53 protein-coding genes and 1 pseudogene (2 of these 54 running past the window's edge) are annotated in these 57,015 nt (G+C 72.0%); 17 read left to right on the top strand and 37 right to left on the bottom strand.

Annotation, left to right across the window (positions count from 1 at the left end):
* The 7 genes from pcrA to IGS67_RS05150 form a co-directional block, all read right to left on the bottom strand.
* Positions 1–556: the beginning of a DNA helicase PcrA gene (pcrA, locus tag IGS67_RS05180; RefSeq protein WP_192278512.1), read on the bottom strand. Its footprint begins 1,964 nt before the window's first position; only the first 556 of its 2,520 coding nucleotides appear in the window; its start codon is at positions 554–556; its stop codon lies off the left edge, out of view.
* Positions 557–694: 138 nt separating this feature from the next.
* Positions 695–1,177 (bottom strand): DUF456 domain-containing protein, encoded by a 483-nt coding sequence (locus IGS67_RS05175; protein WP_192278510.1) that lies wholly within the window; start codon positions 1,175–1,177, stop codon positions 695–697.
* A gap of 81 nt (positions 1,178–1,258) precedes the next feature.
* Positions 1,259–1,801, bottom strand: a complete 543-nt coding sequence (locus tag IGS67_RS05170; RefSeq protein ID WP_192278508.1) for a hypothetical protein — start codon at positions 1,799–1,801, stop codon at positions 1,259–1,261.
* Positions 1,802–1,908: 107 nt separating this feature from the next.
* The gene (locus tag IGS67_RS05165; protein WP_192278506.1) at positions 1,909–2,973 is read right to left on the bottom strand and encodes an OmpA family protein; all 1,065 of its coding nucleotides are present in this window, start codon (positions 2,971–2,973) and stop codon (positions 1,909–1,911) included.
* A gap of 158 nt (positions 2,974–3,131) precedes the next feature.
* Entirely contained in the window at positions 3,132–3,488 is a 357-nt protein-coding gene (locus tag IGS67_RS05160) for a hypothetical protein (RefSeq protein ID WP_192278504.1), read from the bottom strand.
* Between the two features lie 78 nt (positions 3,489–3,566).
* Positions 3,567–4,238, bottom strand: coding sequence for a LuxR C-terminal-related transcriptional regulator (locus tag IGS67_RS05155; protein WP_192278502.1), 672 nt, complete (start codon positions 4,236–4,238; stop codon positions 3,567–3,569).
* Positions 4,239–4,344: 106 nt separating this feature from the next.
* Positions 4,345–5,697: an ATP-binding protein gene (locus IGS67_RS05150; protein WP_328741590.1), complete on the bottom strand. Its 1,353-nt coding sequence runs from the start codon at positions 5,695–5,697 to the stop codon at positions 4,345–4,347.
* 135 nt (positions 5,698–5,832) lie between these two features.
* Between IGS67_RS05150 and IGS67_RS05145 the strand changes: the two genes are divergently transcribed.
* Positions 5,833–7,224: a PspC domain-containing protein gene (locus IGS67_RS05145; protein WP_192278500.1), complete on the top strand. Its 1,392-nt coding sequence runs from the start codon at positions 5,833–5,835 to the stop codon at positions 7,222–7,224.
* Positions 7,221–7,646, top strand: a complete 426-nt coding sequence (locus IGS67_RS05140) for a hypothetical protein (protein ID WP_192278498.1) — start codon at positions 7,221–7,223, stop codon at positions 7,644–7,646. Before IGS67_RS05145 ends, IGS67_RS05140 begins: the two co-directional genes overlap by 4 nt.
* Before the next feature lie 77 nt (positions 7,647–7,723).
* Here IGS67_RS05140 and IGS67_RS05135 read toward each other — a convergent pair whose 3' ends face one another.
* The 3 genes from IGS67_RS05135 to IGS67_RS05125 form a co-directional block, all read right to left on the bottom strand.
* Entirely contained in the window at positions 7,724–8,323 is a 600-nt protein-coding gene (locus IGS67_RS05135) for a hypothetical protein (RefSeq protein WP_192278496.1), read from the bottom strand.
* 318 nt (positions 8,324–8,641) lie between these two features.
* Entirely contained in the window at positions 8,642–10,219 is a 1,578-nt protein-coding gene (gene guaA / locus IGS67_RS05130; RefSeq protein WP_192278494.1) for a glutamine-hydrolyzing GMP synthase, read from the bottom strand.
* Positions 10,220–10,268: 49 nt separating this feature from the next.
* Positions 10,269–10,691, bottom strand: a complete 423-nt coding sequence (locus tag IGS67_RS05125) for a DUF3817 domain-containing protein (RefSeq protein ID WP_328741585.1) — start codon at positions 10,689–10,691, stop codon at positions 10,269–10,271.
* A 58-nt stretch (positions 10,692–10,749) separates the two neighbouring features.
* Here IGS67_RS05125 and IGS67_RS05120 point away from each other — a divergent pair, with 58 nt between their 5' ends.
* Positions 10,750–12,516 carry an ABC transporter ATP-binding protein gene (locus IGS67_RS05120; protein WP_328741583.1) on the top strand — a complete coding sequence of 589 codons (1,767 nt, stop codon included), beginning with the start codon at positions 10,750–10,752 and terminating at the stop codon, positions 12,514–12,516.
* Complete coding sequence (locus IGS67_RS05115; protein WP_192278487.1) at positions 12,513–14,255, top strand: ABC transporter ATP-binding protein; 1,743 nt, start codon at positions 12,513–12,515, stop codon at positions 14,253–14,255. The genes IGS67_RS05120 and IGS67_RS05115 overlap by 4 nt, the downstream gene beginning before the upstream one ends.
* Before the next feature lie 95 nt (positions 14,256–14,350).
* On the opposite strand, the gene IGS67_RS05110 is transcribed toward IGS67_RS05115, so the two are convergent.
* Positions 14,351–15,283, bottom strand: coding sequence for an SURF1 family protein (locus IGS67_RS05110; protein ID WP_235977740.1), 933 nt, complete (start codon positions 15,281–15,283; stop codon positions 14,351–14,353).
* A 226-nt stretch (positions 15,284–15,509) separates the two neighbouring features.
* On the opposite strand from IGS67_RS05110, the gene IGS67_RS05105 reads away from it, so the two are divergent.
* The 3 genes from IGS67_RS05105 (at position 15,510) to IGS67_RS05095 (ending at position 21,714) form a co-directional block, all read left to right on the top strand.
* Positions 15,510–17,987 carry a phosphoketolase family protein gene (locus tag IGS67_RS05105; RefSeq protein WP_192278896.1) on the top strand — a complete coding sequence of 826 codons (2,478 nt, stop codon included), beginning with the start codon at positions 15,510–15,512 and terminating at the stop codon, positions 17,985–17,987.
* 380 nt (positions 17,988–18,367) lie between these two features.
* Complete coding sequence (gene pta, locus IGS67_RS05100; protein ID WP_328741580.1) at positions 18,368–20,449, top strand: phosphate acetyltransferase; 2,082 nt, start codon at positions 18,368–18,370, stop codon at positions 20,447–20,449.
* 38 nt (positions 20,450–20,487) lie between these two features.
* Complete coding sequence (locus tag IGS67_RS05095) at positions 20,488–21,714, top strand: acetate kinase (RefSeq protein ID WP_192278483.1); 1,227 nt, start codon at positions 20,488–20,490, stop codon at positions 21,712–21,714.
* A 105-nt stretch (positions 21,715–21,819) separates the two neighbouring features.
* Here IGS67_RS05095 and IGS67_RS05090 read toward each other — a convergent pair whose 3' ends face one another.
* Both IGS67_RS05090 and IGS67_RS05085 read right to left on the bottom strand, forming a co-directional pair.
* Positions 21,820–23,514, bottom strand: coding sequence for a succinic semialdehyde dehydrogenase (locus IGS67_RS05090; RefSeq protein WP_192278481.1), 1,695 nt, complete (start codon positions 23,512–23,514; stop codon positions 21,820–21,822).
* 133 nt (positions 23,515–23,647) lie between these two features.
* Positions 23,648–24,772 (bottom strand): GuaB3 family IMP dehydrogenase-related protein, encoded by a 1,125-nt coding sequence (locus tag IGS67_RS05085; RefSeq protein WP_192278479.1) that lies wholly within the window; start codon positions 24,770–24,772, stop codon positions 23,648–23,650.
* Between the two features lie 75 nt (positions 24,773–24,847).
* Between IGS67_RS05085 and IGS67_RS05080 the strand changes: the two genes are divergently transcribed.
* On the top strand, positions 24,848–25,327 hold the full coding sequence (locus IGS67_RS05080) for a nucleoside deaminase (protein WP_192278477.1): 480 nt from the start codon (positions 24,848–24,850) through the stop codon (positions 25,325–25,327).
* 340 nt (positions 25,328–25,667) lie between these two features.
* On the opposite strand, the gene IGS67_RS13630 is transcribed toward IGS67_RS05080, so the two are convergent.
* From IGS67_RS13630 to aceA, 4 genes and pseudogenes are all read right to left on the bottom strand, one after another.
* A complete protein-coding gene (locus IGS67_RS13630) occupies positions 25,668–26,459 on the bottom strand; it encodes a DUF4190 domain-containing protein (RefSeq protein ID WP_328741576.1) in 792 nt (263 codons plus the stop codon).
* A gap of 3 nt (positions 26,460–26,462) precedes the next feature.
* A pseudogene (locus IGS67_RS14485) lies at positions 26,463–26,546 on the bottom strand (DUF2510 domain-containing protein); the annotation flags it as partial.
* A gap of 128 nt (positions 26,547–26,674) precedes the next feature.
* Positions 26,675–28,321: a malate synthase A gene (aceB, locus tag IGS67_RS05065; protein WP_192278476.1), complete on the bottom strand. Its 1,647-nt coding sequence runs from the start codon at positions 28,319–28,321 to the stop codon at positions 26,675–26,677.
* 66 nt (positions 28,322–28,387) lie between these two features.
* On the bottom strand, positions 28,388–29,689 hold the full coding sequence (gene aceA, locus IGS67_RS05060) for an isocitrate lyase (RefSeq protein WP_192278894.1): 1,302 nt from the start codon (positions 29,687–29,689) through the stop codon (positions 28,388–28,390).
* 304 nt (positions 29,690–29,993) lie between these two features.
* Between aceA and IGS67_RS05055 the strand changes: the two genes are divergently transcribed.
* Positions 29,994–30,743, top strand: coding sequence for an exonuclease domain-containing protein (locus tag IGS67_RS05055; protein WP_192278893.1), 750 nt, complete (start codon positions 29,994–29,996; stop codon positions 30,741–30,743).
* Entirely contained in the window at positions 30,740–31,894 is a 1,155-nt protein-coding gene (locus tag IGS67_RS05050) for an SGNH/GDSL hydrolase family protein (RefSeq protein WP_192278474.1), read from the top strand. Before IGS67_RS05055 ends, IGS67_RS05050 begins: the two co-directional genes overlap by 4 nt.
* A 71-nt stretch (positions 31,895–31,965) precedes the next feature.
* On the opposite strand, the gene IGS67_RS05045 is transcribed toward IGS67_RS05050, so the two are convergent.
* Both IGS67_RS05045 and IGS67_RS05040 read right to left on the bottom strand, forming a co-directional pair.
* The gene (locus tag IGS67_RS05045; RefSeq protein WP_192278472.1) at positions 31,966–32,616 is read right to left on the bottom strand and encodes an SAM-dependent methyltransferase; all 651 of its coding nucleotides are present in this window, start codon (positions 32,614–32,616) and stop codon (positions 31,966–31,968) included.
* Positions 32,617–32,662: 46 nt separating this feature from the next.
* On the bottom strand, positions 32,663–33,490 hold the full coding sequence (locus tag IGS67_RS05040) for a GPP34 family phosphoprotein (protein WP_192278470.1): 828 nt from the start codon (positions 33,488–33,490) through the stop codon (positions 32,663–32,665).
* A gap of 131 nt (positions 33,491–33,621) precedes the next feature.
* Between IGS67_RS05040 and IGS67_RS05035 the strand changes: the two genes are divergently transcribed.
* The gene (locus IGS67_RS05035; RefSeq protein WP_192278468.1) at positions 33,622–34,374 is read left to right on the top strand and encodes a hypothetical protein; all 753 of its coding nucleotides are present in this window, start codon (positions 33,622–33,624) and stop codon (positions 34,372–34,374) included.
* 6 nt (positions 34,375–34,380) lie between these two features.
* Here the strand turns inward: IGS67_RS05035 and IGS67_RS05030 are convergent, their stop codons facing one another.
* From IGS67_RS05030 to IGS67_RS05020, 3 genes are all read right to left on the bottom strand, one after another.
* Entirely contained in the window at positions 34,381–35,253 is an 873-nt protein-coding gene (locus IGS67_RS05030; protein ID WP_235977739.1) for a pseudouridine synthase, read from the bottom strand.
* Between the two features lie 73 nt (positions 35,254–35,326).
* Positions 35,327–36,853: an IMP dehydrogenase gene (gene guaB, locus IGS67_RS05025; protein ID WP_102509302.1), complete on the bottom strand. Its 1,527-nt coding sequence runs from the start codon at positions 36,851–36,853 to the stop codon at positions 35,327–35,329.
* A gap of 72 nt (positions 36,854–36,925) precedes the next feature.
* Positions 36,926–38,008, bottom strand: coding sequence for a MerR family transcriptional regulator (locus IGS67_RS05020; RefSeq protein ID WP_192278464.1), 1,083 nt, complete (start codon positions 38,006–38,008; stop codon positions 36,926–36,928).
* 275 nt (positions 38,009–38,283) lie between these two features.
* Here IGS67_RS05020 and IGS67_RS05015 point away from each other — a divergent pair, with 275 nt between their 5' ends.
* The gene (locus IGS67_RS05015; protein WP_102509304.1) at positions 38,284–38,577 is read left to right on the top strand and encodes a WhiB family transcriptional regulator; all 294 of its coding nucleotides are present in this window, start codon (positions 38,284–38,286) and stop codon (positions 38,575–38,577) included.
* Between the two features lie 102 nt (positions 38,578–38,679).
* Here IGS67_RS05015 and IGS67_RS05010 read toward each other — a convergent pair whose 3' ends face one another.
* The 4 genes from IGS67_RS05010 to IGS67_RS13620 form a co-directional block, all read right to left on the bottom strand.
* A complete protein-coding gene (locus IGS67_RS05010) occupies positions 38,680–39,342 on the bottom strand; it encodes a GNAT family N-acetyltransferase (protein WP_192278462.1) in 663 nt (220 codons plus the stop codon).
* 112 nt (positions 39,343–39,454) lie between these two features.
* A complete protein-coding gene (groES, locus tag IGS67_RS05005) occupies positions 39,455–39,751 on the bottom strand; it encodes a co-chaperone GroES (protein WP_102509306.1) in 297 nt (98 codons plus the stop codon).
* A 228-nt stretch (positions 39,752–39,979) separates the two neighbouring features.
* Complete coding sequence (locus IGS67_RS13625; RefSeq protein ID WP_210767061.1) at positions 39,980–40,438, bottom strand: magnesium transporter; 459 nt, start codon at positions 40,436–40,438, stop codon at positions 39,980–39,982.
* 9 nt (positions 40,439–40,447) lie between these two features.
* A complete protein-coding gene (locus tag IGS67_RS13620) occupies positions 40,448–40,750 on the bottom strand; it encodes a hypothetical protein (RefSeq protein ID WP_210767060.1) in 303 nt (100 codons plus the stop codon).
* Between the two features lie 348 nt (positions 40,751–41,098).
* Between IGS67_RS13620 and IGS67_RS04995 the strand changes: the two genes are divergently transcribed.
* A complete protein-coding gene (locus tag IGS67_RS04995; protein ID WP_192278460.1) occupies positions 41,099–42,355 on the top strand; it encodes a class I SAM-dependent methyltransferase in 1,257 nt (418 codons plus the stop codon).
* A gap of 1 nt (position 42,356) precedes the next feature.
* On the top strand, positions 42,357–43,493 hold the full coding sequence (locus IGS67_RS04990; protein WP_192278458.1) for a glutamate--cysteine ligase: 1,137 nt from the start codon (positions 42,357–42,359) through the stop codon (positions 43,491–43,493).
* Between the two features lie 458 nt (positions 43,494–43,951).
* On the opposite strand, the gene tsaD is transcribed toward IGS67_RS04990, so the two are convergent.
* Positions 43,952–44,995 (bottom strand): tRNA (adenosine(37)-N6)-threonylcarbamoyltransferase complex transferase subunit TsaD, encoded by a 1,044-nt coding sequence (gene tsaD, locus IGS67_RS04985; RefSeq protein ID WP_102509310.1) that lies wholly within the window; start codon positions 44,993–44,995, stop codon positions 43,952–43,954.
* A 92-nt stretch (positions 44,996–45,087) separates the two neighbouring features.
* On the opposite strand from tsaD, the gene IGS67_RS04980 reads away from it, so the two are divergent.
* On the top strand, positions 45,088–45,717 hold the full coding sequence (locus IGS67_RS04980) for a malonic semialdehyde reductase (RefSeq protein ID WP_192278456.1): 630 nt from the start codon (positions 45,088–45,090) through the stop codon (positions 45,715–45,717).
* A gap of 61 nt (positions 45,718–45,778) precedes the next feature.
* Here IGS67_RS04980 and IGS67_RS04975 read toward each other — a convergent pair whose 3' ends face one another.
* The 6 genes from IGS67_RS04975 to IGS67_RS04950 are packed head-to-tail and all read right to left on the bottom strand — an operon-like array spanning position 45,779 to position 51,357.
* A complete protein-coding gene (locus IGS67_RS04975) occupies positions 45,779–46,660 on the bottom strand; it encodes a sulfurtransferase (RefSeq protein ID WP_192278454.1) in 882 nt (293 codons plus the stop codon).
* An 11-nt stretch (positions 46,661–46,671) separates the two neighbouring features.
* Positions 46,672–47,328 (bottom strand): ribosomal protein S18-alanine N-acetyltransferase, encoded by a 657-nt coding sequence (gene rimI / locus IGS67_RS04970; RefSeq protein ID WP_235977738.1) that lies wholly within the window; start codon positions 47,326–47,328, stop codon positions 46,672–46,674.
* On the bottom strand, positions 47,325–48,038 hold the full coding sequence (gene tsaB / locus IGS67_RS04965; protein ID WP_192278452.1) for a tRNA (adenosine(37)-N6)-threonylcarbamoyltransferase complex dimerization subunit type 1 TsaB: 714 nt from the start codon (positions 48,036–48,038) through the stop codon (positions 47,325–47,327). Before tsaB ends, rimI begins: the two co-directional genes overlap by 4 nt.
* A gap of 5 nt (positions 48,039–48,043) precedes the next feature.
* Positions 48,044–48,556, bottom strand: coding sequence for a tRNA (adenosine(37)-N6)-threonylcarbamoyltransferase complex ATPase subunit type 1 TsaE (gene tsaE, locus IGS67_RS04960; protein WP_192278450.1), 513 nt, complete (start codon positions 48,554–48,556; stop codon positions 48,044–48,046).
* Positions 48,553–49,734, bottom strand: coding sequence for an alanine racemase (gene alr, locus IGS67_RS04955; RefSeq protein WP_192278448.1), 1,182 nt, complete (start codon positions 49,732–49,734; stop codon positions 48,553–48,555). Before alr ends, tsaE begins: the two co-directional genes overlap by 4 nt.
* Positions 49,735–49,749: 15 nt before the next feature.
* Positions 49,750–51,357: an NAD(P)H-hydrate epimerase gene (locus IGS67_RS04950; RefSeq protein ID WP_192278446.1), complete on the bottom strand. Its 1,608-nt coding sequence runs from the start codon at positions 51,355–51,357 to the stop codon at positions 49,750–49,752.
* 73 nt (positions 51,358–51,430) lie between these two features.
* On the opposite strand from IGS67_RS04950, the gene IGS67_RS04945 reads away from it, so the two are divergent.
* Positions 51,431–52,417 carry an LLM class F420-dependent oxidoreductase gene (locus IGS67_RS04945; protein WP_192278444.1) on the top strand — a complete coding sequence of 329 codons (987 nt, stop codon included), beginning with the start codon at positions 51,431–51,433 and terminating at the stop codon, positions 52,415–52,417.
* Positions 52,418–52,481: 64 nt separating this feature from the next.
* Here the strand turns inward: IGS67_RS04945 and glmS are convergent, their stop codons facing one another.
* Positions 52,482–54,347, bottom strand: a complete 1,866-nt coding sequence (gene glmS, locus IGS67_RS04940; protein WP_192278442.1) for a glutamine--fructose-6-phosphate transaminase (isomerizing) — start codon at positions 54,345–54,347, stop codon at positions 52,482–52,484.
* A gap of 121 nt (positions 54,348–54,468) precedes the next feature.
* On the opposite strand from glmS, the gene coaA reads away from it, so the two are divergent.
* On the top strand, positions 54,469–55,380 hold the full coding sequence (gene coaA, locus IGS67_RS04935; RefSeq protein ID WP_235977737.1) for a type I pantothenate kinase: 912 nt from the start codon (positions 54,469–54,471) through the stop codon (positions 55,378–55,380).
* Here coaA and IGS67_RS04930 read toward each other — a convergent pair.
* The 3 genes from IGS67_RS04930 to glmM all read right to left on the bottom strand — a co-directional run.
* Positions 55,328–56,026, bottom strand: a complete 699-nt coding sequence (locus IGS67_RS04930; protein ID WP_192278438.1) for a DedA family protein — start codon at positions 56,024–56,026, stop codon at positions 55,328–55,330. The two genes, coaA and IGS67_RS04930, sit on opposite strands and share 53 nt — an antisense overlap.
* A gap of 125 nt (positions 56,027–56,151) precedes the next feature.
* Positions 56,152–56,856, bottom strand: a complete 705-nt coding sequence (locus tag IGS67_RS04925) for a peptide deformylase (protein ID WP_192278436.1) — start codon at positions 56,854–56,856, stop codon at positions 56,152–56,154.
* Positions 56,853–57,015, bottom strand: the 3' end of a protein-coding gene (gene glmM / locus IGS67_RS04920; protein WP_192278434.1) for a phosphoglucosamine mutase. The gene runs 1,202 nt beyond the window's last position; the window shows 163 of its 1,365 coding nt (coding positions 1,203–1,365); its start codon lies off the right edge, out of view — the gene reads right to left on this strand; its stop codon occupies positions 56,853–56,855. The genes IGS67_RS04925 and glmM overlap by 4 nt, the downstream gene beginning before the upstream one ends.

Raw genomic sequence — 57,015 nt, 5'->3', positions numbered from 1 at the left:
CCGAGACCCGGTTGAGGAGCTGGCGCGGCGGGAACTTCTTGGGGTCGAGGTCGAGCTCGCGGCAGACGAGCGTCATGAGCCTCTGGGAGTCGGCCGCGTCGTAGATCGAGAAGCTCGAGCGCAGCCCTGCATGCTCGTGCTCGCGGCGCAGGATGCGCACGCACGCGGAGTGGAACGTCGAGACCCACATGCGGCGTGCGTCCGGCCCGACGAGGGCCTCGACGCGCTCGCGCATCTCCGCAGCCGCCTTGTTGGTGAACGTGATCGCGAGGATCTGCGAGGGGTAGGCGCGGCCCGTCGCGAGCAGGTACGCGATGCGGTGCGTGAGGACGCGCGTCTTGCCCGAGCCTGCGCCCGCGACGATGAGCAGCGGAGACCCGCCGTGCTCGACGGCCGCGCGCTGCTCAGGGTTGAGCCCCACGAGGAGATCGGCCGGGTCGGGGCCCGCGAGCGCGTCGTCGTGCTCCGGCTCCGTCCACGTGCGCGGCGCGACGGACGGCAGGCGCGCGGAGTCGTCGAAACCGGGCAGGGCGAGGGAGTCGAAGAGTGAGCTCATAGCGGCACCAGCCTAAGCCGCACCACCGACATCGAGCTCCCCCCTGTCCACACCCCTCCCCCTCTCCCGACGGTTCGATGCGTTCCGCCCGTTCGAGGCTCGGAAGGCGTCAGCTCGCCGGGAGGAGAAGGGCCTCGCTCAGGTGAGGAAGAGGCCGACGATCCACGCGACGGTCGCGACAATCGCCCCCGCGAGCTCGACGAGGATCGACAGCCCCGTCGCCTTGAGGGCGACGAGCGTCGCCCGCCACGCCGCCCCCGTGTCCCAGTCGCGCTTCGTCGCCTCGGCGACGTAGACGCCCAGCGGAAACCCGACGAGCATGCCGACGACGGGGATGACGAAGAAACCGATGACGCCGCCGACGACGCCCCACCAGAGCGTCGAACTCCTCACGTCGTTGCGCAGCATGTACCGCCCGGCGACGAGGTACTTCCCGACGGCGGCGGCCACCGTCGCGAGCGCCGCGACCGCGAGCACCGCCCACGCGATCCCTCCGGTGAAGATCGCCCACACGAGGATCGCGCCGAGCACGACGAACCCCCCGGGCAGCACCTGCACGAGAACCCCGAACAGGCCCAGCACGATGACGAGGCCGACGAGCAGCTCACCCCAGAGTTCCATGGGACGAGGTTACGGCGTCGCTGCGGAAGTCAGCGGAGGTCACCGTCGCGGAGCGCGGAGCGCACCGGCCGGCGCCCGCGCTCAGCCACGGGTCACCGGGACGTCCGTGACGTCAGGGAACCCGGGCACGCGCACCGTCACCGTCGTCGTCGCGGCGTCGAGCGCCGGGACGAGCGCATACAGCGGGTGCCATGTCGCACCGATCGTCTTCGGGTAGTCCGAGCACGCGCAGAACGACTCCGTCTGTGCAGGCGACTCCGGACGACGTGAGGCGAACGGCTTGAGGATGGACTCCGACGTCGGGTCGATCAGCGAGACCTCTGCGATGTCCCACGTCTCGATGCTCAACGCCGGTGCGGAGACCGAGACCTCGTCGCCCGGCGTTCTCAGCCCGATGACGAGTCGCGTCGAGGTCGTGCCGGCCTCGACGCGGAAGACCCCGAGCTCGGCGGGCTCCTGTGTGAGCGACAGCGAGAGGATCGTGCCCTGGGCGGAGCTCGCAGGGTCGCCGAGCGCGGCCGCGGCCGCCACCGTCGCTGCGACCTGCGTCGGGTCGACGGCCCCGGGATCGCTCGTCGTCGGGCTCGTCGGCGCCTCACCCGTGCCGGTGGCCGTGGCGGTCACGGTGGGGGTCGGCGAGGGACCCGGGTCGCCCCCCGGGGTGCAGCCCGCGAGGACGACCAGGAGGACGGCCGGGACCAGGGCGGCGGCCTGTCGTCGTGCTGAGAACCTCACTTGCTCACCTCATAGGTCACCGTCACGCGACGGTTCTTCTTCTTGCCGGCGTCGGTGCTGTTGGGCGCGACGGGCTCTGCCTCACCGCGGCCCTCGACCTTGAGGTCGAGGCTCGGCGCGCGCTCGCGGAGCACGTCCGCGACCGTCCGCGCACGTCGCTGAGAAAGCTCGTCGTTGCCGATGCGCTTGTCGGGCACGGAGTCCGTGTGCCCGACAACCGTCGCATGCGTGACGTTCGCGGCGACGAGCTCGTCCGCCACCTCGAGGACACGCGCGCGACCCTTCCCGGAGAGGTCCCACGTGCCGGGCGAGAAGAAGAAGTCGGCCGAGAGGCTGACCGAGACTTCCTCGGGGGTCGTGTCGGTCTCGGTCGACTCCTCGAGATCCCCGACGCGCGACGTCAGCTCGAAGGTCGATGCCGCCGGGTCCGCTGCAGCGATGCGCTGCGCGTCCGGGAGTGCGGGCCACCCGTCGCTCACGGGGCCCCACGTCGTGGCGGACGCCGGCAGCAAAGGGCCGTCCTCGACGGGGAGGTCGGAGACGACGGCGCCCCACTCGAGGACGAGATCGACCGACGTGACGCCAGCAGGAAGCTCTGGGAGGACCGCGTACACGCCGACGAGGGTCCCGGCGGGGAACTCCTCCCCGGCGGGGGCGCTCACGAGGCCGCCCTCACCCTTGATGAAGAGCGGGCGGTACGCAGTGAGGCCGACGGCGTCGACGATCGTCATCTGCGAGGCGTCGAGCACCTTGAACGGGGACATGCTCGGCTGGAACGCGAAGCCCGACCTCAGCGCTTGCCCGGACCCGGGCTCGGTCGCGACCGAGTAGTACACCGCGGTGGCTCCCGGGATCCGCCGGACACCGTGGACAGCGCCCACGATCGTCTCACCGTCGAACTTGCCGAAGTGGGGGTACGTGAACGTCCCGCGCACGGGGATGTCCGTGACGGTCGCGGCCTCGGTCCCGACAGACGTCGCCGATGCGACCGGCAACGCCGTCAGCGCAAGCACACCGGCCGCGGCAAGTGCGTAGACAGCCGGCCATCGTCTCTTGAGCACCAGATCTCCTCTTTCGGGGAATGACGTCAGCCGCTAGGTTCTCCTGTCTTCCCGCGTGCCGCAAGCGCGCGGATCCGCTGGTCCGGGACGTCACACACGCCGACGGCCCCGGTCGCGCCGAGGGGCGCGGCCGGGGCCGTCGGGTGCTGCGTGGCAGGTCACGCGACGTGCGTGTCGCCCCAGCCGACCGCGAGCGACACGTTGACCACGACGAGCGCGAGGAGGCCGCCGAGGTAGCCCTTCGTCACGCGCTCGGGCTTCTTCTCGCCGAGGATCGTCATGACGACGACCGCGATCGTGACGAGCGTCTTGATGCCGATCTTCATGTGGTTGAGCGAGCCGTCGCCCATCTCCTTGACGCCGACGAGCAAAAGGCCCGTGACGAGCGCGGTGAGCGCGGCGTGCATCGTGCCCTTGGCGAGGCGCGGCTCCTTGAGCGTGACGATGACGCCGCCGAGGATCATGGCCCAGCTGAGGAGGTGGAGGATGAGGAGGATCTTGTAGACGAGGTCCATGCCGTCATCGTAGGGAAGGTGGCCGCGCGGGCGCGACCCTGAGGCGACGCACCGTCATGAAAGCGTCGGTGAGGTCGCTCACAGCAGGCGTCGGGCCGCCGCCCAGCGCGTGAGCTCGTGCCGTGACGAGAGCTGCAGCTTGCGGAGCACCGACGACACGTGGGTCTCGACGGTCTTCACTGAGATGAAGAGCTCGGAGGCGACCTCCTTGTACGCGTAGCCGCGTGCGATGAGCCGCATGACCTCCTGCTCGCGCGCCGAGAGCCGGTCGAGCTCGTCGTCGTGCACTGCCGTGTCCGCGGCAGCCGTGCCGAACGCGTCGAGCACGAACCCCGCGAGGCGCGGGGAGAAGACCGCGTCGCCCCCGGCGACGCTCACGACGGCGTCGCTGAGCGCGGGTCCCTCGATCGCCTTGGTGACGTAGCCGCGAGCGCCCGCCCGGATGACCTCGACGACGTCCGCAGCCGCGTCGGAGACGCTCAGCGCGAGGAAGCGCGTCGAGTCGCGCAGGTCCGCGCAGCGCCGCAGCACCTCGGCTCCTCCCCCGCCGGCCCCGCCGGGCAGGTGGACGTCGAGCAGGACGACCGCGGGGCGCAGGCGCGTGACGACGTCGACCGCCGCGTCGACGTCCGCCGCCTCGCCGACGACGTCGACGCGCGCGTCGAGGCTCGCCCGCACGCCAGCGCGGAACATGTTGTGGTCGTCGACGAGGACGACGCTCACGGGACCGTCGGGCTCGGGCACGTTCATCAGGGGCTGTCCTCCCGGCGTCCGCGCGGACGCCTCCGGGGACCATCGTGCCCTACCACCCTCGCTCGCGGGACAGAGCCCGGTCCCGGACCCGGGGGGGAGGCGCCTACGCCTCCGCGGTGCCCGGCGCGGCCGTGCCCGTGGCCGTCGAGCCCGAGGTCGCCGAGCCGGGCGTCGCGGCCGCGGCGTCAGGCTCCGCACGCGGCACCGAGAGCCGCACCTCGGTGCCCGCGCCCTCGCGCACGACGATCTCCGCCGTGCCGCCGCGCCGCCGCACGCGTCCGAGGATCGACTCGCGCACCCCGAACCTGTCCGTCGGCACGGCGTCGAGGTCGAAACCCTCGCCGCGGTCCCGCACGAACGCCTCGACCCGGTCGTCACGCACCTCGAGGAACAGCGAGACGGGCGGCGCACCGTGGGTCACCGCGTTGACGAGCGCCTCGCGCGTCGCCTGGAGCAGCGCCGTCGTCGCGGGCGACGGCACGCAGTCCCCGACGACCACCGTGTCGACCGTCCGCGCGGGCGCGTCCTCGCCACCTCGAAAGTGCCCGTCCTCGATCTGCCCGACGAGGCGCTTGAGCTCGGCTGCGACGCTCGTGCCCTCCTGCGGCCGATCGTCGTAGAGCCACTCCCGCAGCTCACGCTCCTGCGCACGCGCGAGGCGGGCGACCTTCTCCGGGTCGTCGGCGCCGCGCCGGATGAGTGCGAGGGTCTGGAGCACGGAGTCGTGGAGGTGCGCCGCGATGTCGGCGCGCTCCGCCTCGCGCGCCCGCGCCTCGCGCTCCGCGCCGAGCTGGCGCGTGAGCCGCAGCCACCACGGCGCCGCGACGAGCGCGAGCCCCGCAAGCATGACGAACGCCGCGACGAGCGACGTCCCGAGCTCCCCTGCGGAGAGCTCGGGGCCAAGCAGGAGGACGACGCCGACGATGACGAGCAACGCACCGCCCGCGATGCGCAGCAGCGCGCCGGGCGTCCGGCCGCCCGAGCGCGCGAGCAGCCGACCGCGGTCGACGTCGTCGAGCTGGCTCCACGCGAGCAGCGCCCCGACGACGATGACGAGGACGGGCAGCACCCCGTCGACACTGACGTGCCACCCCGTCCTCAGCCCGATGAGCAGCACTGCGCCGGCGACGAGCAGGACGCCGACGAGGATGTCACGGACCGGCAGCCGTCGCAGCGTCGCGGCGGGGCCGCGGCTCAGCCGCGCCCGCGATGCCGGGAGCGCGTCGCCCGCGGCACGCGCAGGGTCGCCCGCCGGCACGAGGAGCCAGCAGAACACGTAGATCGCGATGCCGATGCCGCCGACGAACGACAGCCCGATGAGCGCGAGACGCACGTGCCGGACCTCGAGCCCGAGGTGCGCGGCGAGACCGGCAGCGACGCCGCCGACGAGGCGCCCCGCGTCCGGGCGCAGCAGCGGCAGCCGCTCGGGCGGCGTCGCGGGCAGGAAGGGGAGCACACCCCCATCCTCGCCGACGCACACGACCCTGGGGAGGCCCCGCGACGAGGATCAGGGTCCTCCCGTGCAAGAACCAGGGTCCGCTCAGGGTGACACCCGATGGTCCCGGGCGTCCCGTCAGGCGAGGCTTGAGCCATGGACACGACACCGAACCCCCAGGGACCGGCCCCCACCCCGCCGCCCCAGCCCTCCGGGACCGACCGCTTCTTCGACTCGATCCGTGGCTGGGGAGTCTTCCGGGCGCAGGACCGGTGGATCGGCGGCGTCGCGCACGGCCTCGCCCGCCGCTGGGGGCTCGACCCCGTCGTCGTGCGGGCGCTCTTCGTCGCGTCGCTGCTCCTCGGCGGCATCGGACTCGTCGCGTACGCGCTCGGCTGGGCGTTCCTCCCCGAGGAGGCCGACGGTCGCATCCACGCGCAGCAGCTCGTGCGCGGTGACTTCGACGTCGCGATCGTCGGTGCGTTCCTCATGCTCGCGACCGGCTTCTCGTGGCTCGGGCCGTGGCGGCTCCTCGGCAGCTGGGGCGACGGCCTCACCGGTGCGTTCTGGGTGCTCGCGATCATCGGCGTCGTCGTGTGGATCGCGACGACGCGCCAGCAGCGCACGACGCCGCGTCCGCCTGCCTCGCCCGGCGCCGCTCCGGGGTCACCGACATGGACGGGTGCGTCCTCGTGGTCGGGGCCGACGCCGCCCGCGCCGGCTCCCGCGTCGACCGGCTGGTCGTCGACGAGCTCGGTGAGCGCTGCGGGGCCGGCGGCCCCCGCGGCCCAGGGCCCGGCCTGGTCGACGCCCCGGACGTCGACGGCTCCCCCGGCTCCGCCCCAGCCCGTCCCGGGGTGGAAGGCTCCGAGAGGGCCCGTCGTGCTCGGCGCAGGTGCCGTCTCGGTGAGCCTCGTCGTCGGACTCACGGCGCTCACTGTCGCAGGGCTCATGATCGCGCAGCGCTACTCCGCGTTCGACGGCCCGCTCCTGCTCTCGGCGCTCGCGGTCCTCGTCGTGCTCGCCGGTGTCGCGACGATCGTCGCGGGCATCCGTGGTCGCTCAGCCGGCTCGCTCGGCACGCTCGCGGTCCTCGCTCTCGTCGTCGGCGCCCCGGCCGCGCTGTGGAACGGAGCGGGGTCACCGCTCGACGTCCGCACCGCCGAGCGCCTCGTGCTCGGCGACCGGACGAGCGCGCCGAACGACCGTGTCGTCGCCGGCCACGGCTTCGTCTTCGGGGCCGGCAGCTGGGACATCGACCTCTCCGACGTACCGCTGAGCTCCGAGCAGCTCGTCGTCCCCGTGTCGTTCGGCATGGGCGACGCGACGATCACCCTGCCCGAGGGCGCCGCCTGGATCGCCGACGTCCGGCTCGGCGCAGGCGACATCGAGTCGCACCTCAGCGACGGCACGACGACGTCCGTCGACGGAGTCGGCATCCGCCGCACCGTCGAGTCCACCGCCGTCCGCGACGGCGCGACCCCCACCCTTCGTCTCGACCTCCGGGCGGGCCTCGGCTCCGTCTCGCTCACCGAGGAGTCAGCATGACCACCGATCCCACCCAGCCGCTGCCCGTGACGCCCGACGCCACCGTGACTCCTCAGGACACCGTGACGGCCGACGACACCATGGCGGACGACACGCCGCGCACCGTTCCTGGCGTCGAGCCGGACGCACCGTCCGCGGGGTACACCCCGTCGGCCGAGGCCGCGAGCGCCTACCCACCTCCCGCGTGGACCGCTCCGCCCGCCGACGCACCACGCGAGGTGTCGACGAGCGTGCGCACGGGAACGATCGTCTGGGGTGCGATCCTCGTCGTCGCGGGCGTCGTCCTCGCGGCGTCCGCTGCCGGGTTCACGCTCGACCTCGGGCTCGTCGCGATCGTCGCGCTCGCCGGAGCGGGCATCGCGCTCCTCGCCGGGGCGCTCACGACGTCCGTGCGGCGCAGCCGCCGGGAACGTGCACGCTGACACGACCCCGAGCACGACGAAGGGCCTCACCCACCGGGTGAGGCCCTTCGTCGTCGTGCGCTGCGCTCAGCGCGGCGTCACTCCTTGGTGACGGCGGCGGCCGGCGCGGGGACCGACGCGATGCGGTTGAACGCGAAACCGAAGGCCAGCATCATGACGCCGAGGCCGATGACGAGGGCGGAGACGCCGTACGCGATGACCGAGGAGAAGAGCGACGCGCGGAGGAACGAGCCGTTCATCACCGTGGTGCGCTGGCCCTGGGCCTTCGCGGCTGCCTCGGTGTTCGTGATGACCTCGGGGGCGGCGTTGAGCTGCGTGAGGGTCGCGATGTCCAGCTTGTCGACGGCGGCGGCGATGTCCTCGGACTTCGTCGTGTCAGCAGCCTTCGCGGCCGCCTTGAGCTCGCTGACCTTCGCACCGAGCTGGGCGTAGGTCTGCCCCTCGGAGCCGGCGAGCGCGTGCTTGTTGATGACCTCGGCCTGCGCGTAGGCGGTGAACGGGCCCCCGACCTTCTTGCCGGCAAGCATGTCTGCGTCGGCGGAGATCGTGATCTCCTCGGCCTTGAGCTGGCTCGTGATCATGCCCCAGACGACACCGCCCGCGACGATGAGCACGGCGCCCGCGACGAACGACAGGATCGCGACGATCGAGACGGACTTCTTGACGTTGGCGTTCATTGGTTTCTTTCCCCTCAGGTGCCGGCCCGGGGATCCGGTCCGGTCGGTGGTTCTTGCCTCGGCTCCCAAGTTACGGACTGCGGAAGCCGTGATCTTGGGACCTTCGGCCACCTTTTCACGGCGACTCCGGGTTCTTTCGTCAGAAACGCCGACTCCCATCGCCGCAGGTTGAGGCGGATGCAGCGGCACCCGTACCGCCGCTCCGTGGCCGAGTGTCAGGACGTCGGTGCCGAGCTTCGAGGCGTGCTCCCGCACGACGACGACGGCCCGCCACCTCCGCAGAGGTGACGGGCCGTCGTCATGCCGCAGGTCTGCGGCTCACTCCCACTCGATGGTGCCCGGCGGCTTGCTCGTGACGTCAAGGACGACACGGTTGACCTCGGGAACCTCGTTCGTGATGCGTGTGGAGATCTTCGCGAGGACCTCGTAGGGCACGCGCGACCAGTCCGCAGTCATCGCGTCCTCGGACGAGACGGGACGCAGGACGATCGGGTGGCCGTACGTGCGGCCGTCGCCCTGAACGCCGACGGAGCGGACGTCGGCGAGGAGGACGACAGGGCACTGCCAGATCTCACCGTCGAGGCCCGCGGCCGTGAGCTCGGCGCGCGCGATCGCGTCGGCGGCGCGCAGCAGGTCGAGCCGCTCGGCCGTGACCTCACCGACGATGCGGATGCCGAGGCCGGGGCCCGGGAAGGGCTGGCGCGCGACGATCTCCTCGGGAACGCCGAGCTCGCGGCCGACCGCGCGCACCTCGTCCTTGAAGAGGTCCCGCAGCGGCTCGACGAGCTCGAACTGGAGGTCCTCGGGCAGGCCGCCGACGTTGTGGTGGCTCTTGATGTTCGCCGCACCCTCGCCGCCGCCCGACTCGACGACGTCGGGGTAGAGAGTGCCCTGGACGAGGAACTTCACCTCGGTGCCAGACTCGCCGGCCTCCTCGACGACCTGGCGCGCGGCGTCCTCGAAGACCCGGATGAACTCGCGGCCGATGATCTTGCGCTTGGTCTCCGGGTCCGTCACGCCGGCGAGCGCGGTGAGGAACCGCTCCTTCTCGTCGCGGACGATGAGGCGCACGCCCGTCGAGTCGACGAAGTCGCGCTCGATCTGCTCGACCTCGCCGGCCCGCATGAGCCCGTGGTCGACGTGGACGCACGTGAGCTGGTCGCCGACGGCGCGCTGCACGAGCGCGGCCGCGACCGCGGAGTCGACGCCGCCCGAGAGCGCGCAGATCACGCGTGCGTCGCCCACCTGGGCGCGGATCGCGGCGACCTGGTCGGCGATGACGCTGCCCGGGGTCCAGTCGCCCGCGAGACCGACGCCCTCGTAGAGGAAGTTCTCGAGGGCCTTCTGGCCGAGCGGGGAGTGCTTGACCTCGGGGTGCCACTGCACGCCGAAGAGCGCGCGGTTGCGGTCCTCGAACGCCGCGACGGGCGAGCCGGGCGAGGTCGCGAGGACCTCGAAGCCCGCGGGCGCGGCATGAACGGCGTCACCGTGGCTCATCCAGGTCGTCTGCGTGGGCGGCGAGCCAGCGAGCAGCGTGCCCGTCCGGTCGATCGCGACATCGGTGCCGCCGTACTCGCGCGTGCCCGTCCGTGCGACGGTGCCGCCGAGGGCCTGCGCCATGGCCTGGAAGCCGTAGCAGATGCCGAGCACGGGGATGCCGGCGTCAAAAATCGCCGGGTCGACGGACGGCGCACCCTCCTCGTAGACGGACGAGGGCCCTCCGGAGAGGATGATCGCCGCGGGCTTCTTCTCGAGCATGCGCTCGACCGACCACGTGTGCGGGACGACCTCAGAGAACACCCGGGCCTCACGCACGCGGCGCGCGATGAGCTGGGCGTACTGAGCTCCGAGGTCGACGACGAGAACGGGTCCGTCGGGGTTCGGGGTGTTGGTCACCGCACAAGGATAGACGCCTGCGCGGCCGGGCCGCGGCGGTGCCCGCGGCTCAGGACGCCGTGCTGCCCACCGCTCCCGTGCTGCCCGGCGTCTGCGACGTCCCCGCCGCCACGGCGCGCTCCGCGCCGTCGAGCAGCGCCGTGGCCTCGGCGTGGACCTTCTTCTCGACGACGAACGACATGACAGGCACGACACCCGCGAGGACCATCGTCGCGAGCCGTCCGGTGCCCCAGCGCATCTTCACCCACAGGTCGACGACCGTGACGAGGTACACGACGTAGACCCAGCCGTGAGCGAAGGGGATCCACGCGATCCACGCCATGAGGTCGTCGGGCGCTCGCAGCACGTACTTGACGATCATCTCGACGCACAGGATGAGCAGGAACACGCCCGTGACGAGCGCGAGCACGCGGTAGCGCGCGAGCGCGGCGCGGGTCTTCGCGATGCGGTCCGTGAGGTCTGGCGTCGGCACGGGAAGCTCCTGGAAAAAGCGTTCGGGGAATGTCGGTGGCCCGGTCCATGCTAGTCGGGTGCGTTCACTCCCCCTCGACTCCCCAGGCATCCCGGACACCCGGTCCCCGGGCCGCTTCCTCTGGTGGCAGGCCCGCCGGCAGAAGGGCCCGCTCGCCCTCGCGCTCATCCTCGGCGTGCTCACCTTCGCGTCCCAGACGGTCATGCCGTACGTCTTCGGCGTGGCTCTCGACTCGGGGCTCGAGCAGGGGGTGACCCCCGAGCTCTGGCGGTGGGCGGGCATCCTCCTCGCCGCGGCCGTCGTCCAGGTCGTCACGGCCGCGTGGGGCCACCGCGCGGACGTCGTCAACTGGCTGCGCGCGTCGTTCGCGTCCTCCGAGCTCATCGGCAACCGCATCGTCGAGTCCGGCGACGCGATCAGCGAGGAGCTCCCCACGGGCGAGGTCGTCGCGACCGTCGCCTCCGACGCGCTGCGCATGGGCGACATCTACGCGAACGCCGCGCGCCTCGTCGGCTCGCTGTGCGCGTATGTCGTCGTCGCCGTCATCATGCTTAACATGTCGCTCCTGCTGGGGCTCGTCGTGACGCTCGGCCTTCCGATCGTCTCGGGCATGCTCGTGCTCCTCGTCAAGCCGCTCCAGGCGCGCCAGGCGGCGCAGCGCGAGGCCCAGGGCCGTCTCACGACGCTCGGCGCGGACACCGTCTCGGGCCTGCGCATCCTGCGCGGTATCGGTGGAGAGAAGGTCTTCGCGGACCGCTACAGGGCGCAATCACAGAAGGTCAAGGTCGCGGGCGAGCGCGTCGCGGTCACGCAATCGTGGCTCGACGGACTCCAGATCCTGCTGCCCTACCTCATGCTCGCGCTCGTCCTGTGGCTCGGTGCACGTGAGGCCGTCAAGGGCAACATCACGGCCGGTCAGCTCGTGACGTTCTTCGGCTACGCCTCGTTCCTCACGTGGCCCATGCAGAACATCGTCGAGGTCATCCAGTTCGTCACGCGCGCGTTCATCGCGTCCCGCAAGATCCTCAAGGTCCTGCAGACGGGCTCGGCGACGCCCGCGTCGTCGTCACCGGCGGTCATGCCTGCCGAGGGTGCCGAGCTCGTCGACGAGGCCTCGGGCCTCGTCGTCGCGCCGGGACGGCTCGTCGCGCTCGTGTGCCAGGACCCGGACGCCTCGGCAGCCGTCGCGACCCGGCTCGGCCGGCTCGACGACGAGCTCGAGGACGCGACACCCGTGCGTCTCGGCGGCGTCCTACTGCGCGACCTCGACAAGGGGGCCCTGCGCCGCCGCATCGTCGTCGGCGAAGCGACGCCCCACCTCTTCACGGGGTCGCTCCGCGCGGGTCTCGACGTCCGCGGCGGTGCGTCCGACGAGCAGATCCTCGCGGCCATGCACGTCGCGGACGCGGCCGACGTCCTCGACTCGACGCCCGACGGGCTCGACGGCGAGATCACGGAGAAGGGCCGCACGCTCTCGGGCGGGCAGCGTCAGCGCGTCGCGCTCGCGCGCGCGCTCCTCACGGACGCCGAGATCCTCGTGCTCGTCGAGCCGACAAGCGCGGTCGACGCCCACACCGAGGCGCGCATCGCGGAACGTCTCGCGGCCGCGCGCCGCGGTCGCACGACGGTCATCGTCACCGCGAGCCCGCTCGTCCTCGAGCACGTCGACGAGGTCGTGCTGCTCGAGGGAGGCACGATCGTCGCGCGCGGCACCCACCGCGGCCTCGTCACCGACACAGGCGAGGACGGCCGCCGCTACCGCGCGGTCGTCGACCGCAAGATGGACACCCACGACTCCCAGACCCCCGCGGAGGTGACCCGATGAGCGGGCGCAAGCTTCCCGTCGCCGACGGTCCGACGACGCGCCGGCACACCGCGGCGCTCCTGCGCCGTCATAGCCGTCCGCTCATCGGCATCACGGTGCTCCACACGATCGCGGCCCTCGCCGGTCTCGTCGGCCCGCTCCTCGTCGGCCGTCTCGTCGACCAGATCGTCGCGGGCGCGTCCCTCGCGGTCGTCGACCAGGCGGCGCTGATCTTCGTCACGGCGATCGTCCTGCAGTCCGTCCTCGTGCGCTTCGCCCAGCGCAAGGCTCGCGTCTACGGCGAGACGATGTTCGCCGAGCTCCGCGAGGACTTCGTCGATGCCGTCACGGCGCTGCCCCTCTCGACCGTCGAGTCGGCCGGCACGGGTGACCTCGTCGGTCGCACGACGAACGACGTCGACCGTGTGCAGTTCGCCGTCCGTTTCGGCGTGCCGCGCGTCCTTGTCGCGATCATCACGATCGTCGCAACCCTCGTCGCGGCGTTCATCATCGCGCCGCAGGTGACGGTCGTCATGGTGCTCACCGCGCCGATCGTCGTCATCGTCTCGCGGTGGTACCTCGCCCGGGCCACGCCCGGCTACCAGCGCGAGTCCGCCGCGTACGCAGCGCTCAACGGCACGATCACCGAGTCCGTCGAGGGGGCGCGCACGATCGACGCCCTGGCGCTCGAGCAGACACGCCGCGACCGGCTGCGCGCCGACCTCCGCGAGGCCTTCGAGGCCGAGCGGTACACGCTCCGGCTGCGGACGGTCCTCACGCCCGGCCTCGACACGCCGTTCATGCTCGCGCCGATCATCCTGCTGCTCTGGGGCGCGTTCCTCATCAGCCACGGCTGGACGACGGTCGGTGACGTCACGGCGATCGTCCTCTACATGCGGATGATCATCGGCCCCATCTGGGAGCTCGTTTTCTGGCTCGACGAGATCCAGGTCGCGATGACGTCGCTCGGGCGCCTCTTCGGCGTGCGGCTCGTCGAGCCGGATCGCACGACGTCGGGCGTCGAGCCCACGGACGAGGTCGTGCGCACCGAGGCTGTGCGCTACGCGTACCGCGAGGGGCACGACGTCCTCCACGGCATCGACCTCGACCTGCGCCCTGGCGAGCGCCTCGCGGTCGTCGGCCCCTCGGGCGCCGGCAAGTCGACGCTCGGCCGCATGATCGCCGGCATCCATCCGCCCACGGGCGGGGCGGCGACGGTCGGCGGCGTGCCGCTCGTCGACCTGCCGCTCGAGGACCTGCGCGGCCACGTCGCGCTCGTCACGCAGGAGCACCACGTGTTCGTCGGCACGCTCGCCGACAACCTGCGCCTCGCCGACGTCACGGCGAGCGACGAGGCCCTGCTGGGGGCGCTCGACGCGGTCGCGGCGCGCACGTGGGTCGACTCGCTGCCGGACGGCATCGAGACCGAGGTCGGCTCAGGCGGTTATCAGCTCAGCCCAGCGCAGGCCCAGCAGGTCGCGCTCGCGCGCCTCGTGCTGCTCGACCCGCACACGCTCATCCTCGACGAGGCGACGAGCCTCCTCGACCCGCGGGCCGCCCGCGAGCTCGAGACGTCGCTCGGCGCGGTCCTCACCGGCCGCACGGTCGTCGCGATCGCGCACCGCCTCCACACGGCCCACGACGCGGACCGCGTCGCGGTGGTCGACGGTGGCCGCATCAGCGAGATCGGCCCGCACGCCGAGCTCGTCTCGGCCGGCGGCGACTACGCCGCGCTGTGGCACTCCTGGCAGAGCGAGTAGCCCACGGTTCCAGTCCGCGAGGTCGCTGCTGAGAGCTGAGGTCGCTGATCGAGATCAGCGACCTGGACTCTCAGCAGCGACCTCGCGGGGCGTGTTCAGTCCCGGAACTGTTCCCAGCCTGCGAAGGCGTCGGGATCGCGGCCTGTACGCGCCTCGTCGCGGAGCATCTGCACCCACAGGCCCACGGCAAAGAGACCGAAGATCCACCATTGCAGTGCGTAGAAGAGGTTCTGCAGGTTGACGCCCTCACCGCCCTGAACGGTGGGTCGCGGCAGGAGCGTGAGGGCCTCGGAATCCGCCGGGTCCGTGGCCGAGGCCACGAGGTAGCCCGAGTAGATGGGCCCGCCCCACCTGTTGGCGAGCTGACCCGAGGAGATGGAGTCTGTGATCCCGTCGGTGACGATGCCGACGCCGACGGCTTCGGAGGACTGCAGGTAGCCGGTGACCGTCACCTCGCCCGAGGGCGCCGCGGGTGCGTCGTCGGGCGTGGCCACCCAGCCGCGCACCACCGGAATGACGGGGGCTCCCGAAAGGTCGGCCCACGACGCGCCCCCGGAGCCGTCGTCGCTCACCCGCAAGGGGGTGAGCACGAGGTATCCGGTCGCGCCATCGGCCGCACGCCCGGAGACAAGCAGTTGGTCGGTCTCAAAGGTGCCGGTCACGGTGACACTCGCGCCGACGGCCGCGCCCGGGAACGCCCGCTGCGGCACGAGAACGTCTGCGAGCGCCCGCGGTCCGGCCTGGGACAGTTCGTCGAGGCGGTGCTGCTCGGCCTGTGCGCCGCGTTCATAGGCACGCGAGAGCTGCCACACGCCAAGGTTCGCGCACACGGCGACCGCGGCAATCATGACGATGAACATGACGACGACGCGCGGAGCAATCGCGGCACGCACATAGTCGGCGATCGTCGGCCGGGGACCACGTCCTGCTGACGCCGCATCTTCAACCGACGCGTCGGCCGGAGCAGGAGCGTCAGCCTGGGCAGCAGCGTCGGTCTCGGCGGGAGCGTCGGGAACGGGCGCAGACATGCCCCCACGCTATCGCGCTCCCGGCACCCACATCCCCGGACGGATTGACGCTTTACCCGCATTGAATGCGGGTAAAGCGTCAATCCGTCGGGGAGGGGCGGGCTCGGATGTGGCCGTTCCTCTCGTGCGTGTGGCCTGAACGCAGCAAGATGGAAGAGCACGGAATCACCCCGAAGTCCTTCCCGAGGAGCTCAGCGTGAACGTTCCATCTCCGTCCGCCGCCCTGCTGGCCACACCGACGTCGGCCTGGCACCGCGGCTCAGGAACCCTCAACGACGAGACCATCACCCGCATCGACGGCTGGTGGCGTGCCGCCAACTACTTGTCCGTCGGGCAGATCTACCTCCTGGCGAACCCGCTCCTGCGGGAGCCCCTCACCCGCGATCACGTCAAACCGCGACTGCTCGGGCACTGGGGCACCACGCCGGGGCTCAACTTCATCTACGCGCACCTCACCCGGGCGATCCGCGAGCGCAGCCAGTCGACGCTCTACGTCACGGGCCCGGGCCACGGCGGCCCCGGCCTTGTTGCGAACGCCTACCTCGAAGGCACGTACACCGAGACGTACCCGGACATCACCCAGGACGATGAGGGCCTGCGCCGCCTCGTGCGGCAGTTCTCCTTCCCCGGTGGGATCCCCTCCCACGTCGCTCCGGAGACCCCGGGGTCGATCCACGAGGGTGGCGAGCTCGGCTACGCGCTCTCGCATGCGTACGGCGCGGCGTTCGACAATCCGGATTTGCTCGTCGTCGCGGTTGTCGGCGACGGCGAGGCTGAGACGGGTCCGCTCGCGACGAGCTGGCACTCAAACAAGTTCCTCAACCCGGCCACGGACGGCGTCGTCCTGCCGATTCTTCATCTCAACGGATACAAGATCGCCAACCCGACGGTTCTCGCGCGCATTGACGACGACGAGCTCGAGGCGCTCATGCGCGGCTACGGCCACACCCCTCACGTCTTTGTTGCGGGCTTCGACGACGAAACACCGGCGAGCTTCCACCGGCGCTTCGCCGAGCTTCTCGACACGGTGCTCGACGACATTGCGGCGATCAAGGAGAGCGCCGCGGCGGGCGATGAGTCGCGTCCGCGGTGGCCGATGATCGTTCTGCGCACGCCGAAGGGCTGGACGTGCCCGCCCGTCATCGACGGGAAGCGCACGGAGGACTCCTGGCGTGCGCACCAGGTTCCGCTCGCGAGCGCGCGGGACACGCCCGAGCACCTTGAGGTGCTCGAGGAGTGGCTCCGCTCGTACCGTCCCGAAGAGCTCTTCGACGCGACCGGCCGCCTCGATGCGGACATTGCGGCGCTTGCTCCGGAGGGCACGCTGCGGATGAGCGCGAATCCGCACGCGAACGGGGGCCTGCTCACGCAGGACCTGCGGCTGCCGGACTTCCGTGATCACGCCGTCGACGTTCCCGCGCCGGGTGCGACGTCGCACGAGGCGACGCGGGTCCTCGGCGAGTTCCTCACGGACGTCGTCCGGCTCAATCCGTCGACGTTCCGGATTTTCGGGCCCGACGAAACCGCGTCGAACCGCCTCCAGGCGGTGTACAAGGCCACCGACAAGGTGTGGAATGCCGCGTACCTGCCGACGGATGACGACGATCACCTTGCGCGCCGCGGGCGCGTCGTCGAGATGCTCTCGGAGCATCAGTGCCAGGGGTGGCTTGAGGGCTATCTGCTCACGGGGCGCCACGGTCTGTTCAGTTGCTACGAGGCGTTCATCCATATTGTCGACTCGATGGTCAACCAGCACGCGAAGTGGCTCAAGGTCACGCGCGAGATCCCGTGGCGTCGTCCCGTGCCGAGCCTCAACTACCTGCTCTCGAGTCACGTGTGGCGCCAGGACCACAACGGCTTTTCCCACCAGGACCCAGGCTTCGTTGACCACGTCGTCAACAAGAAGGCCGAGGTGGTGCGGGTCTACCTGCCGTTCGACACGAACACCCTGCTGAGCACGTATGACCATTGCTTGCGGTCGCGCGACTACATCAACGTCGTCGTCGCGGGGAAGCAGCCCACCGCGGACCTGCTGACCATGGACGAGGCGGTGGCGCACTGCAAGCGCGGCCTGGGCATCTGGGAGTGGGCGGGCACGGAGGTCGCGGGCGAGGATCCGGACGTCGTCCTGGCATGCGCGGGCGACGTCCCGACGCTTGAGGTGCTCGCGGCCGCCGATCTGCTGCGTCAACATGTGCCGGAGCTGCGGGTGCGCGTCGTCAACGTCGTCGACCTCATGCGGCTGCAGGATGAGCGCGAGCATCCGCACGGCCTGTCCGACCGTGACTTCGACACGATTTTCACGACGGACGCGCCGGTGATCTTCGCGTACCACGGCTACCCGTGGCTCATCCACCGCCTCACGTATCGCCGCAAAGGGCACAGCAACATTCACGTGCGCGGGTACAAGGAGGAGGGCACGACGACGACGCCGTTCGACATGGTCATGCTCAATGACCTCGACCGCTTCCACCTCGTCATTGACGTCATCGACCGGGTTGAGGGCCTCGGCTCCCGCTACGGTGCGCTGCGTCAGCACATGCAGGATGAGCGGCTGCGGGCCCGGCAGTACACGCGCTCGCACGGGGAGGACCTGCGGGAGATCCGTGACTGGGTGTGGCCCGCGGCGGCGGCGCTCGCCGAGGCCAGCGGCACGCCCCTCGGCACGGGCGCCGCGGTCGAGACAGGCGGAGACAACGAGTAGCCCCGCGCTACCCCGCCCCTCCTGACGGATTGACGTTCTACCCGCATCGAATGCGGGTAGAACGTCAATCCGTCGGGGAAGGGAGGGCTGCAGGGGGCGGGCGGCAAGGAGTGCGGGCGAAGGGCTCGTCGTGACGGACGTCTCGTCCCTCCGGCGGCTTGTTTGAATGACGACGGCCAGCGGGGATGAAAGGCTGTGTTCAGCCACACACGGCCTCGCGGACATCATGGGACCTCTGTCCCCCGTTTCCCCGACAGCCACCGTGTTTGGTGGAAAGTGAGCCCGCCCAACGGCGGGTTCGCACTGCGGACCGGCGTCGACGCAGTCGGCGCTCCGCACCCGGCGGCCCGGAGGGGGTCGCCCGCACAGGAGGCGAGCTCGTGACAACGTCGGCACGGAACATCTACATCACGTCTGCCGAAGGTGCGACGGGCAAATCGACCCTCGCTCTCGGCGTCGTCGATCTCCTCACCCGTCGCGTGCAGCGGGTCGGCGTCTTCCGTCCCGTCGCACGGTCGACGGAGACGCGTGACCACGTCCTCGAGCTGCTGCTCGCGCACGACGGCGTGGACCTCTCCTACGAGGAGTGCGTCGGCGTCACGTACGACGAGCTCCACGCGGACGCCGAGGCTGCGCTGTCGACGATCGTCTCCCGCTACCACGCGGTCGAGGCCAAGTGCGACGTCGTCGTCATCGTCGGCACGGACTACACGGACGTCGCAGGCCCCACCGAGCTCGGCGTCAACGCGCGCATCGCCGCGAACCTCGGCGCCCCCGTGCTCCTCGTCGTCTCCGGTGCCCGCCGCACGCCCGAGGCCGTCCGTCAGAGCGCGGACGTCGCGATCGCGGAGCTCGCGGCGCACCACGCGCACGCGATCTCGGTCGTCGCCAACCGGTGCGCCCCCGAGCAGACGGCGGCGGTCGCCGCCGCGCTCGACGGTCCGCTGCCGAGCTGGGCCGTACCGGAGGAGCCGTTCCTCTCCGCGCCGACGATGGGCCAGCTCGCCGATGCCGTCGGCGGCCGCCTGCTGCTCGGCGACCCTGCTCTCCTGGGCCGTGAGGTCCTCGACGTGCAGGTCGGGGCGATGGGCGTCGAGCACCTCCTCGGCCGCATCAAGGAGGGGTCCGTCGTCATCGCCCCCGGAGACCGGTCCGACATCCTTCTCGGTCTTGTCATGGCGAACTCCGCGGCGGGCTTCCCGAGCCTCTCGGGCATCATCCTCAACGGTGGCTTCACGCCGCCCGAGACGATCGCACGGCTCGTCGAGGGGCTTGACCAGCGACTGCCGATCGTCGCGACGGACCTCGGGACGTTCCGTTCGGCGTCGGCCGCGTACGAGACGCGCGGCATGGTGACGAAGGACGCCGAGCTCAAGGTCGCGGCCGCGCTCGCGCTCTTCGAGCAGTACGTCGCGGGCGACGCGCTGCTCGACCACCTGCAGCTGTCGCGGACGGACGTCGTCACCCCGCTGATGTTCGAGTACGAGCTGCTCGACCGGGCGCGCAACGACCGCAAGCACATCGTCCTGCCCGAGGGCAACGACGACCGCATCCTGCGGGCGGCTGCGCAGCTGCTGCAGCGCCAGGTCGCGGAGCTGACGATCCTCGGCACGCCGCGCGACATCCAGGCGCGAGCGGCGGAGCTGGGTCTCGACCTCTCCGAGGCGCACCTCGTCGACCCGTCCGAGGGCGAGCTCTTCGAGCGGTTCGCGCTCGAGTACACGGAGCTGCGCAAGCACAAGGGCATGACTGTCGACCGCGCGCGGGAGATCGTCCGGTCGGTGTCGTACTTCGGCACGATGATGGTCCAGCTGGGCCTCGCCGACGGCATGGTCTCTGGCGCGGCGCACACGACCGCGCACACGATCAAGCCGTCGTTCGAGATCATCAAGACCGTGCCCGACGTCTCCGTCGTCTCGTCGGTCTTCCTCATGTGCCTCGAGGACCGCGTGCTCGTCTACGGCGACTGCGCCGTCAACCCGGACCCGACGGCCGAGCAGCTCGCGGACATTGCGATCTCGTCCGCGGCGACGGCCGCCCAGTTCGGTGTGGAGCCGCGCATCGCGATGCTCTCGTACTCGACGGGCTCGTCCGGCTCGGGCGCGGACGTCGACAAGGTGCGGCGCGCGACGGAGATCGTGCGCGAGCGGCGGCCCGACCTCTCGGTCGAAGGGCCGATCCAGTACGACGCCGCGGTCGACGCGTCGGTCGCGCAGACGAAGCTTCCGGACTCGGCGGTCGCGGGTCGTGCGACGGTCTTCATCTTCCCGGACCTCAACACGGGTAACAACACGTACAAGGCCGTGCAGCGGTCCGCGGGAGCGGTCGCGGTCGGCCCGGTCCTGCAGGGTCTGCGCAAGCCGGTCAACGACCTCTCGCGGGGCGCGCTCGTGCAGGACATCGTCAACACCGTGGCCATCACGGCCATCCAGGCCCAGGGCGACGCGCCCACGGGCGCGTGACCGCGCACGACGCGGAGAAGCAAGGAGCTGCTCACACCATGACCCACCCGTCCGTCCTCGTCATCAACGCAGGTTCGTCGTCGATCAAGTACCAGCTCGTCGACACGGTCGACGGCGAGGCGATCGCCTCCGGCGTCGTCGAGCGCATCGGCCAGTCCGAGGGCATCGTCACGCACAAGCACGCGGGCGAGCAGACGCGTCTCGACGAGCCGGTCCCGGACCACGCGACGGGTCTGCGCCGCGTACTGGACCTCTTCGCGGAGCACGGTCCGGACATCGCGTCGGCGAACGTCGTCGCCGTGGGGCACCGGGTCGTCCAGGGCGGCTCGCTGTTCTCGGGCCCGACGCTCGTCACGGACGAGGTCGTCGAGCAGATCCGTAGCCTCGTGCCGCTCGCTCCCCTGCACAACCCGGGGCACGTCGCGGGGCTCGAGGTCGCGCGCGAGCTCCTGCCGGACGTCCCGCACGTCGTGATCTTCGACACGGCGTTCTTCCAGACACTCCCGGAGGCCGCGTTTACGTACGCGATCGACCGTGAGGTCGCGGCGGCGAACCAGGTGCGCCGGTACGGGTTCCACGGCACGTCGCACGACTTCGTCTCGAAGGCCGCCGCGGAGTTCCTGGGCCGTCCGCTCGCGGACCTGCGGCAGATCATCCTGCATCTCGGCAACGGAGCGTCGGTGTCGGCGGTCCGGGGCGGGGTCGCGGTCGAGACGTCGATGGGTCTGACGCCGCTCGAGGGTCTCGTCATGGGGACGCGCTCGGGGGACATCGACCCGGCGGTGATCTTCCACCTGCACCGCACGGCGGGCATGAGCGTCGACGAGATCGACACGCTGCTCAACAAGCGCTCGGGCATGCTCGGGCTCACGGGCGAGTCGGACTTCCGTGCGATCCACGAGCTCGTCGAGCAGGGCTCCCAGGATGCGCGTCTGGCACTGGACGTCTACGCGCACCGGCTCAAGAAGTACGTGGGTTCCTACCTTGCTGTGCTCGGCGGTGTCGACGTCATCACGTTCACGGCGGGCATCGGCGAGAACGACGACGTGGTGCGCGGGCTCGCGCTCGCGGGTCTCGCCGAGCTCGGCATCGAGATCGACCCGGTGCGCAACGCGGGTCGTAAGAAGGAGCCGACGATCATCTCGACGGACGCGTCGCGGGTCACGGTGCTTGTCGTCCCGACGAACGAGGAGCTCGCGATCGCGCAGCAGAGCGTCGCGCGCGTCACCGAACTTGCGGCAGCCCCCACCGCCACACCTCTCTGACGCTCTGCCCCGCGCGCAGGAATCCGCGCGGATGGTTGCTCCGAGCAGCCATCTGCGCGGATTCCCCTGTCGGACGGGCGTCTTCTGCACGACGCCCCTGCCCGCTCACGGCATCCGCAGCGCCCGCAGGGCGCGCAACCCCGTCGTGAGGAGCGCCTGGCCCTTGCCGTCGGGGAGCTTGAAGAGCTCGTCGAGGCTCGCGCCGTGGCCGACGAGCCGCTGGACGACGATCGTCTGCGGCTCGGTCATCGCCTCGATGCTCTCGCGGCCGTGTCGCCGGCCGAGGCCGGACTGCTTGAAGCCGCCCATGGGCGCGGCGACGGAGCCCCACGCGGACGCGTAGCCGTCGTTGATGCCGACGGAGCCGGCCTCGACGCGCGCGGCGAGCTCACGCCCGCGGCGGGCACTCGTCGTCCAGATGCTCGCGTTGAGGCCGTAGTCGGTGTCGTTCATGAGGCGCACGGCCTCGTCGTCGTCGCGCACGACGCGCAGCGTGACGAGCGGCCCGAACGTCTCCTCGCGCGCGCACAGGGCGTCGTCGGGGACGTCCGTCAGGACGGTCGGCTCGTGGAAGAGCGGGCCGAGGTCGGTGCGGTGGACGCCACCGACGAGTACGCGCGCGCCGCGGCGGAGCGCGTCGTCGACGTGCTCGGTGACGCGCTCGAGCTGTGCGGAGGTCGTGAGCGAGCCGACGTCGTGGGAGTAGTCGAGGCCCGCGCCGACGCGCAGCTCCCGCACGCGCGCAACGAACGCGGCCGTGAACTCCTCGGCGACGTCGGTGTGGACGTAGAGACGTTCGATCGACATGCACAGCTGGCCCGTGTTGGCGAAGCATGCGCGGACGGCGCCGAGCGCGGCAGCGTCGACGTCCGCGTCCGCGGCGACGTAGAGGGGGTTCTTGCCGCCGAGCTCGAGGGTTGCGCCGACGAGGCGGCCCGCGGCCTGGGCGGCGACCTTGCGGCCGGTCGCGGTCGAGCCCGTGAAGACGACGTGGTCGACGGCGTCGACGAGCGCGGCGCCGACCTCTCCCCCGCCTGCCACGACGCGCAGGACGCCGCGCGGCAGCCCCGCGCGCACGAGCGCCTCGGCAGCCCACAGCGCCGTGAGCGTCGTCTGCGGATCCGGCTTGAGGACGACGGCGTTGCCCGCGAGCAGCGCAGGCAGGGCGTCGGACAGCGCGAGCGTCAGCGGGTAGTTCCACGGCGCGATGACACCGACGACCCCGACCGGTCGGCGGTGGACGCGCGCAGACGTGAGGACCGGCAGCATGCCCGGCACGCGCCGGTCACGCAGGTAGGAGGCCCCGCGGACGCCGTAGTGGCGCGTCACCTGCGCGAGGTCCGCGACCTCCTCGAAGGCGCTCGCACGCGACTTCCCGTTCTCGAGCTGGACGAGGTCGAGCACGTCCGACTGCTCGGCGAGGACGATGTCCCCGAGCGCGAGCAGGACGCGCGCGCGGTCGGTGACCGACCGCCGGGCCCACGCGCGCTGCGCCGCCCGCGCCTCTGCAACCGCGCGTGCGACGTCCTCAGGCGTCGAGACAGGCACGGACGCGAGCGGCGCACCCGTCTGCGGCGAGCGGACGAGATCCTCCCGCGCGCCGGGCGACACGACGAGCTGCCGCAGCAGATGCGTGAGGTCACCCGGCTCGAGGAGGTACGTCGACCCGACGTCCTCGGGGTCGAGCGGGCCGTCGGCCGCGGGGCCGTGGGCCGCGGGAGCGGGAGCGGCCTGTCCGGGGGTGTTCGGGGTCTCCTCGTGTCCGGCGTCGTCGGCGGGCACGTGCGGCTCGGGGCTCATGGGTCGAATCTACGTCCTGCCCCTGACAGTCCGCTGGGTTTCACCTCTCCGCGAACCGAGGAACCACCCCGGGTACACCACGGCCCGCCGACGCGGGGAGCGTCGGCGGGCCGCGGCGTACGTGCGGGAAGGATCAGTGCGGCTGGTACGGCGAGACGACGACCTCGACGCGCTGGAGCTCCTTGAGGTCCGAGTAGCCGGTCGTCGCCATCGAACGGCGCAGCGCCCCGACGAGGTTGAGCGTGCCGTCGGCACGGTCGGACGGGCCGAAGAGGATCTGCTCGAACGTGCCGGCCTGGCCGACCTCGACGCGGTGACCGCGCGGCAGCTGCAGGTGGTGCGCCTCGGAACCCCAGTGGAAGCCCTTGCCGGGAGCGTCGGTCGCGCGGGCGAGCGCCGCACCGACCATGACGGCGTCCGCACCGCACGCGACGGCCTTGACGAGGTCGCCCGAGCGTCCGATCGCGCCGTCGGCGATGACGTGGACGTAGCGGCCGCCGGACTCGTCGAGGTAGTCACGACGCGCCGCGGCGACGTCGGCGACCGCCGACGCCATGGGCGCGTGGATGCCGAGCGTCGTGCGTGTCGTGTGCGCGGCACCGCCACCGAAGCCGACGAGGACGCCCGCGGCACCCGTGCGCATGAGGTGGAGCGCAGCCTGGTACGTCGCGGCGCCGCCGACGATGACGGGCACGTCGAGCTCGTAGATGAACCGCTTGAGGTTGAGGGGCTCGGCGTTCGCGGAGACGTGCTCCGCCGAGACCGTCGTGCCGCGGATGACGAAGAGGTCGACGCCAGCCGCGAGGACGTCCGCGTAGAACTCCTGCGTGCGCTGCGGCGTGAGGGCGCCCGCGACGACGACGCCCGCGTCGCGGATCTCCTTGAGGCGCGCCTTGATGAGCTCGCCCTTGATGGGCTCGGAGTAGATCTCCTGCATGCGCGTCGTCGCACGAGCGTCGTCGAGCGACGCGATCTCGTCGAGGAGCGGTTGCGGGTCCTCGTAGCGCGTCCACAGCCCCTCGAGGTCGAGGACGCCCAGGCCGCCGAGCTTGCCGAGCGCGATCGCGGTCGCGGGGCTCATGACGGAGTCCATGGGGGCGGCGATGATCGGCGTCTCGAAGTGGAAGGCATCGATCTGCCAGCTGACGGAGACGTCCTTCGGGTCACGCGTGCGCCGCGAGGGCACGATCGCGATGTCGTCGAAGGAGTATGCGCGGCGTCCGCGCTTGCCACGGCCGATCTCGATCTCGTTGCTCACGGGTCCCAGGGTACCGCGAGGAGATGCCGTCGCCCGCGACTGTCGTCCCAGGAGCCGTTGCGGCAGGGTGAAGTCATGATCACCGACGACGACCTCACCCACCTGCGCCGCTGCGTCGAGCTCGCACGCGAGGCCCTCGACGACGGCGACGAGCCCTTCGGCTCGGTGCTCGTCGACGCCACGGGTCGGGTGCGAGCAGAGGACCGCAACCGCGTCAAGGACGGCGACCGCACGCGTCATCCCGAGCTCGAGCTCGCGCGGTGGGCCGCTGCCCACCTCACGCCGGCCGAGCGCGCAGGTGCGACGGTCTTCACATCGGGCGAGCACTGCCCCATGTGCGCGGCGGCGCACGCGTGGGTGGGGCTCGGACGCATCGTCTACGTCGCGAGCTCCGCACAGCTCACCGAGTGGCTCACCGCGTGGGGCGTCGCTCCCGCCCCGGTGCTGCCGCTGCCCGTGCAGGACGTCGCGCCGGGCATCGTCGTCGAGGGTCCGGTGCCGAAGCTCGCCGGCGAGGTCCGGGCGCTCCACGCGCGCCTCCACGGCGCGGGCTGACGTCCCGACTGCGACGTCAGCAGTCGGCACCGCCACGGATCATGAAGGCTCTCGTCGAGGACGTCGAGAAACTGCATGACACGAGGACCTTGAGGCACTGGGGCGGCCGTTCTCGATCGCGTTGAGCAACTGACCGGAGTCACCGGGCTTCTGGGCGAGCTGGGTCTGGGTGGGTCCGTCACCGGTGCGCAGGTGCGGGATCGTCGCGTCGTGCCTGGGGATCGAACGCGCGTTGTGGAGCACCTTCTTGAAGTCAACGCACCTCAACGGTGCTCCTATGTCCACGTACGGCGACACGCGCGCATTGAGGCCGTTCGCCCGCACACGAGCGCGGTACCTGTCAGCCCGCCAGCACCAGCAGACCCACCACTACAGCCACGATGATGAGCAGACCTAGGTATCCGAGGACCAACCCCGCCACAGCCAGGCCGCGCCCACGCTCCCCGGTCTCGGCGATCTGCTTGAGCGCCACGTGCCCGAAGACGATCCCAAGCAGGCCTCCGCCGAGACCGAAGACGAGCGACAGAATCGCCGCCACGTTGGTCCTGGCCGGAGAGAGCACTGACGCGGCGCCCGGCGGTAACGCTCCCGGTGGCGGGGCCTGCCCACCGTGGACCTCGCGGTACGCCGCCTCCCACTGCTCGACCTGGACCACCCGCGCCTGATGCGCCACCTGCGCCCTGCGCGCGGACCGCGCGGCCCGCTGGGACTGGACCATGTCGGGGTCGATCCGCCACGCCGAGACGAGCGCGACCACGAACCCCACGAGCGCCAGCACACCGACGAGCATGAACGGCGTCGAGCGGCCATCGAAGCTGCCGAGGAACGTCAGAGCCGTCACGACGGACAACGAGACCAGCGCGGTTCCTCTCCACCGGAGCGACAGCGAGACGAGCGCGAGCACTGCGACTAGAAGAGCGACGGCGTGCACGACGCTACTCAGGAGGCCGGGGCCGGGGAGCAGCGCGACCGCTCCGACCGCCGCGCCGACGATCCCGGCGACACGCAAGGCTGCGCCTCCCCGTACGACCCCGGCGCCGTCGACGCTTCCTCGAGTGGGCTCCTGGGCGACAACGACGCGCTCCGTGCCGTCGAATTGCCCGGCAGGCACGTCCAAGGTCTGCGGCGACACCGCCGCTGGCGTCGTGTGCTCGGTCCAGCTCGTACCGTCCCAGTACCTGTGGTTCCCCGACCCGTCCGGGTACCACCCGGGTGGCACAACACTCACGTTCTCACCTCGTCGCGAAGGCGATGCGCCCCTGTAACGCCCCACCGTGGCGGCAAGGCTAGCACCCGCGCTGACGGGGATCGTGGCTGTAGCCACGATCCCCGTCAGCGTGCGGCGGCTCAGTCGAGCCGCGCGTACGCACCGATCGTCAGGAACGTCGGGAACTCGTCCCCGCACGCGACGTCACGGAAGATCTGCGCGGCCTCGTCGATCCTGTCGCCCGGTGTGCGCGGCAGGTCGTCGACGATCTGGGCGAGGAGCGTCTCGACGCGCTCGGCCGTGATGAGCGCCCCGCCCTGCGTGCGCGTGCCGTTGTGGATCCACTGCCACACCTGCGAGCGCGAGATCTCCGCGGTCGCCGCGTCCTCCATGAGGTGGTCGATCGCCGCGGCGCCCGTGCCCCGCAGCCACGAGGCGACGTACCGGACGCCGACGGAGATGTTCGTGCGCAGCCCCTCCGCCGAGACGCCCGCACCGGCCGACGCCGACGAGACGTCGAGCAGGTCGCGCGCCGTGACGTGGACGTCCTCGCGCAGACGGTGCCGCTGGTCGTCGCGTCCCTCGAGGACGGCCTCGAACTCCTCGCGGGCGAACGGGATGAGGTCGGGGTGCGCGACCCACGTGCCGTCGAACCCGTCGGTCGCCTCACGTCGCTTGTCCGCACGGACCTGCTTCTCCGCGCGCTCGGTGACCTCGGGACGACGACGGTCGGGGATGAACGCGCTCATGCCGCCGATGGCCTGCGCACCGCGCTGGTGGCAGGTCGCGACGAGCAGCTCGGTGTACGCCCGCATGAACGGGACAGTCATCGTCACGGACCCCCGGTCCGGCAGGACGAAGAACGAGCCGCGACGACGGAAGTTCTTGATCATCGAGAAGAGGTAGTCCCAGCGGCCGGCGTTGAGCCCCGCGCAGTGGTCGCGCAGCTCGTAGAGGATCTCCTCCATCTCGAACGCCGCGGGCAGCGTCTCGATGAGGACGGTCGCGCGGATCGTGCCGTGCGGCAGGCCCAGACGCTCCTCGGAGTACGAGAACACCTCGTCCCACAGGCGCGCCTCGCGCCGCCCCTCGAGCTTGGGCAGGTAGAGGTAGGGGCCGCGGCCGCGCGCGACGAGCTCGCGGGCGTTGTGGAAGAGGTAGAGGCCGGCGTCGACGAGCGACGCCGACGCGGGCGTCTCGGTGCCTGCGCGATCGACCGACCGCAGGTGCTTCTCGATGAGGTGCCACCCGCGCGGCCGGAACACGATCGTCGGCAGGTCCGTGAGCGTGCTCGACGGCAGCCGGTACTCCTTGCCCTCGGGAGACGTGAAGCGGAGCGTGCCGCGGATGCCGTCGTGGAGGGCGACCTGCCCGCCGACGATGTTCTCCCATGTGGGGCTCAGCGCGTCCTCGTGGTCGGCGAGCCACACGTTCGCCCCGGAGGACAGGGCGTTGATCGCCATCTTCGGGTCGGTCGGGCCGGTGATCTCGACGTGCCTGCGCTCGAGCCCCGGGCCGGGGCCGGCGACGCGCCACGTGCGGTCGTCGCGGATGTCACGGGTCTCGGGCAGGAAGTCGGGGTCGATGCCGTCCTCGATCATCTGCCGGGCGCGCTGGCGCTCGACGAGGAGCTCGTGGCGACGGGCCGCGAACCGGTCGTGGAGCTCGGCGACGAAGTCAAGGGCGTCGGGCGTGAGGATCTCGTCGCCACGGGGGCCGGCGTCGCGCGTCGGGCGGATCGTCGGGCGCGTGCGCGGCGGGGACGTCGTGTCGGTCGTGAGGGTCATGGCGTGCTCCTTCGGGGACGCCGGCGCGGGCCCGGTGGGCCCGCGCCGGCACGTGCGGGGGTGGGGTCAGAACTGCTCGGTCTCGGTGGACCCGACGAGCGCGAGGGTGGCGCTGTCGGGGTTGAGCACTCCTGCGACGCGGTCGAAGTAGCCGGTACCGACCTCCCGCTGGTGGCGGGTCGCGGTGTAGCCGTCGGCCTCGGAGGCGAATTCGGCCTCCTGGAGCTCGACGTACGCACTCATGCCGCGGTCGCGGTAGCCGCGGGCGAGCTCGAACATCGAGTGGTTGAGGGCGTGGAAGCCCGCGAGGGTGATGAACTGGAACGCGTAGCCGTAGCTCGCGAGCTCACGCTGGAAGCGCGCGATCTGCGCGTCGTCGAGGTGCTTCTTCCAGTTGAACGACGGCGAGCAGTTGTAGGCGAGCATCTTGCCGGGGTGCTCGGCGTGGATCGCCTCGGCGAACTCCCGGGCGAGACCGAGGTCGGGCTCGCCCGTCTCGACCCAGATGAGGTCGGCGTAGGGCGCGTACGCGAGGCCGCGCTTGATGACGGCCTCGAGGCCGGGACGCGTGCGGTAGAAGCCCTCGGAGGACCGCTCGCCCGTGAGGAGCGGGCGGTCGCGCTCGTCGATGTCGCTCGTGATGAGGTCGGCGGCGAGAGCGTCGGTCCGTGCGATGACGATCGTCGAGGTGCCGGCGACGTCGGCGGCGAGCCGGGCGGAGGAGAGCGTGCGCACGTGCTGCTGCGTCGGGACGAGGACCTTGCCGCCGAGGTGGCCGCACTTCTTCTCCGACGCGAGCTGGTCCTCCCAGTGCACGCCGGCCGCGCCCGCGGTGATCATCTGGTGCATGAGCTCGTACGCGTTGAGGGGGCCGCCGAAGCCGGCCTCGGCGTCGGCGACGATCGGGGCGAGCCACTCGCGGGCCGGACGGCCGAGCTCGGCGGTCTCGATCTGGTCGGCGCGCAGGAGCGCGTTATTGATACGGCGCACGACGGCGGGGACGGAGTTCGCGGGGTAGAGCGACTGGTCGGGGTACGTCTGGCCGGAGAGGTTGGCGTCGGCCGCGACCTGCCAGCCCGAGAGGTAGATGGCCTTGAGGCCCGCGCGGACCTGCTGGACGGCCTGGTTGCCGGTGAGGGCGCCGAGGGCCGCGATCCACTCCTCCGAGTGGAGGAGGTCCCAGAGCCGCTCGGCGCCGCGGCGGGCGAGCGTCGCGTCCTCGCGGATGGAGCCGCGGAGCATGATGACGTCCTCGGCCGTGTAGTCGCGGCGGATGCCGGCCCAGCGGGGGTTGGTCGCCCAGTCGTGGGCGAGCTCGGCGGCGGTCTGGGTCTGGTCGCCGGGCAGGACGCGTGCGGAGGCGACGATCTTCTCGCCCGTGCCGTCGGCGGCGGTGTCCTGCGGGGTGAAGGTGGTCGTGCTCACGGTGTCCTCCTTGGTCTGCGGCCCCTGGGTGGTGCCGTGAATCAAGGTTCTTCCGCTGTGCAAGCGCTGAGAAGACCCCTTTCCGCGTAAAGATCAAGCGATCTTTACGGGCTGTGAAGTTCCTCGCCCCTGCGCGCAGATTCTCTGCCCGACGGTCCGGGCGGGGCCGCGCCGAATGTCGGAGGCACCTGCGAGGATCGTCCCGAGCGTGAGCACCACGCTCAGGACCGACGACGAACGGGCGATCATGACTGATGTGAACCGCGACGCAGCACCCGACCTCTTCTCCGACTCGTGGGCCTCCGGCCCCCTGCTCGGCTTCGACACCGAGACGACGGGCGTGAGCACGTCCTCCGACAGGATCGTCACGGCGGCGCTCGTGCGCCGCGACCCCTTGCGGGGGACGACGGTCGACACGTGGCTCATCGACCCGGGTGTGCCGATCCCCGAGGCCGCGTCTGCGATCCACGGCATCACGACCGAGCATGCGCGCGAGCACGGCGTCTCGCCGTGGGTCGCGCTCGAGGAGATCGCGGCACGTATCGCCGCCGACCTGCGCGCAGGAGTTCCCCTCGTCGCGTTCAACGCGACGTTCGACGTCTCGATCCTCGAGGCCGAGCTCGTCCGCCACGGGCTCCCGACGCTCACCGACCGGCTCGGCGGCCCCGTCGTCGGCGTCATCGACCCCCTCGTCATCGACCGCAAGATCGACAGGTGGCGCAAGGGCAAGCGCAAGCTCGTCGACCTGTGCGGCGTCTACGGCATCGACGACGCGGTCGACCTCCACACCGCGGACGTCGACGTCATCGCGACCCTCGACGTCCTCGCCGCGATGGTCGAGCGTCATCCTGGGCTCGCCGAGATGTCCCTCGCGGACCTCCATGGCTTCCAGCAGGAGGCGCACCGCGAGTGGGCTGCAAGCTTCAACGCGTGGCGCACGTCCAAGGGGCTCGACGGCCCCGGCGCGGGCCTCGAGTGGCTGGTCGACGCACGATGACCGCCGGCGTTCCGCTCACGCCCGCCTTCGTCCGTGGTGTCCTGCGCCTCGAGCCGACCGCGCGCGGCGTCGCGCCGCACCGCCTGCCTGCGTGGGCGCTCGCGCAGGCGGCAGACCCCCAGCTGTCGATGGTCGAGGCCCAGGGCGCGGGCGTGCGTATCGCCCTGCGCACCGCGGCGACGTCGGTGACGCTCACGGCCCACCGCACGCGCGTCACCTACGCGGGCGCCCCCGCGCGGCCCGACGGCTCGATCGACCTCGTCGTCGACGGGGAGGTCGTCAGACGCACGCGCACGTCGGGCGGCACGACGACCGAGCTCGACATGGTGACAGGCCAGCCGACAGTCATCCCGGGCGACGACCTCGTCGCGACGTTCGACGGTCTGCCTACGCGGGTCAAGGACGTCGAGATCTGGCTGCCCCACAACGAGACGCTCGAGATCATCGAGGTCACCGCAGACGCACCCGTCACCGAGTCTCCCCTCGTGGGCCGTCGCTGGCTGCACCACGGCTCGTCGATCAGCCAGGGCTCCAACGCGGCCCGCCCGACGGGCACGTGGCCCGCGGTCGCGGCACGGCTCGGCGGCGTCGAGCTGCAGAACCTCGGGTTTGGCGGCGCCGCCCTGCTCGACCCGTTCGTCGCCCGCGTCATGCGCGACACCCCTGCGGACCTTCTTTCGGTGGCTCTCGGGATCAACCTCGTCAACTCCGACCTCATGCGGCTTCGTGCCTTCCGCGCGGGCCTGCACGGCTTCCTCGACACGATCCGCGACGGCCATCCGAGCACACCTCTGCTCGTCGTCACACCCCTCCACTGCCGCATCCACGAGGCCACCCCCGGCCCCGGAGCCTTCGACACCGAGGCGATCGCCGAGGGCCGGCTCGCGTTCATGGCGACGGGGGACCCCGCCGAGGTCCCCGCCGGTCGGCTCACCCTCGAGTCGATCCGCACCGAGACCGCGCGCCTCGTCGCCGAGCGGCAGGCCGCCGACCCGCACCTCTTCCTGCTCGACGGCCTCACGCTCTACGGCGCCGCCGACGAGGCCGCCCACCCGCTGCGCGACGCGCTCCACCCCGACGCCGAGACGCACCGCTTCATCGGCGAACGCTTCGCGCAGCACGTCTTCACGCACGGCCCGTTCACGAGCTGAGCACAGCAACCGCCCCGCGGATCAGGGGCCCGCTCCCGTCCGCGGCACCGGAACCTCGTGGAGGGGTGCCCTCACCCCCGCCGCAGCACGACGACCGAGTCGTCGAGCTCGGCGTGCGTGCCATCCGGCCCGACGGCCGCGCGCCGGCGCACCTCGGCGACCTCGACCGTCCAGCCCTCGCCGTCGAGCCGGATCTCCGCGAGCTCCGAGGCAGGCGTCGGGAACTCCGCGTGGCCCGCGTGATCGGCCGACATCCACGGCGGCGGGGCGGCGTGCGCGACGACGACGAGCCGCCCGCCAGGCGCGAGGTACGACGCGAACCGTCGGAAGATCTCCCCGCGTGAGAGCTCGACAGGCGACTGGAGAAAACTCGCGGTGACGAGGTCGACCTGCCCGTCGGGCTGCCACGTCGTGAGGTCCCCGACGACGAACCGCGCCCGGTCGCCCAGCCCCTCGGCGGCCGCCGCCTCCGTGCCGCGCTGCACGGCCGTCGGCGAGATGTCGACGCCCACCGCGTCCCACCCCTCGCGTGCGCACCACAGGACGTCGCCACCCTCGCCGCAGCCGAGGTCGAGCGAACGGCCCGGTGCGAGCCCGCGCACGACGTCCGCCGTCGACGCATTGACCCTGCCCGACCACCGGCGGCCGCTCTCGGCGTACATCTGCTCCCAGAACTCGGCGGGCGGCCGCTCGTCGGAGCCGTGTCCGTGTGCATCGCTCATGGCGTCAGCGTGCGCGGTCCCCGTCGCCCGGCGCAAGCCGGGAAGGTCAGTCCGTGCCGGGCCAACCCGTCAGCCGCGGTCCCTCCGGACGGGGCGCGCCCGGCCGCACAGGGTACGGCGTGACCTGCGGCCCGACGAGCAGCCCGCGGTAGCGCATCTGCGAGTAGCCACGCCCGCCGAGGACGAGCCGGTAGTGAGCGTCGTCCCACGGGAGTGCTTGCTCCTGCTCGAAGCACCAGCGCAGCTGCACCGCGACCGGGTCGTTGCCGACGAGCGCGGCCACGCGTGCCTCGACGAGCTCCGCCGGAACGCCGTCCCCCGCGAGAAGCCCCTCGGCCCGGCCCGACCACAGCGCGACGAGGAGGATCCGTTCGAAGAGCGTCGGGGCGCGGCCCGACATCACGGTGGCGGTCAGGTCGGCGCGGTGCCGTGCGGGCCGGGTCGGGTCGGTCGACGTCCAGCCGAGCGGCTTGAGCGTCGTCACCACGGTCTTCGCGACGTCGGGCCGGCCGACGAGGCCGAGCGCGGCGAGCCGGGTCCCGATGACCTGGACGAGCGACCCGTCGAGCCCACCGGGAGTCTCCGACAGTCCGAGCGGGTCGATCGCTCGGATCGCGTCCGCGGGGACGAGCGGGACGTCCACGCGCACGCGGGACGCGGCGGTGTCGAGCAGCTCGTCCCCCGTCGCGACGACGTCCCCCGCGAGGACGATCGGGCGCCCGTGCGGCTCGAGGACGACGCGCAGCGCGTCGCGTGCGACGAGGTCGACGAGCACGGCCGCCGACGTCATGCGTTCGACGTCGAGCATCGTCCGCTCGACGCGACCGGTGGCCTCATCGACGAGCAGCAGCGGCACGAGCTCGGCGGGGATCACAGCACGCACGCTAGCCGAGCCGGCGCCGCACGGCGCCCCGGGACACGACGCCCCTTGTCCCTGCTCGGCGCACGTCCGTAGCATGTGAGCACCTCACCACGATCCGGACGGGACGGACGATGAAACCGCTCATGCCTCTCCGCCGCCTGCGTGCCGTCGCTGCCGTCGCCGTCGTGGCCACCGCGCTATCGGCATGCTCGTTCTCGTTCAACGTGGGGCAGAGCGACGAGACCACGACGCCCGACGGTGTGCTCGGCGGCCTGCGGATCAGCTACGAGATCGGCGCACGCAACAGCGATCACCCCGACGGGGCGGGCCCCCTGCGCATCGGGGACCCCGACATCCTCCGTGACACGTACCGCGACGCAGGCCGGACCCCCGCCAGGTGGTCGGTTCGCTACAGGTTCCCCGTCCCCCTGACCGACACCGAGGGCCGCACGTGGGAGGTCCAGGGCGTCACGGACGACGCAGCCGCGTTCTTCGATCCGGCGTTCTCCGAGGACGGCCCGGTCGCGGTGACGGCCGGTCTCGACGGACCGGTGACGCTGCTCGTCCCGGATCTCGCGGACGATGGTGACGCTGCGCCGCGGACGGTGCACGTCCGGTCGATCACCTCCGAGTTCGAGTCGTCGCTCCGCGACCGTCCGGAGCACCCGCGCCTCTTCGTCGACGCCGCGACGTTCGGCGCGTTCGTCGAGCAGGCTGGCGGCACGCCGTGGTACCAGATCGTGCACGCGGGCCCCGGGCAGGGAGGCCCGGCCGAGCCGACGATCGTCGACGTCTGGGTCGAGCACGACGACGCCCAGGTGCGGTCGTCCGAGGCGTGGGACTTCGACGCGGCGCTCGAGGACGCGGGCTTCGACGTGCCGTCGCACCTGGGCTGACCGCGGTCAGTCGCCCGTCGCGTCGAGGGTCCGCCGCGACGCGAACTCCCGCCGCTCCCCCGTGAGCGGGTCGTCGAACGCGATCGAGCGCGCGAGGAGCTGCAGCGGGGCGGAGTAGTCGTCAGGCGCGACCTCACGCTCGACGGGGTAGAGGTCGTCGCCGACGATCGGTGCGCCAAGCCCTGCCAGGTGCACGCGCAGCTGATGGGTGCGTCCGGTCTCGGGTCGCAGCCCGACGAGCGCACGCCCGCCGGGCAGCTCACGCTGCAGCGTCACGTGCGTGATCGCGTTGACCTCCCCCGGCACGGTCCGTGCCTGGTGAACACCGTGCTGCTTGACGATGCGCGAACGCACCGTCGTCGGCAGCTCGAGCCCCGCAGGCAGCGTCACGACGGCCTCGTAGACCTTCTCGACCGCGCGCCGCGCGAAGAGCTCCTGGTACGCACCGCGCACCTCGGGCCGTGTCGTGAGGACGAGCACGCCCGCAGTCGGCCGGTCGAGCCTGTGCGCCGGCGAGAGCGCCGGCAGGTCGAGCGCTCGGCGCAGCCGCACGAGCACCGTCTCTGTCACCCAGGCTCCGCGCGGCGTCACCGCGAGGAAGTGCGGCTTGTCGACGACGACGAGGTCGTCGTCCCGGTGGAGGACCTCGACCTCGAACGGCACGCGTGCCTCGGGAGCGACGTCACGGTAGAGGTAGGCGAGCCCGCCCGCGGGGTACGGGGAGTCGAGCGCAAAGGGTCGCCCGAGCTCGTCGACGACCTCACCCGCCGCGACCTGCTCACGCAGCCGCGCGGCGTCGGCGGGGAAGCGTGCCTCGAGGTAGGAGACGAGCGAACCCCACGCCTCCTCGCGCGGCAGCGCGAGGCGCGTGGGGTTCAACCCGTCCCGCACGGGCAGGGGCGGCGGGCGCCGGCCGCGCCGACTCACGTGCGTCCCGCGTGCGGAAGGCGCATCAGCGACCCGTGTAGTTGGGGGCCTCGACCGTCATCTGGATGTCGTGCGGGTGCGACTCCTTGAGCCCCGCCGCGGTGATCCGCACGAAGCGGCCGCGCTGCTGGAGCTGCGGGATCGTGTGCGCGCCGACGTAGAACATCGACTGGTGCAGGCCGCCGACGAGCTGGTGCGCGACGGCGCCGAGCGGGCCTCGGTACGGGACCTGGCCCTCGATGCCCTCGGGGACGATCTTGTCGTCCGAGGCGACGTCCGCCTGGAAGTAGCGGTCCTTCGAGTACGAGACCTTCTTGCCGCGCGACGCCATGGCACCGATCGAGCCCATGCCGCGGTAGAGCTTGAACTGCTTGCCGTTGACGAAGACGAGGTCGCCGGGCGACTCGTCACAGCCTGCGAGCAGGGAGCCGAGCATGACGGTGTCGGCACCTGCGACGAGCGCCTTCGCGATGTCGCCTGAGTACTGCAGGCCTCCGTCGCCGATGACGGGCACGCCCGCGGGGCGGCACGCGAGGGATGCTTCGTAGATCGCGGTGACCTGCGGGACGCCGACGCCTGCGACGACGCGCGTCGTGCAGATCGAGCCGGGGCCGACGCCGACCTTGACTGCGTCGACGCCTGCGTCGACGAGCGCCTGGGCGCCCGCGCGCGTCGCGACGTTGCCGCCGATGACCTGGACGCCCGCGAAGAACGGGTCGGCCTTGAGCTTGCGCACCATCTCGAGGAGGAGGCGTGCGTGCCCGTTCGCGGTGTCGGCGACGAGCACGTCGACGCCAGCCTCGGCGAGCGCGCCCGCGCGCTCGTAGGCGTCGCCGAAGAACCCGATCGCGGCCCCGACGCGCAGGCGACCCTCGCCGTCCTTCGTCGCGTCCGGGTACTGCTCGGTCTTGACGAAGTCCTTCACCGTGATGAGGCCCTCGAGGCGCCCGTCGGAGTCGACGAGCGGAAGCTTCTCGATGCGGTTGCGGCCGAGCAGGTCCGCGGCCTCGGCGCGTGAGATGCCGACGGGCGCCGTGACGAGCGGCATGGGCGTCATGACCTCGGCGACGCGACGCGACGCGAACTCGGCCGGGTTGACGAAGCGCAGGTCACGGTTGGTGATGATGCCGACGAGACGACGGTCGTCGTCGACGACCGGCAGGCCGGACACGCGGTAGCGGCCGCAGAGGTCGTCGAGCTCGGCGAGCGTCGCGTCGGGGCCGACGGTGACCGGGTCCGTGATCATGCCGGACTCGGAGCGCTTGACGAGGTCGACCTGACCGGCCTGCGCCTCGATCGAGAGGTTGCGGTGGACGATGCCGATGCCGCCCTGGCGCGCCATGGCGATCGCCATGCGAGCCTCGGTCACGGTGTCCATCGCGGCGGACAGCAGCGGGACGCTCATCGTGATGTCACGGGTGAGGCGCGCGGTCGTGTCGACCTCGGAGGGGATGACGTCGGTCTCGTTCGGCAGGAGCAGGACGTCGTCGTACGTCAGGCCCTCGAAGGCGAAGGGGTGGGGGACGTCGGCGAGGAAGGCAGGCTCGGTCACGCGGCCATCGTACGTCCGCGCGCGCGGTCGTCGCGGTGACGTCCGTCTCCTGAGCGGGGGCCGCTCCGGGCCTCAGGACAGACGTGAGGCGAACGCCTGGACCTCGTAGAAGAGCCCGGAGAACGAACGAACCCGCTGGACGTTGGGCGCGAGGGGAACGTTCGCCGCAGTCGCGTCGTCAGCGAGGCCGACGAAGATCGGCAGCTCGGGCTCGTTCGCGTAGACGGTCTCGACGATGCCGAGGTCCGGCGACGAACTGAGCGCGACGAGGGCGACGGCCACGGGGCGGACCATCGCGACGATCTCCTGGACGCGGTGCGGGTCGGTGCGCCCGACGACGACGCGCGCCATGACGCCGCGCGCCGTGAGGGCCGACGCGAGCGTGTGCGCGGCGAGCGGGTGCGGCTCGCCCGGGGGGATGAAGACGAGGACGATGCGACGCATCTGGCTCGGGTGCGGCGTGCCGAACTCGGTCTCGTGCGCGACCTGCCGCGCGCGGAGCGCCCGCAGGGCTGCGGCGACGAGCGGCGGCAGGAAGGACTCCCCCGGCTTCGCGAGCACCGTGCGCTCGGAGAGCTTCGCGAGCGCGGGAACGACGAGGTTCGTCCACCACACGAGGATGTCGTCCGTCGGCCCGATCGTGAGGATCTGCGTGAGGCGGTCCTCGTCGAAGGTGAGCGCGGCCTCGACGACGTCGGACGGCCCGACCTGGGCGGGGGTCGCGTCGGAGCGTGGCGCGAAGTGGACGACTCGCGGCTCAGGACCCGTGGAGGCGCCGGACTGCGAGGCGCGGCGCCGCGCCTCCTCCTGCTCGATGACTGCGCGGTCTCGGTTCGCCCGTTCGACCTCGAGGTCGGCCTCGAGAGCAGCACGGGCCGCGTCCGCAGGCGCGACACCCTCGATCGTCAGCCGCTGCATGACGAGGAGGCGCAGGACGTCGTCGCGGGTGTAGCGGCGGTGGGAGCCGGCGGACCGCTCGGAGGGGCCGAGCCCGTAGCGACGGTCCCACGTTCGCAGCGTCGCCGGGGCGACACCGAGGCGCTTGGCGACGACGGCGACGGCGACGCCGGGCTTGGCTGCGCGGACGGCAGCGAGCTCGACGGGCGCGTCGGGGACGTCCACGGCGTCGTCGGCGACGTCTCGCTCACTGGTCATGGCTCGATTCTGCCCAGGGTCGCGCAACCGCGCCAACCGGGGCCGAGCGCTTGCGATCTGCCGCACGTGCCGGACGCCCGAACCGCGCCACCCCCCGATCGCTGACGCGATTCGTCGGCGCATCCCACTCTCGAAACGTTGCACCGGACAGGACTTGAACAACTTCTGACCAAGTTGTAGCGTTCATGCAGCGCACGGGCCTCCGAGGGGGAGGGATACCAACGTGCGGAGGGGACCGGTCGCCTCGGCGGCCCGCAACGGAGGAGCTACTGACCATGACTGAGATCTCTCGTCTTCCTGGCCCTGTGATGGACCTGTGGGAGTGGCAGTACCAGGGCAGCTGCCGCGACGCTGACGACACCCTCTTCTTCCACCCCGAGGGTGAGCGCGGCAGCGCACGCCGTCGGCGTGCGGAGGCGGCCAAGGCCATCTGCCACTCGTGCCCGGTGCTCCAGCAGTGCCGTGAGCAGGCGCTCCGCATCCGCGAGCCGTACGGCGTCTGGGGCGGCCTCTCCGAGGACGACCGTGCCGCGATCCTCGCGGACCCGCGCCGCGCGCAGGCCGTCTGACACGTCGCACCAGCGAACCCCGCACCCCGCGGAAGGGTGCGGGGTTCGCTGCGTCCGGAGGAGGTCTGCGGCGCCAGAGCAGAGCACTGACGTCACCGGACATCACCCGGGCGGGACCCCGAGCTGTCGGCGCACGCCCTCGATCCCGTGGATCGTGACCTCAGGACGCTCGGACGCGAGCCACGATGCGTGGGTGAGTCGGTAGCGCTGTGCCTCGACGGCCTCCTCGCCGCGGGACGTGCGATGCGCACCGTTCGGCGTGTACCCGACCTTCTGGCTCACGCGCTGCGAGCGAGGGTTGTCGGCGAAGGCCTCCGAGGTGACGTCGTGGGCCCCGAGACCGACGAACGCCAGGTGGACGACTGCGCGCCGCATGCGCGTGCCGATCCCGCGACCCTGGTGCTCGAGGCCGAGCCACGATCCCGTCTCGACGGTGCGGCGGACCGGGAAACTGCGCGCGAAGACCGACTGCATGCCGACGGGCTCACCACCGACGAGCACGGCGAGCTCGATGTTCCACGCGTCTGGCGAGAGGCCGGCGCGCGCACCCCAGTGGTACGCGAGGAAGCCGTGTCGGACCGCAGCAGGGTCGCCTTGCGTCCACGGGACGAGGAACGGCATGGCGTCCGGCGCGTGCACGCCTCGGACGGCGAGGTCCGCAAGCTGCAGGAGCAGGTCGTCGTCCGCGAAACGCAGCTCGAGGTCCCCCTCGGTGACGCGCAGGGCGGCGACGGGCCAGGCCTCGGTGAGCAGTGTCGTCGTCATGCCAGGACGCTACCGGTCCACTCGCCCTCGGCACGAACAGATTGTCCGGAGACGACGGGACCCCGCCGCCCCACGAGGGGGCGACGGGGTCCGGTGCGTCGCTGGGCTGGGGTCAGCCGGCGACGACGGCGAGGATGTCGCGCACGGAGAGGACGAGGTACTCCTCGCCCGCGTACTTGACCTCGGTGCCGCCGTACTTCGAGTAGATGACCTTGTCACCCACGGCGACGTCGAGCGGGATGCGGTTGCCCTTGTCGTCGACACGGCCGGGGCCGACAGCGAGGACCTCGCCCTCCTGCGGCTTCTCCTTGGCGGTGTCCGGGATGTAGAGACCGGAGGCGGTGGTCGTCTCAGCCTCGATCGCCTTGATGACGATCTTGTCCTCGAGCGGCTTGATGGGGACCGACACGTCGGACCTCCCCTTCACGTTGTGGCTACGGATGGATAGGGGTGGACGGGGTGTCACGGGCGCCGTCGCGGGGGTCGCACCGAGTCCTCGTCCCATCTCACGAGGAGATGTTGCAGCACCAAATCTAGGCCCGGGTTAGCACTCGGTCAACATGAGTGCCAGTTCAGCTGCGGGTGTCCGCCACGGGCGGACATCCCTGCGGCTCGGCCGCTGAGCTGCGTGACGGTCTCAGCCGCCGAGCTGCGTGACGAGCACCGTCGCGACCGAGAGATAGATGACGAGCCCTGTGCCGTCGACAAGAGTCGTGATGAGCGGCCCCGAGACGACCGCCGGGTCGACCCCGAACCTCCTCAGCACGAACGGCAGCGTCGACGCGAGCAACGCCGACCACAGGACGATGAGCACGACCGCGACCGACACCGTGAGCGCAACGTCCTGGCCGACCCCGAGCGTCAGCGCCCTCAGCCACGCGAGCCCCGCGATGCACGCCGCGAGCATGACGCCCGTCGTCATCTCCTTGCGGAGGACGGCCCACAGGTGACGTCCCCGCACCTCTCCGAGCGCCATGGCCCGCACGAGCGTCGTCGTCACCTGCGTGCCCGTGTTCCCGCCCGTGCCGATGAGCAGCGGGATGAAGAACGTCAGCGCGACGACCGTCGCGAGCGTGTCCTCGAAATGCCTGAGCACCGTGCCCGTTTACATCTCGGCGACGAAGAGCACCGCGAGCCAACCGACGCGCCGTCGCCACAGGAGCCACGGCGTCGCCTCGAGGTACGGCACGTCGAGGGGCGTCGAGCCGCCCTGCCGGTCGGCGTCCTCGGTCGCTTCGGCATCAGCGACCGCGGCCGTCGTAGCCCGCAGGTCCGCGACGCTGAGGTCGCGCACGCTCCCGTCGGGCAGGGTGAGGCCGACGCGCGCGCGGGGATCCTCGAGCAGCGCCGCGAGCGTGACGTCGACCGTCGCGGTGGGAACGGTGGGGGTGGTGGTCTGGGAACGCATGCGTCCGCCTCTCCTCGTCCGGGCGCACGGCGGCGCCCGGGCTGCGGGTTCGTGGGCGGGGCGTCGGGGACGCCCGTCGTCGTGCGCGCACGGGGGCACGCACGGGGCGACGGCAGGGTCGGTACGACCCGGGGCGCTCAGCGGGAGCGCACGGGCAGCGCACGAGGACGGGCTGTCGCACGGGACGGAGAATGGCTGGGGGGCTCCACGACGGTCACCTCCTCGGTGCAGGGCTGCGGGCTGCAGGCCACCCCACCCTAGATGAGCAGGACCCCCGGAGCCCGGACCCTCGTCACGTCCCGTGGGGCCTCCGTCGCCCGCGCGTGCGCGTCGTGGAAGTATTCAGGCATGGACCGCGCCGCTCTCACCCTGCTCCTCCAGCCCGACGGGTGGGCCCTGCTCAGTGCGCTCCCGCCGTACGACGAAGCGACGGCGATGCACCTGTCCGAGCGCCTCCGCGCGGACGGCACCGACCCGGCGCTCGTCGCGGCCGTGCTCACGCAGTCGCGCCTGCGCACGAAGGCCCGGGAGAAGTTCGGCGAGTTCGCCGACGGCATGCTCTTCACGCCCGACGGTCTCGAGCAGGCGACCCGGCTGCCCGTCGCGGCGCGGCACGCGCAGCGCTTCCTCGCGGCGGGCGTCACGAAGGTCGCCGACCTCACGTGCGGGCTCGGCGCCGACTCGATGGCCTTCGCGGCCTCGGGCCTGCGCGTCCTCGCGGTCGACCGTGACGAGGAGACGGCGGCCCTCGCAACCGTCAACCTCCGGCACTTCCCCGAGGCCGAGGTCCGCCTCGGCGACGGGCTCGCGCTCGACCTCACCGCGGAGGGCGTCGACGGCGTCTACGCGGACCCGGCCCGCCGAACGGGCACGGGCACGCGCATCCTCGACCCTCGCGCGTACGCGCCCCCGCTCGACGACGTGTGGCAGCTGCGCGCAACGGTCCCGGCCGTCGGCATCAAGGTCGGGCCCGGCATCCCGCACGCGGGCATCCCCGCCGACGCCGAGGCGCAGTGGGTGTCGCTCGACGGCCACGTGCTCGAGGCCGGGCTGTGGTTCGGTCCGCTCACCGAGGCCCCGGGCAGGTCGGCGCTCGTGCTGCGCACGCGCCCCGATGGGTCCGTGAGCGCCCGCGCGCTCGCTCCGGTCGTGTCCGACGACGACGTCGAGGTCGGGCCCGTCGGCGCCTACCTCTTCGAGCCCGACGGCGCCGTCGTCCGGGCCGGACGCGTCGCAACCGCGGCGCGCGAGCTCGGCGGACGGCTCGTCGACCCGACGATCGCCTACGTCACGACGGACGCGATCCCGCAGGCCTGGGCCGACGCTCGGGCCGCGGGCGAGGCGACCCTCGCGACCGGCTACCGCGTCCTCGACACCCTGCCGTTCTCCCTCAAGCGCCTCAAGGCCTACCTCCGCGAGCGCGGCGTCGGTCGTCTCACGATCAAGAAGCGCGGCACTGCCGTCGTCCCCGAGCAGCTGCGCAAGCAGCTCGCGCTCCACGGCCCGCACGAGGGCCACATCGTCCTCACGCGCGTCGCCGGCGCGCAGACCGTGCTCGTCGTCGAGCCGCTCACCTCCCCTGCCGCCACCGGGACGGAGCACTGACATGCACCTGCCGTTCGCACCGTCCGAGCGCTCGACCGTCGGCATCGAGTGGGAGCTCGCACTCGTCGACAAGGACTCGGGCGACCTCCGCCAGGTCGCGCAGACCGTCCTCGACGCCGTCGAGCCCGCGGGCGGCGGCCAGCACCCGCACATCCGCCAAGAGCTCCTCCTCAACACCGTCGAGGTCGTCTCGGGCGTCAACCGCACCGTGCGGGGCGCGGGCGACGACCTCGAGCGCGCGATCGACGAGATCCGCGAGGTCACCGACCCTCTGCGGGTCGAGCTCATGTGCGCGGGCACGCACCCGTTCGCGCGGTGGGCGCAGCAGAAGGTCACGGACAAGGAGCGGTACGCGACGCTCATCGACCGCACGCAGTGGTGGGGCCGGCAGATGCTCATCTACGGGGTGCACGTGCACGTCGGCATCGAGGACCGCGACAAGGTCCTGCCGATCGCGCGTGGCATGCTCGCGTACTTCGGGCACCTCCAGGCGCTGTCCGCGTCGAGCCCCTTCTGGGGCGGCAAGGACACGGGATACGCGTCGAACCGGGCGCTCATGTTCCAGCAGCTGCCGACGGCCGGGCTGCCGTTCCAGTTCGAGACGTGGTCCCAGCTCGAGGGGTACGTCGACGACATGGTGCGCACGGGCGTCATCGACGCGTTCGACGAGGTTCGCTGGGACCTGCGCCCGTCGCCGCGGTTCGGGACGCTCGAGACACGGATCTCCGACGGCACGTCGAACATCACCGAGGTGCTCGCGCTCGCCGCGCTCACGCACTGCCTCGTCGAGCACCTCTCGACACTCCTCGACGAGGGCAAGGAGCTCCCGACCTTGCCGCCGTGGTTCGCGCAGGAGAACAAGTGGCGCTCGGCACGCTACGGCATGGACGCGATCCTCATCCTTGACTCCCGTGGTGAGGAAGAGCTCGTGCGCGACGCGGTGACGCGGCTGCTCCACGAGCTCGAGCCGACGGCGGCGCGGCTCGGCTGCCTCGACGAGCTCGACCAGGTGCGCACGATCCTGCGCAGGGGCGCTGGCTACCAGCGGCAGCGGGCGGTCGCGCGCCGCAACGGTGGTGAGCTGGGTCCGGTCGTCGAGAACCTTGTCGCGGAGCTCCGTGCAGGCCGGCCCCTCTGATTCGCCTCGGGTCGGCCCCTCTGATTCGCCTCGGGACAGCCCCACTGATTCGCCTCGGGACAGCCCCTCTGATTCGCCTCGATAGCCAATCAGACCACCACACCCGTCCCGATCCGCTATCGAGCGACGGACAGTCGCGTTCCGACCATCGAACGGGCGGAAGCCATCAATCCGTCGTGAATGTTCCGATAGCCGATCGGGGCGCCATACGCGCCCCGATCGGCTATCGAGCCCTAGAGCCACGCCCGACGACCGCCAGGCACGCCCGCCCGGACCTCTCGATAGCGGATCAGTGCAGCACACCTGTCCCGATCCGCTATCGAGCATCTCTGCGGTGCCCGCCGGCGGAAGGGGGCCCCGGCGCCGGCGGCTCGATCGCGGATCCGGTCACCACATGTGGCCCGATCGGCTATCGGACCACGGGGGAGGCGAGGGTGGGGGTGGGTGCCGAGGTCGGGTCAGACGTGCGTGAGCGTGAGCGGCATCGAGGAGTCGACGGGAATGTCGAGGCTCGACGGCGCGACGTCCGCGCGCACGAGCGCCGAGCCGAGCGCCGCGATCATCGCACCGTTGTCCGTGCAGTAGCGGATCGGCGGGATGCGCAGCGTAATCCCAGCCTCCGCGCAACGCTCCGCCGCCATGTCGCGCAGCTGCGAGTTCGCGGAGAACCCGCCGCCGACGACGAGCGTGTCGACGCCGTGCAGCTCGCACGCGCGGATCGTCTTCGCCGTGAGGACGTCGGCCACCGCCGCCGCGAATGACGCCGCGACGTCGTGGAGCGGGATCTCCTCCCCCGCGTCGCGCCGCGCCTCGACCCACCGCGCGACCGCCGTCTTGAGGCCCGAGAACGAGAAGTCGTACGCGTGCTCCGCCTGATCCTTCGGCAGCGTGAGCGCCCGCGGGAAGCGGATCGCCGTCGGGTCGCCCTCACGCGCGAGCCGGTCGATGTGCGGGCCGCCCGGGTACGGCAGGCCGAGCAGCCGACCGACCTTGTCAAAGGCCTCCCCCGCCGCGTCGTCGAGCGTCGAGCCGAGCTCCGTCACCGACGTCGCGATGTCGTCGACGAGCAGGAGCGAGGAGTGCCCTCCCGAGACGACGAGCGCCATGGCACGCTCGGGGAACGCTCCGTGGACGAGCTCGTCGACGGCCGCGTGCCCGATGACGTGGTTGACACCGTAGAGCGGCTTGCCGAGCGCGACCGACAGCGCCTTCGCGGCCGACGCCCCGATCGTCAGCGGCCCCTGGAGGCCCGGCCCCGCGGTCACCGCGACCGCGTCGACCTCCGCGAGGTCGACGTCCGCCTCCGCGAGCGCCCGGCGGATCGTCGGCACCATGGCCTCGAGGTGCGCACGCGACGCGATCTCGGGGATGATCCCGCCGAAGCGCGCGTGCTCGTCCATCGACGACGCGACCGCGTCGAACAGCAGCTCGCGGCCCCTCACGAGGGCCACCCCCGTCTCGTCGCAGGACGTCTCGATGCCAAGGACGAGGGGTTCGCTCATGCCTTCCAGGATACGGCGCGCACGCCAGTGACCTGCCTCACGACCGGGCACGTCCGGGAAGATCCCCTCACCGCCCGAGCGTTCTTCCCACCATGACCACGACGCTCGACACCGCCGCCGTACCCCTGACGATCGACGACGCGACCGCGGACCTCCTGTTCCGCGAGGCGCGCACCGTCAAGCGCTTCACCGACGAGGAGGTCACGGACGAGCACATCGCCGCGGCCTACGACCTCATGCGCTGGGGCCCGACCAGCATGAACATCTCCCCGCTCCGCTACCTCGTCGTCCGCGGCACCGAGGCGAAGGACCGCCTCTGCGCCTACACGATGGAGGGCAACCACGCGGGGATCCACGCGGCGCCGCTGACGCTCGTCCTCGCCGCGGACCTCGACTTCCACGTCCACATGGACCGCCTCGCGCCGCACGCCCCCGGCATCGGTGACCACTTCGCGTCCCAGCCCGCGCTCGCCGACAGCATGGGCCGTATGAACGCGACCCTCCAGGCCGGGTACTTCATCACGGCGCTGCGTGCCGCAGGACTCCAGGTCGGTCCCATGGGCATCTCGGACGCCGAGGGCCTCGACGCCGACCTCTTCGCGGGCACCGCGTGGAAGTCGCTCTTCATCGTCAACGTCGGCCACGCGGTCGCCGACGTCGAGGGCGCGACGCACCCCCGTGCCGCCCGTCTCGAGTCGCACGAGGTCTCGCGCGTCCTGTGACGTTCCCGCACGCACGAGCGCCCGGCACCCCGTGGGGTGCCGGGCGCTCGTCGTCCGAGGCTCAGGCTCCCGTCGCGACCTCGCGCTCAGGGTCGTTCGACCACTGCGACCACGAGCCCGGGTAGAGCGTCGCGGTGACGCCGACGCTCGCGAGGGCCGCGACCTGGTGCGCGGCCGTCACGCCCGAGCCGCAGTAGACGACGACGGGAAGGTTGGGCCGCGGATCGCCCGGCTGCCACGCGCCGACGTCGACGCCGAGGCCCTCGAAGCGTGCCCGCAGTGCCGCGTCGTCGAGGAAGCGCCCGTCGGGACCAAGGTTCTCCGCCGTCGGGGCGCTCACCGCCCCCGGCACGTGGCCCGCCCGAGGGTCGACCGGCTCGAGCTCGCCCCGGAACCGCTCACCCGCGCGCGCGTCGAGGACGACGCCCGCGCTGCGGTCGGCCGCGAGCGCCGCCGTCCCGTCCGCGTCCGTCACGGGCATCTGCCCGCCGCGCAGGACGATCGCGCCGGGGTCGGGGATGCGGTCCCCCGTCTCGAGGGCGCCGCCCGACGCCGTCCACGCTGCGAGCCCCCCGTCGAGGAGGCGCACATCCTCGACGCCGGCCCACCGCAGCAGCCACCAGGCTCGCGCCGCACTCATGCCGCCCGCGTCGTCGTACACGACGACGGTGACGCCCTCCGAGACGCCCCAGCGGCGCGCGGACGCCTCGAGGTCGTCGAGGGCCGGCAGCGGATGCCGACCCTCGGCAGCCGACGGCGGTGACGCGAGCTCGGTGTCGAGATCGACGTACACGGCGCCTGGCACGTGCCCCGCGACGTACTGCTCGTGCCCGTCGGTGCGGCCGAGCGCCCATCGGACGTCGAGCAGCACGACCGGCCGCGCGGAGTCGAGCAGGCCGCGCAGGGCCGCAGGACCGACAAGAACCTCGTCACGTACCGACATCTGGACCTCCGTCAGGAACCGGCCGCCCCCTCGCGGAGCGGAAGCTGCATCGTGTAGGCGTCGACGTCCTCGGGCTGGTAGTAGCGCTTGCGCAGCCCGATCGTCGTGAAACCTCGCGACGTGTACATGGCAATCGCACGCTCGTTGTCGACGGCGACCTCGAGCAGGAGTGAGATCGCGTCGATCTCCCGGGCGCGCTCGATGAGCGCGTCGAGCATGGCACCGCCGAGGCCGTGGCCCGCGACGCGCGGGTCGACGCCGATCGTCATGAGGTGGCAGCTGTCGCCGTCGAACCACAGCCCCGCGTAGCCGACGAGCGGTGCGGGCACTCCCTCGCCGTCCGGCTGGGCTGCGATGTACCAGCGGCCGCGGCCGCGGAGCTCCTCGGTGAGCATGCCCATCGTCCAGGCGCTCGCACCGAAGAGCTCGACCTCGAGCGCGGCGACGCGCGTGATGTCCGCCCAGGCGAGCGGACGCAGATGGTAGCCGCCCGCGATGGGGCTGTCCTCGGCGACAGCGGGGCGGGCACGTCGCGGGGTGACCTCGAGCGTTTCCTCGGGGACCGTACCGGCCGCGCCGTGCTCCGCGTACGCCGCCTCGACGACCTCGCGGCGCGCGCCGAGGTCGATCGTCATCTCGAGGTCTTCGGGGGGCGTGACGTCGCTCATCCGGTCGCCCGCTTGCTCGCGCCCGGCACCTGCGCGTCAGGTCGGCGTAGGTAGAGAGGGGCAGGATCGAGGTCGTCGCCGCGTGCGGCGGCGGCCGACGCGAGGCGCGCGAGCACCGCGGGGTCGGGCTGCGTCACGGCGTCCGCGTGGACGGCGGCGCTGCTCGGCGCGAGCACGTCGCCGTAGAGGGAGGCCCCCGGGCCGACGACGACCGCGCCCGTGGTCGTGCCGTCCTCCGCGAGCGCCGCGGGCAGGGCGACGCCCGGCCCGGCCGTGCGGACGAGCGTCGCCGCGTCGGCGCCGACGGAGTACCGGCCCCAGTAGACCTCGCGCCGCTTCGCGTCCGTGACGACGAGCACGGACGTGCCGGGCTCGAGGCCGAGCGTCGACGCGGCCTGCAGCGCGAGCGCGTCCAGGGAGCACACGCCGTGCACGGGGGCATCGATCGCGAGCGCGAACGTCTGCGCGGACACGAGCCCGACGCGCAGGCCCGTGAAGGGTGCGGGACCCGTGCCGACGACGACCTTCGCGACGTCCTGCGGGTCGGCGCCTGCCTCCGCGAGGACCTCCGCGAGCAGCGGGGCGAGCCGCTCCGCCTGGAGGCGGGCGGCGTCAGACGATCGCTCGGCGAGGACGGTGCCGTCGGTACGCGTGAGCGCGACCGCGACGGCGACCGACGTGTCGATGCTGAGGACGAGCTGCGCGGGCATGGTGCTCAGCCTACGTGGGGACGCGGGAGGACGACGCCGGACCACCGTTCCCCGACCGCTCGGACCCTCACGTGCCGGACACCTGCCGACGCGTCGTCGTTCTCGTCGAAGTCGCCGCGCGGGCGAGCGAGCGTCACCTCGAGGCGGTCGTCGGCGAGCCCCTCGACGAGCCCCTCGCCCCACTCGACGATCGTCACGGAGTCCTCGAGCGACGTGTCGAGGTCGAGCGCGTCGACGTCGTCGAGCGACCCGAGCCGGTACGCGTCGACGTGGACGAGCGCGGGCCCGTCGTGCAGCGGCGGGTGGACGCGCGCGATGACGAACGTCGGGGACGCGACCTGGCCGCGGACGTCGAGGCCTGCGCCGATGCCCTGCGTGAGCGTCGTCTTGCCGGCACCGAGGTCGCCCGTGAGGACGACGAGGTCACCCGCGCGCAGGAGGCCCGCGAGCGCGGTCCCCCACGCGCGCGTCGCGGCGGCGTCGGGCAGGTCGAAGGTCGTCGTGGTCGTCGCGGTCACGCGGGGTTCTCCTCGGCGTGGAGGTGGACGCGCGGCACGCGCGCGCCCAGGCGGGTGGTGATCTCGTAGCTGATGGTGCCGCACGCGTCGGCCCAGTCCTGGGCCGTCGGGGCGCCCGTGGCTCCGTCGCCGAAGAGGACGACGGTGTCGCCCGCCCGCTCGGTCGCGTCGGGCCCGAGGTCGACCATGAACTGGTCCATGCAGACGCGCCCCGTGACGTGGAGCATGCGCGCGGAGGGTCCGTTCCCGACGAGGATCGGCGCGCCGGGGACGTCCTGCGAGCCCGACGCGTGGCGCGGGATGCCGTCGCCGTAGCCGAGCGGGACGTCGCCGAGCACGGTGTCGCGCGGCGTCCGGAAGGCGTGACCGTAGGAGACGCCCTGCCCCGCGGGAACCGCCTTGACGGTCGCGAGCCGCGCCTCGAGGGTCATCGCGGGCCGCAGCCCGAAGGCGTCGGGGCCGCCGAGCTGCGGCACGGGCGAGAGACCGTAGACAGCGAGGCCTGGTCGCACGAGCTCGTGGTGGACGTGCTGCGTCGTGAGGGTCGCGGCGGAGTTCGCAAGGTGCCGCACCTCGAGGTGCGCGCCCGCACGCTCGGCGACCTCGACGGCGCGGTCGAAGACGTCGGCCTGCCCACGAACCGTCGGGTGGTCGGGCTCGTCCGCGAACGCGAGGTGCGACCACACGCCGACGAGCTCGAGCAGCCCGTCGCCCTGGAGCGCGACGAGCCGCGCGACGACCTCGGGGAGCTGGTCGGGCATGACGCCCGAGCGGCCGAGCCCCGTGTCGACCTTGAGGTGAACGCGGGCAGGCCGCCCGGCCGCGCGGGCCGCGGCCGCGACCTCCTCGACGCCCCAGGGCGCGTGCACGGACACGTCGACGTCAGCCGACACAAGCTCTGCGAGCGGCGCGCCGGGCGCGTAGAGCCACGTGAACGTTCGTGCCGTGATGCCGGCCGCGCGCAGCGCGAGCGCCTCGGCGGGCTGGGCGACGCCGAGCCACGTCGCACCCGCCGCGAGCGCTGCGCGTGCGACGGGGAGAAGTCCGTGACCGTAGGCGTCGGCCTTGACGACAGCCATGACGGCTGCTCCCGGGGCGGCGTCGCGGAGCACTCGGACGTTGCCGCGGACCGCGTCGAGGTCGACGACGGCCCGCGCGGGGTACCAGGGCTCGTTCACCCAGTCATTCTCCCACTACGCGGGGAGGGCGAGCAGCCGGGCGACGGTCCGGGGCAGCTGCGCGAGCACGGCTGACGCGCTCACGGGCCCGCCCGGGTTGGCGTCGTGCGCTGCGCGCCCGTGGACGAGCGCGGCGAGCGCCGCGAGCCGTGCGACGAGCGCAGGGTCCCGCACCGCGTCCGCCGCGCGCCCCGCAAGCAGCGTGCCGAGCAGCCCCGCGAGGACGTCTCCGGCACCCGCGGTCGCGAGCCACGCGGGGGCGTCGGCTTGCGCGAGCACGCCGCCGCGTCCGACGACGACGGTCGTCGCACCCTTGAGGAGGATCGTCGCTCCGGTGAGCCGGGCGGCCTCCGCGGCATGCTCGGCCGGCGCGGCCTCGACCGCGGACCGGGAGACGGGTCGACCGCGGGACGTGAGGAGCCGCGCGAGCTCGCCCGCGTGCGGGGTGAGGACGACCCACGGCGCGCAACGCGTCGGCAGGAGCGCGAGCGCTCCCGCGTCGACGACGACAGGGACGACGCCGCCGTCAGTGGCACCGGCTCCCGAGCCCCACACGCCGGTCGCGGCGAAGTGGGCCTCGGAGCCCGCCCCCGCGCGCCCGAGCGCCGCGCGCACGAGCCGCTCGGCGTCCTCGTCGTCGGGTTCGAGCCCCGGCCCGACCACCCACGCCTGGGCGCGTCCGTCGCCCGGCACGACCTCGGGGTGCGCGGCGAGCACGAGGTCCTCCGCGCGACGCGGGCCGACGTACCTCACCATGCCGGCGCCCGACGCGACGGCAGCGCCCGCGCACAGCACGCCCGCGCCCGGGTACGTGCGAGATCCGGCGACGATCGCGACGACGCCCCGCGCGTACTTGTCGTCGGTCGCGTGCGGGACGGGCCACAGCGCTCGGACGTCCGCGTCCTCGAGACGCCTGACGACCTGCTCTCCGGGGTCGGGCACGTCAACGCCGAGATCAAGGACCTCGACGACGGGCGCGAGCCGCGCAGCGGGAGGAAGGAGGAGCCCTGCGACGGGACCGCCGCACGCGAGGACGAGGTCCGCGGCGAGCACGGGGCCGGGGACGACGCCGTCGTCGACCCCGATGCCGCTCGGCACGTCGACCGCGACGACGAAGGTGTCCGAGCCGTCCCGACCGCGGTTGATCTCCCGCACGACGCGCGCGGCCGAGCCCCGGAGCGCGCCCCGTGCTCCGATGCCGCACAGCGCGTCAACGACGACGTGCGCTGCGAGCGACTCGCGCGCGACCGCGACCTGCGCGGCCCGAGGCACGTCCGGCAGCGCGGACGGACGGTCCTTGCCCGGGGAGGCGACGAGCCGCACCCCGGCAGCACGTGCCGCGGCGACCCCGCCCGCGTGCGCTCGCTCGGCGAGGAGCGCGGCCGTGACCCGCGCGCCGCGCCGCGCGAGGAGCGCGGCCGCGTGCAGCCCGTCGCCGCCGTTGTTGCCGGCGCCGACGAGGACGACGACGCGCGCACCCGCGACCGCACCGGCACGGGCCCGGAGGACGTCCGCGACCCGGAGCGCCACCTGATGGGCCGCACGTTCCATGAGAGGCGTGCCTGCAGCGAGCAGCGGTCCCTCGGCTGCACGGATCCTGTCGCTCGTCACTGCCTCGATCATGCGTCCATCCTCACCCACGACGACCCGGCGCGCGCGGGCGGTCCGACCCGGGGCGCGCGGCTACGGTGTGACCATGGACTTCGGACTCTTCATCCCCCAGGGCTGGCGCCAGGACCTCACGGGTATCGCGCCAGCCGACCACTGGTCGGTCATGTCGGGCCTCGCCCGGCGTGCCGACGAGGGCGACCTCTTCTCCTCGATCTGGGTGTATGACCACGTGCACACCGTTCCTGAGCCGGTCGAGGAGGCGACGCACGAGGCCTGGTCGCTCATGGCGGCGTTCGCCGCCTCGACGTCGCGCGTGCGCCTCGGCCAGATGTGCACGTGCATGGGCTACCGCAACCCCGCCTACCTCGCGAAGGTCGCGGCGACGATCGACGTCGTCTCGGGCGGCCGCGTCGACATGGGGATCGGCGCGGGCTGGTACGAGCACGAATGGCGCGCGTACGGCTACGGCTTCCCGCGCGCGGGCGAGCGTCTCACGATGCTCGACGAGGGCGTCGAGATCATGAAGCAGATGTGGGAGACGGGCTCGGCGACGTTCGCGGGCGAGCACTACACGGTCGACGGCGCGATGTGCTACCCGCAGCCCCTCGCGGGCCGCCTGCCGACGTGGGTCGCGGGCGGCGGCGAGAAGCGCACGCTGCGCACCGCGGCGAAGTATGCGGACTACACGAACTTCGCGGGCGACCCTGAGGTTTTCGCGCACAAGAGCACCGTGCTCGAGGGCCACTGCCGTGACCTCGGCCGCGACTACGCCGAGATCACGCGCTCGGCGAACTTCAACGTCGTCCTCGGCGAGACCGACGCCGAGGTCGAGGAGACGATCACGCGCTACGAGGAGCACCTGCGCCGCACGGTCTCTCCCGAGGCCGCGGCCCAGGAGATCGCCAACCTCCGGGACACGCCGGGCGTCGGGACGCCCGAGCAGGTCGTCGAGAAGCTCGGCACGATGGGCGCGCTCGGGATGGGCTACGCGATCTTCTACGTGCCGCTCGTCTCCTACGAGACGCGTTCGCTCGACCTCCTCGAGCAGCAGGTCCTGCCGGCGCTGCGCTGAGCGCTCCCTGACGACGACGGCCGCGCTCCCCGACCGGGGTGCGCGGCCGTCGCGCGTCACGACGTCATTCGACGGTGACGGACTTCGCGAGGTTGCGCGGCTGGTCGACGTCGAGGCCCTTCGCGGTCGCGAGCTCGCACGCGAAGATCTGCAGCGGCACGACCGCGAGCAGCGGCGAGAGGAGCGTCGGTGACGCCGGGATGCGGAACACCTCGTCGGCGAACGGCACGACGTCGTCGTCGCCGTCCTCCGCGACGACGAGCGTGCGGGCGCCGCGCGCCCGCACCTCCTGGATGTTCGAGACGACCTTCGAGTGGAGCGAGTCCCGGCCCTTCGGCGAGGGGACGACGACGATGACGGCCTGCCCCTCGTCGATGAGCGCGATCGGGCCGTGCTTGAGCTCGCCCGCGGCGAAGCCCTCAGCGTGGATGTACGCGAGCTCCTTGAGCTTGAGCGCACCTTCCATCGCTACGGGGTAGCCGACGTGGCGGCCGAGGAAGAGCACGCTCTTCTCGTCCGCCATCGACCGTGCGACGTCACGCACCTTCTGTGCGCGGTCGAGGATGATCTGGATCTTCGCGGGCATCTCGCGCAGCTCGGCGAGCGTCTGCCGGATCTCGTCGGGGAACTTGTTGCCCCGCAGCTGCGCGAGGTAGAGGCCGAGGACGTAGGCGGCGGTGATCTGCGAGAGGAACGCCTTCGTCGACGCGACGGCGATCTCGGGTCCCGCATGCGTGTAGAGCACGGCGTCGGACTCGCGCGGGATGGTCGAGCCGTGCGTGTTGACGATCGCGACGACCTTCGCGCCCTGCTCGCGGGCGTGCCGCACGGCCATGAGCGTGTCCATCGTCTCGCCCGACTGGGAGACGGCGACGACGAGCGTGCGCGGGGTGACGATCGGGTCGCGGTAGCGGAACTCGTGAGCGAGCTCGACCTCGACGGGGATGCGGCACCAGTGCTCGATCGCGTACTTGGCGACGTGGCCCGCGTAGGCGGCGGTGCCGCACGCCACGACGATGATCTTGTCGACGGAGCGCAGGAGCGCCTCGTCGATGCGCAGGTCGTCGAGCTGGAGCCGTCCCCGCTCGTCGAGGCGGCCGAGGAGCGTGTCCGCGACGGCCTTGGGCTGGTCGTGGATCTCCTTGTCCATGAAGGAGCCGAAGCCGCCCTTCTCGGCTGCGGACGCGTCCCAGTCGACGGTGTAGCGGCGCCCCTCGGCAGGGTTACCGTCGAAGTCGGTGACGGTGACGGCGTCGGGCGTGATGGTGACGACCTGGTCCTGGCCGAGCTCGAGCGCCTCGCGCGTGAAGGCGATGAACGCGGCGACGTCGGAGCCGAGGAAGTTCTCGCCCTCGCCGAGCCCGACGACGAGCGGGGAGTCGTGACGCGCACCGACGACGACGTCAGGGTGGTCGGCGTGCACTGCGAGGAGGGTGAACGTACCTTCGAGGCGACGTGCGACACCCCGCAGCGCGGCCGTGAGGTCCCCCGACGCCGCATACTCGCGTGCGAGGAGGTGGGCCGCGACCTCGGTGTCGGTCTCGGACGCGAACTCGACGCCCTCAGCGAGGAGCTCGGCCTTGAGCGGCACGAAGTTCTCGACGATCCCGTTGTGGATGAGCGCGAGGCGGCCGCCGTCGGCGACGTGCGGATGCGCGTTGACGTCGGTCGGCGCGCCGTGCGTCGCCCACCGGGTGTGACCGATGCCCGCGGTCGCTGCGGGGAGCGGGTGCTGCTCAAGCGCGGCGCGCAGGTTCGCGAGCTTGCCGGCACGCTTGGCGGTCGCGACCTTGGGTGTGTCCGGGACCGCGAGCGCGACGCCCGCGGAGTCGTACCCGCGGTACTCGAGACGGCCGAGGCCTTCAAGGAGCACCTCGAGGGTCCGGCCGGAAGGCTGCTGGGACGTGACGTGTCCGACGATTCCGCACATGGGTCAAGATTTTAGGGGCTGCGCTCCCATGCTGCGCGTGCGTTTCGCGTCACAGCCGTCCGGGGTGGACAATCGCACGGTGACTCCGACCCCTCCGGTACCACGGTCCCCCTACGTGGAGATGGACCGCACCGCCTGGAGCCGGCTGGCCGCATCGACGCCGCTGCCGCTCACCGCTGCCGACCTCGACGGCCTGCGCGGCCTCGGCGACCCCATCGGGCTTCCCGAGGTCGAGGCGATCTACCACCCGATCTCGCGCCTGCTCAACCTCTACGTCACGGCGACGCGCGGCCTGCACGCCGCGACGTCGACGTTCCTCCACGAGGACGCACCACCGACGCCGTACGTCATCGGCGTCGCGGGCTCGGTCGCGGTCGGCAAGTCCACGACGTCCCGCGTCCTGCGCCACCTTCTGGCACGCTGGCCCGAGACGCCCAACGTCCAGCTTGTGACGACCGACGGGTTCCTCCTGCCGAACGCCGAGCTCGAGCGTCGCGGACTCATGGAGCGCAAGGGCTTCCCCGAGTCGTTCGACCGGCGCGCTCTCGTGCGGTTCCTCACGAAGGTCAAGGCGGGCCACGCGGAGGTCCGCGCTCCCGTCTACTCGCACCTCACCTACGACATCGTCCCGGACGAGCACGTCGTCGTGCGCCGCCCCGACGTCCTCATCGTCGAGGGGCTCAACGTCCTCCAGCCGGCGCGGCCCTCGGTCGACAGCGCGTCGAGCCTCGCGGTGAGCGACTTCTTCGACTTCTCGATCTACGTCGACGGACGTACCGCCGACGTCAAGCAGTGGTACATCGACCGGTTCCTCTCGCTGCGGGAGACAGCGTTCGCGCGGCCCGAGTCGTACTTCCGTCGTTACGCCGAGCTCACGGACGACGAGGCGATCTCGAAGGCGGAGTCGATCTGGGACACGATCAACGCGCCCAACCTCGTCGAGAACATTCTGCCAACGCGCTCGCGCGCGACGCTCGTGCTCACGAAGGGACCGAACCACTCGATCCAACGGGTGCGGCTGCGGAAGTTGTGACGGGCTCACGCGCACCGGCACGTCCCGCACGCCGGCGTGCGACCCTCGCCATGACACGGTCGATGGCGAAGCCCGTGAGGACACCGCCAACGACACCGACGCCCATCGCGAGGAGCGTCGAGTGCCCGAGCCACGTCGCCGCGGCGAGCCCGATGACCACCGAGTAGACCGCCCACATGATCGCGGCGACGGTCGTCACCGCGACGAAGCGCTCTCGGCGATACCCGACCGCTCCCGCCGTCATGTTGACCGCGACGCGGCCGATCGGCACGTAGCGCGCACCGAGGATGAATGACGCCCCGCGGTGCGCGATGGCCCGCTCGGCACGCTCGACAGCTCTGCGGCCGCGCTGGGTGCGGAGCCAGGGGATGCGGTCGGTGCTGATCCAGCGGCCCAGCGAGAACGCGATCTGGTCGCCGCACCATGCCCCCGCCATCGCGACGACGAGCACGAGCCAGATGTTCGGCATCCCGGTCGTGTGCGCGGTGACGGCCAACGTGATGACGATCGACTCGCTCGGCACCGGCGGGAAGAACCCGTCGATCGTGCACAGCGCGAACAGAGCGACGAAGACCCACCACGACGATGTGAGAGCGAGGATCCATGCCTCGACGTCGGCGGCGATCTGCGTGACGAGCTCGATCATGAGGTCCTGTCGTCCGGCGGGATGGTGCTCTCCACGCTAGGCGCGGCGAGCGGGGCGCGGCACGGGGAGACGTCCTCGCCGTCCGGGTGCCACGACTATCGTCGGCGACACTGCCACGCCACACATCATCCCACGGGAGGAATCGCGCTTCGTCGCTCGTCGGACGCGACCTCGAGCGGGAAACCGAGCTCGCGGGCGGCCCTGGCAGGGACGGCCTCGTCGCCCCACAGCGACGCGTACGTCGCCGTCGCGCAGAGCGAGCGCGTCTCGGCGCGGTCGACGTAGAGGGTGCCGAGGAGGTGGTCGGTCTCGTGCTGGATGATCCGCGCGGGCCAGCCGCGGACCACCTCGTCGACTGTCGCGCCGGTCGCGTCGAGACCGCGCACGCGGACGCTCCGGTGCCGGGCCACGGCCGCCTGATAGCCCTCGACGCTCAGGCAGCCCTCGTAAAACGTCACACGCTCGTCGTCGACGGGCTCGTAGACCGGGTTGACGAGGACGCGCAGCGGCAGGGTCGCACGCTCGCGGGCGTCCGCGGCGGCCTCGTACCCGGCGGGCAGGCCGGGATCCTCGAGCACAGCGATCGCGAGGCCCACACCGATCTGCGGGGCTGCGAGACCCACACCCGGCGCGGCCCGCATCGTCGCGACCATCGCGGCGAGGAGGTCGTCGAGCACGTCACCGAGCTGCCCGGTGTAGGGCGCGGCTTCGTGACGCAGGACGGGGTGCCCCGCCTGGACGATGGGCAGGACGCCGTCGGGGTGGGTGTCGAGGAGCGTACGCACCGCGTCACGGACGGCGGGGACGACGGTGCCGGGGAAGGAGGTCACAGCGAGAGCCTGTCACGCACGACGTCGGCGAGGCGCGCGGCGACACCGTCGGCCTGCAGCTGCGTCGCTGCCTCGACCATGACGCGCACGAGCGGCTCCGTGCCCGAGGGGCGGAGGACCACGCGCCCCGTGCCGCCGAGGAGCTTCTCCGCGTCCTGC

Source organism: Flavimobilis rhizosphaerae, from assembly GCF_014852685.1.
Classification (GTDB): domain Bacteria; phylum Actinomycetota; class Actinomycetes; order Actinomycetales; family Cellulomonadaceae; genus Flavimobilis; species Flavimobilis rhizosphaerae.
This window is presented reverse-complemented; position numbering and strand designations above follow the sequence as displayed.

Bases quoted from the DNA above. Each gene is read 5' to 3' on its own strand.
- IGS67_RS05175 (WP_192278510.1), bottom strand. From the start codon at position 1,177: ATGGAACTCTGGGGTGAGCTGCTCGTCGGCCTCGTCATCGTGCTGGGC.
- IGS67_RS05160 (WP_192278504.1), bottom strand. From the start codon at position 3,488: ATGGACCTCGTCTACAAGATCCTCCTCATCCTCCACCTCCTCAGCTGG.
- IGS67_RS05155 (WP_192278502.1), bottom strand. From the start codon at position 4,238: ATGAACGTGCCCGAGCCCGACGGTCCCGTGAGCGTCGTCCTCGTCGAC.
- IGS67_RS05145 (WP_192278500.1), top strand. From the start codon at position 5,833: ATGGACACGACACCGAACCCCCAGGGACCGGCCCCCACCCCGCCGCCC.
- IGS67_RS05140 (WP_192278498.1), top strand. From the start codon at position 7,221: ATGACCACCGATCCCACCCAGCCGCTGCCCGTGACGCCCGACGCCACC.
- IGS67_RS05135 (WP_192278496.1), bottom strand. From the start codon at position 8,323: ATGAACGCCAACGTCAAGAAGTCCGTCTCGATCGTCGCGATCCTGTCG.
- IGS67_RS05115 (WP_192278487.1), top strand. From the start codon at position 12,513: ATGAGCGGGCGCAAGCTTCCCGTCGCCGACGGTCCGACGACGCGCCGG.
- IGS67_RS05110 (WP_235977740.1), bottom strand. From the start codon at position 15,283: ATGTCTGCGCCCGTTCCCGACGCTCCCGCCGAGACCGACGCTGCTGCC.
- IGS67_RS05095 (WP_192278483.1), top strand. From the start codon at position 20,488: ATGACCCACCCGTCCGTCCTCGTCATCAACGCAGGTTCGTCGTCGATC.
- IGS67_RS05090 (WP_192278481.1), bottom strand. From the start codon at position 23,514: ATGAGCCCCGAGCCGCACGTGCCCGCCGACGACGCCGGACACGAGGAG.
- IGS67_RS05080 (WP_192278477.1), top strand. From the start codon at position 24,848: ATGATCACCGACGACGACCTCACCCACCTGCGCCGCTGCGTCGAGCTC.
- aceB (WP_192278476.1), bottom strand. From the start codon at position 28,321: ATGACCCTCACGACCGACACGACGTCCCCGCCGCGCACGCGCCCGACG.
- IGS67_RS05055 (WP_192278893.1), top strand. From the start codon at position 29,994: ATGACTGATGTGAACCGCGACGCAGCACCCGACCTCTTCTCCGACTCG.
- IGS67_RS05050 (WP_192278474.1), top strand. From the start codon at position 30,740: ATGACCGCCGGCGTTCCGCTCACGCCCGCCTTCGTCCGTGGTGTCCTG.
- IGS67_RS05045 (WP_192278472.1), bottom strand. From the start codon at position 32,616: ATGAGCGATGCACACGGACACGGCTCCGACGAGCGGCCGCCCGCCGAG.
- IGS67_RS05035 (WP_192278468.1), top strand. From the start codon at position 33,622: ATGCCTCTCCGCCGCCTGCGTGCCGTCGCTGCCGTCGCCGTCGTGGCC.
- IGS67_RS05020 (WP_192278464.1), bottom strand. From the start codon at position 38,008: ATGACCAGTGAGCGAGACGTCGCCGACGACGCCGTGGACGTCCCCGAC.
- IGS67_RS05015 (WP_102509304.1), top strand. From the start codon at position 38,284: ATGACTGAGATCTCTCGTCTTCCTGGCCCTGTGATGGACCTGTGGGAG.
- IGS67_RS05010 (WP_192278462.1), bottom strand. From the start codon at position 39,342: ATGACGACGACACTGCTCACCGAGGCCTGGCCCGTCGCCGCCCTGCGC.
- IGS67_RS13620 (WP_210767060.1), bottom strand. From the start codon at position 40,750: ATGCGTTCCCAGACCACCACCCCCACCGTTCCCACCGCGACGGTCGAC.
- IGS67_RS04995 (WP_192278460.1), top strand. From the start codon at position 41,099: ATGGACCGCGCCGCTCTCACCCTGCTCCTCCAGCCCGACGGGTGGGCC.
- IGS67_RS04990 (WP_192278458.1), top strand. From the start codon at position 42,357: ATGCACCTGCCGTTCGCACCGTCCGAGCGCTCGACCGTCGGCATCGAG.
- tsaD (WP_102509310.1), bottom strand. From the start codon at position 44,995: ATGAGCGAACCCCTCGTCCTTGGCATCGAGACGTCCTGCGACGAGACG.
- IGS67_RS04980 (WP_192278456.1), top strand. From the start codon at position 45,088: ATGACCACGACGCTCGACACCGCCGCCGTACCCCTGACGATCGACGAC.
- IGS67_RS04975 (WP_192278454.1), bottom strand. From the start codon at position 46,660: ATGTCGGTACGTGACGAGGTTCTTGTCGGTCCTGCGGCCCTGCGCGGC.
- rimI (WP_235977738.1), bottom strand. From the start codon at position 47,328: ATGAGCGACGTCACGCCCCCCGAAGACCTCGAGATGACGATCGACCTC.
- tsaB (WP_192278452.1), bottom strand. From the start codon at position 48,038: ATGCCCGCGCAGCTCGTCCTCAGCATCGACACGTCGGTCGCCGTCGCG.
- IGS67_RS04950 (WP_192278446.1), bottom strand. From the start codon at position 51,357: ATGATCGAGGCAGTGACGAGCGACAGGATCCGTGCAGCCGAGGGACCG.
- IGS67_RS04945 (WP_192278444.1), top strand. From the start codon at position 51,431: ATGGACTTCGGACTCTTCATCCCCCAGGGCTGGCGCCAGGACCTCACG.
- glmS (WP_192278442.1), bottom strand. From the start codon at position 54,347: ATGTGCGGAATCGTCGGACACGTCACGTCCCAGCAGCCTTCCGGCCGG.
- coaA (WP_235977737.1), top strand. From the start codon at position 54,469: ATGGACCGCACCGCCTGGAGCCGGCTGGCCGCATCGACGCCGCTGCCG.
- IGS67_RS04930 (WP_192278438.1), bottom strand. From the start codon at position 56,026: ATGATCGAGCTCGTCACGCAGATCGCCGCCGACGTCGAGGCATGGATC.